The sequence below is a fragment of the Pseudomonas sp. PVC-5-1 genome, assembly GCF_057444345.1.
On the sequence record NZ_CM172024.1, the window covers coordinates 2,704,244 to 2,761,914 of the forward strand.

Below are 57,671 nucleotides of genomic sequence, written 5' to 3' on the forward strand. Positions count from 1 at the left end.
GTCATTGATGTTGGCGGTGACGGCGGCGGTCTTGATGACTTGCTCGGTCTTGCCGTGATGGGCCGGGAGACGGGAAGCCGCAGGTGGTTCCACTGGGCTCACGCCTGGGCGCACCCTTCGGTTCTGGAGCGCCGCAAGTCAGAAGCGCCACGGTTGAGGGACCTAGAAAAAGCAGGCGACATCACCATTGTGGAGCGCATCGGTGATGACGTTGAGCAGTTTGCGGCCATCGTTGCCCGCGTCAATGACACCGGCCTACTCGACAAAGTTGGCCTCGACCCGGCCGGCATCGGGGCAGTACTCGACGCACTAGCGGATGCTGGCGTTGAGGAAGACAAGATCGTGGGCATCTCGCAAGGTTGGAAGCTCACCGGTGCAATCAAAACGACGGAACGCAAGCTGGCCGAGGGCACGCTGCTCCATTGTGGTCAGCCGCTCATGGCCTGGTCCTGCGGAAATGCCAAGGGCGTGCCTTCAGCCAACGCCTTCTTGATCACCAAGCAAGCATCGGGCACCGCAAAAATTGACCCGCTTATGGCTACATTCAACGCCGTTTCGCTACTGAGCCTTAATCCAGAAGGTAGGGGCGGAATGGACAATTTCATGGCAGGCATTCGGGATCCACTGATCGCATGAACGCATTTCATATTTTCATCGCCTGTGCAGTGGTCGCTTTCTGCCTGGCATGCGGCGGGGTCTGGATGCTGGCTGGTACCGGCTGGGCTTTGCTGGCGGGATCACTGAGCTTCTTCTGCATCGCTGGCTTCATCCGTAGAGGGCTTGTCAGTGATTAAAACCCTATCGCAGGCGTTGGGGGCTGCTGCTGCCAAGCCTTCAGCCAGTATGAGTGAATGGCTGGGCAAGACTATCAAGCTGTCGGATGGAGGTTTCTGGAGTGCCTTCAACGGCGCTCAGTCCAGCAGTGGGAAGTCAGTCAGTGTCGATAAGGCCATGCGCCTGTCCACCGTGTGGGCGTGCGTTCGGATTATCTCGACCTCGGTAGCCGGCTTGCCGTTGAGCATCTACCGGCGCATGCCAGATGGCAGTCGCGAGAGCGCTCGGGACTTTCCGCTTTACGACGTGGTGCACACCAGCCCCAACGAAGACATGGCCGCCTTCCACTTCTGGCAGGCCGTCGTCGCTTCGATGCTGCTGTGGGGGAATGCCTATTGCGAGATCCACCGCTCCGCGGGTCGCGTCATCGCCCTGGATTTTCTGATGCCATCGAGAGTCGACCTTGAGTACGACGACGATGGACGACTCAGGTATTTCTTCAGGCCCCGAAAGGGAGCCCGCCGAGAGATCCAGCGGCAGGACATGCTGCACATCCCAGCCTTTACCCTGGATGGCCGAGTCGGGCTTTCTGCTATTCGCTACGGCGCGGATGTATTCGGTTCGGCGATGTCTGCAGACGATGCCGCCAACAGCACCTTCCGCAACGGCATGATGCCCACGGTGGCGTTTTCGGTGGACAAGACGCTCAACCCAGCCCAGCGCGTTGAGTTTCGTGAGTACGTGAAGACGATTTCCGGGGCGTTAAATGCCGGCAAGAGCCCTGTGCTTGAGCAGGGTGTGAAGCCGGAGATGATTGGTATCAACCCCGCCGACGCACAGTTGCTGGAATCGAGAGGGCACAGCATCGAGGAGATCTGTCGATGGTTCGGTGTCCCTCCTTGGATGGTGATGAAGACCGACAAGGGAAGCAACTGGGGCACAGGACTGGAGCAGCAGCAGATCGCGTTTCTCACCTACTGCATCATGTCCTTCACGGCGCCAATTGAGCAGTGTGTGAACAAGTGGTGCATGACGGCTGTTGACCGGATCAAGTTCTATGCCGAGTACTCGCTTGAAGCATTCCTGCGTGCGGATAGCGCAGGCCGTGCGGCCTATCTCAGCACGATGGGGCAGAACGGCTACCTGACTCGAAACGAGGGGCGGCGGAAAGAGAACCTTCCAAGCATGCCTGGTGGCGATGTACTGACCGTGCAATCGAACCTGGTGCCACTGGACCAGCTTGGTAAGCAAAACGATGGTCAGGCCGCCCGGGCCGCACTGATGAACTGGCTGCAAGAGCCGGAAAGCAAATCACGGGAGTAATCCATGAAACACAAGATCCAGTCTCGCGGCCTGCGCAGCGAGATGAGCCCGCGCGCGCTCGACAAATGGAATCCCGCGATCCAGGCGGCCGTTGAAAACACTTCGGACACCATCACGGTGTACGGCGTGATTGGCGAAGACTGGTACGGCGAGGGCGTCACACTGAAGCGGATCGATGCCGCACTGCGTGCCATTGGTGAGCGCGATGTGACCGTCTATATCAACTCGCCAGGCGGCGACATGTTCGAAGGAATCGCCATATACAACCGCCTCCAAGAGCACAGTCATGAGGTCACCACCAAGGTGCTCGGCATGGCGGCCAGCGCTGCCTCGGTCGTTTTCCTGGCTGGCAAGAAGCGAGAGGTGGCCAGCAGTGCCTTCCTCATGATCCACAACTGCTGGACCTGGCTTGCCGGAAATCGCAACTACTTGCGCGACATCGCCAACGACATGGAGGAGTTCGACGCCGCGATGGCCGACCTCTATGCCGAGACCAGCGGGCAGTCGGCGGAGGACATGGCCGAACTGATGGACGACGAAACCTATATCCGTGGAAAGCGTGCCGTGGAGCTTGGCTTGGCCACCGGGCTGTTGTCGTCCACCGAGGTAACCGAGCGCGAAACCGAAGATGCCGCCCAGGCCAATGCACTCAAGGCCATGGATGTAGCCCTGGCCAAAGGTGGCATGACTCGCTCAGAGCGTCGCGAACTGTTCGCCAATTTCAAGTCCGGCATGCCTCGCGCTGCCGGCGGGGGTACGCATAACGCTGCCCCGCCCGATAAGCCTCGCGCTGTCGCGCCAGACCTCTCCGCCTCTCTGAGCGCGGCAACCAACATCCTCAATTCTCTGAAAGGAAAGTGACCATGGACTTTGAAGCCCAAGTCAAGGAACTCAACGCCAGCCTCAAGGGTATCGGCGATCAGATCAAAAGCCAGGCCGAGGCCACCGAGAAGCAAATCAAGGCCTCCGGTGAAATGAATACCGAAACCCGCGCCAAGGTCGATGAACTTCTGACCAAGCAGGGCGAGCTTCAGGCGCGCCTGGGCGAGGCCGAGCAGAAGCTCGTGAACGCCAGTCGCGATCGCAACCATCAGGACGAGCCCCAGAAGTCGGTTGGCGCGCTCGTGATCGAAAGCGAAGAAATGAAGGACATGAATTCGTCCTTCCGCGGCTCTCGTCGTGTCTCAGTGCCGCGCGCGGCCATCACCACCGCTACCGGCGGTGACTTGGTGCAGACTCAGCGCTTGCCAGGGATAATTGCCCCGCCTCAACGCCGACTGACCGTCCGTGACCTGGTTGCACCGGGCACCACCGAATCGAACTCCATCGAGTACGTCCGCGAAACCGGCTTCACCAACAACGCCCGTACTGTGGCGGAGACCACGGCCAAGCCTTACTCCGACCTGACGTTCGGCCTGGCCACTGCGAACGTGCGGACCATCGCCCATTTGTTCAAAGCCAGCCGCCAGATGCTGGACGATGCCAAGGCCCTCCAGAGCTATATCGACGGTCGTGCACGCTATGGACTTAACATGGCAGAAGAAGCTCAGCTGCTTTATGGCAACGGCACCGGCGTGAACCTGCAAGGCCTCATGACCGTTGCTCAACTCTACGCCGCCCCGGCTGGCGTAGCCGTAGTGGGCGAGCAGCGCATTGACCGTCTGCGCCTGGCGCTGCTGCAGGCCGAACTGGCCGAGTTCCCATCCGACGGCATCGTGCTCAACCCGATCGACTGGGCGGCCATTGAGCTGACCAAGGACGGGGAAGGCCGCTACATCATCGGCCAGCCTCAGGAAGGCACCAACCCGAAACTCTGGAATCGTCCTGTGGTTTCTACCCAGGCCATGACCCAAGACGACTTCCTCGTCGGCGCATTCAAGCTCGGCGCGCAGATCTTCGACCGGATGGAAATCGAAGTATTGATCTCGACCGAGAACAGCGACGACTTCGAGAAGAACATGGCGACAATCCGTGCTGAAGAGCGTCTGGCCTTCGCCATTTACCGCGAAGAGGCCTTCGTGACCGGCCAGCTGACCGGCACGCCTTAACTCTTCCGTAATGTGGCGTCAGCAATGGCGCCCTTTAGGAGTACTCCGATGGCACGTAAACAGGAAACACCCGCTACCCCGGTTGAGGCGAAAGACCCGACCGATGCCACTGAATCCAGCGCCGGCCAGACTGAAGGCTCTGGCTCTTCTCCATCACCTATCGCTGCACTCGCGCCAGAACAAGGCGAGGCGGGGGTTCCCGCAGCTGCTTTAGGTCCAGCGGAAGGCTCAGGCGAAGTGACACGAGAAGGACAAGCAACTGCGGGCTCTGGAGTGGATGTAATTGAGCCCGGCCAGGGTGCCGGTGCTGATGTCTCCGCTAATGGCGCCGCCGCCTCCGAAGGCGCGAGCCCAGTAGCTTCAGATTTAACTGATAGCGACCTCGATGCTGATCCGTTGGCCGAAGGCGATCAGGTTGCGGCAAACCTTAATCCAGCGACTCTTCAGATCTATCCGTTGCGGTCGTACATGGATGAAGGCGAGCTTCGTCGTCGCGGCGGTCCAGCGTACACGGTACCCCGCCGCCATGCTGAAGAGCTGGTGCAGCGGAAGCTGGCGTCACTCGAGCCGCTGAAGGAGTAGATGATGTCGGTTATCAGCATGTCCATCGCTCGGCATCATCTCCGGGACCCCGACGATGCTGACGAATACCTGGAGCTCCTGATCGAGGCGGCGGAAGGGCAGGCGATGGACTATCTGAACCGCCGCTTTTATGCCGATCAGCAGGCGCTGGATGAGGCAATCGCTTCCGGCGAGGCTGGCGACTCTCCCATGGTCAGCAACAAGCAGATCAACGCTGCCTGTTTGCTGATCCTCGGCCACCTTTACGCGAACCGTGAGGACGTTGTGATCGGGACCATTGCCACTGAGTTGCCGAAAGGCTCGGTGGCGCTCCTGACCCCTCACCGTATTGGGTGGGGCGTATGAGAGCCGGTCCGCTACGTCACCGTTTTCAGGTGACGTTCCCGCACGAGGAGCGCAACAAGTCCGGGGGCGCCACGCTGACGTGGCTACCCGCTGCTCGCCCCGAAATGTGGGGAGAAATACGGACGCCCAGTGGTCGGGTAGCCCCGATTGCTGAAAAGCTTGAGGCCGTCGTATCTGCCGAGATCATCGCCAGGCCGCGCGCCGACATTGCTGCAGGCTGGCGTGTCACCCGGCGCGGGATCACTTACAGGGTCGAGGCTGTATTGCCTGACAATGAGAACACACTGATGCGGCTACTGTGCTCATCGGTACCCAACCCATGAGGTCAATCATGAAAATCCAAGCATTGGGCCCGCTGACCGGTGCGTCTGGCGAGCGCGAGAAGGGCGAAATCTTTGACGTGAAGAAGGAATATGGCGAAGGCCTGATCGCCCGTGGCTACGCGGTGGAAATCAAAGATCAGCCGGCCGCAACCGAAAAGCCCGCGAAGGCCGCCCAGGCCAAGGAGTAGCTTATGGCTCGCCGCTCGAAGATGCGCGGTGATATCCGCCTTCGGCGAACACTGCGCAACATCCACAAGACCATGGACAACGAGCTGACGCCGGCCATGCGCAACGCGGCTGAGCGCGTCCTGGCCACGCAGCAGCAGTTGATGCCGAAGGACACAGGAGCAGCCGCCGCCGCGCTGAAAATCTATGTCGCTCCTAGCGGCTTGGATGCCCAGATCGGCATTCGCGGTAAGCGCGATAACCGACGCTTCTTTTACTTGCGCTTCATCGAGTACGGGACCAAGGGCTATTCGGGCAAGATCTACCAGAGGGCCGACCGCAATGCTGTAGGCGGTGTGCATACCAAGAACCGCGACACGATGCAGCTCAGGGGGCGCCGCAACGCCATACGGCAGCGCGCGGTCAAGAACAAGTCCGATGGTCAGCACTTCTTCGGTAAGTACCCGGATATTCCGGCTAGGCCAGCGCACCCGTGGCTGCGCCCCTCGATGGACGTGAACCGCGAGTACGTGATGGCCGATATCGAAGTGGCAGTGCGCCGTACGCTCCGCAAGGCAAGCCAAGGGGTGGGCAATGGCTGATCCATCGCTAGCCCTGCAGGAGGCCATCTTCGCCAGGCTTCAAGCTGAGGTGAATTGCCCCATCTACGACGGTGCGCCGTTGAATGCGGATATGCCGTATGTGTCCATCGACCGGGAGGTATCGGTCAACAGCAGCCCAATCTCTGGCCGTAAGCGCGAAACACGTCTGCTGTACCTCTCGGTCTGGTCCGATGCCGTTGGCCAGGCCGAGGTGAAGCGTATCAACGGCGAGGTTATCGCCGCCTTGGATGAGCGCCGCCTGCCTCTGGAAGTCGGTCGTGCCGTCTCCGTTCGAGTTGAGCAGGCCGACGCCCAGCGCGATGCAGACGGCATCACCTACCAGGGCTCGATTACCGTCCGTGTAATCACCACCCACTGAATCACCCACTGGCCGCGCTGCGGCTTCTATCCAACGTGGCTTTGGAGGATCACCCATGCCCGCAGAAGACAACCTCAATACAGCCGCCGGCTGCCGCCTCTTCATTGGCAGCAAGACCGGGGCGACCACCAAAACCGAGTTCGAGGCCGACACCTATGTGCGTGTTGGTGAAATCGAAGACCTCGGCGAGTTCGGCGACACCTTCAGCAGCGTGACCTTCACGTCGCTCGAGGACGGCCGTGTGCGCAAGTACAAGGGCACGGCCGACGCCGGTGACATGACCATGACCGTGGGCCTGGATAACGGTGATGCTGGCCAGAACGCCGTCAAGACCGCCCACAAGGATCGCAGCAAGGGCGATTACAACATCAAGGTAACCCTCAACGATGGCGACCCTGATGCATCCCCGGCAATCAGCCCGACCACGTTCTACTACCGTGCGAAGGTGATGAACAACACCGTTGCGGCCGGCGCCGCTGACAACGTGGTTCGCCGCAACATCACCTTTGGCATCAACTCGGAAATCCTCGAGCTGCTGCCGGCCCCTGTCACCCCATAAGCGCCCAGGGCTTTGGCCCCGGCCTCACAGGACTTGATCCATGAACAACACGCTGTACGGCACCGTTACCGTCAAGCTGGGTGATGAAGAGTTCACCCTTACCCCAACCCTGAAGGCTGTGCGGGCAATCGAGAGCCGCTATGGCGGCCTACGCGGGGCTTCCCAGGCGATCAACTCGCTCAGCGTCGACGGTTGCGCCGCCATTCTGGTGGCAGGTGCCGGCCTGGACGACAAAGCTGCCAAGGCAGTGCCAGAGCAAGTCTGGCAGCACGGCGTTCTCGATGTGTCGACGCAGCTGAACGCCTACCTGGTCGCGTTGTACAACCCGCGCGGCAAAGAGCTGGGAAACGATCAGGCCGGGACGGCGTAAGCGTCATCGAAGACGGAAGTTACGTTGACCGGCTGTACTCGATCGCAACGGGCTGGCTTGGCTGGCAGCCCGACGTGGCCTGGCGAACGCCGCTACCCGAGCTCTTCATGGCGTTGGATGCCAGGCTTGAGTGGTCGCAGATGACCAATCCCTTCGGCAAAGGAAGGGCCCAGGGGGCCAAGCCGAAACCCAGCGCCTCAGCTGTTGCTGACAAGCTTCGGCAGGCACTCACAGGGAGAAAAGCTGCTTGAGCCTTCTGCGGTGGGGGTATCCTATCCCTGATTCAGTTTGGGAATGGAACTATGCAGCTACTTATTCTTCTGGCGCTACTTGTGATCATTGTCCTGATTGCTCCTTGGATGATCGCGATTATTGCGGCAGTTGTAGTCGCCGGCGGCGCTGCGTTTGCCATTTTTGGCATTGCCGCGGCGCTGGTTCTCGGCGCCACAGCGCTGTGGCTACGCCATGCTTATGATCCTGTAAAGCAACAGGAACGCCTTGAAAAGCGAGCAAAAAAGCTTACAGATGCTGCTAACAGAGCCAACAAAAAGCCTGAATGAGAGCAGCGGTCACTGTTCATGAGCCCAGCGATGCTGGGCTTTTTTTTGCCTGGAGATCGGCATGGCAGATTCAGACATCCAGGGGATGCTGGTTCGAATTGAAGCGACCACTGCTCAGCTCCGGTCGGAAATGTCGAAAGCAGAATCCTCGGTAGCGCAGGGCGCTACGGCAATTGACCGAAGCCTTGCTCGAATTGACGAGGGGTTCGATCGGGCGGCGGAAAGCGCGCAAAGTGCAGGCGCCCTGATCAAGAATGCTCTAGCTGTGGCAGTGGGAACTGCATCCGTACGGTCCATCATTGATGTAGCCGACTCCTACTCACAGATGTCTGACCGAATGGGGCTGGCGACATCCAGCGTCAACGAATACAACCTTGTGCAGGACAGGTTGCTAGAAACGGCCAAACGTACGTATCGCCCATTGAGTGAGACTCAAGAGCTGTACATCCGGACGGCGGACAGCCTCAAGTCGATGGGATACAACACCAGTCAAGCACTGGATGTGATGGACAGCTTCAGCTTCCTGCTTGTGACCAACTCGGCTACCACTGACAAAGCCGCCTCTGCAATCGATGCATATTCCAAATCGCTGCAGACCGGTAAGGTAGAAGCTGATGGTTGGCAATCGATCCTGGCGGCTATGCCAACCATCGTAGATACCCTTGCAAAGGCGACTGGCAAGAGCTCCGAGGAAATCCGCTCTCTCGGGGCAGAGGGTAAGCTCAGCCTTGACATCCTCACCGAAGGGCTGCAGAAGTCGGCACAGGCCAACGGAGAACTGGCTGACAGCATGGGCGTAGCAGTACGTGATGCGTTGCAGAATCTCAGCAATGCTTTCACTGTTTACATCGGTCGCCTCAATGAAACCACTGATGGAACTGGGATCTTGGCCCAGGGTATCAGCGTCATCGGAGACAATTTCGAATCGCTCGCGAACATCGCTGGTGTCGTAGCTGTAGGTGCCCTCGCCGGTTACACCCGAAGTCTTGCGGGTGGTGCCGTAGCCTCACTTGCGGCGACCAAGAGTGCTATCTCCGACGCCATCGCACGGAAGGCTCAGGCGACTGCTGTGTTGCTTGCTGCCCAGGCTGAGCAACAGAAGGCTCAAACAGCAGTGTTTCTTGCCGAGAAAGAGGCAGTTGCAGCGCGCGGGACTGCTGTACAGACCCAGATGTCCCTTCAACTCGCTGAGGCGAGGATGCTTGAAACTCAAGCCACGAATGCAGTGGCTGCCGCCCAAGCAACTGTCAGTCGTGCCTCTCTAGGGGTCATGGGCGTGCTTGGGGGGCCTGTAGGTATAGCGGCCTTGGCAATCGGTGCCGCAACTGCTTTCCTCACCCTGCGTGACAACACGAGCGTCCTTGAGCAGAAGCTTGGCGACCTCAACGATCCTATTGACCAGCTGGTTGAGCGTTTCAATAAGCTGAACCGCGCCACTCAGTCCGTTACGCTCCGGGAGCTGAAAGCTTCGATTGAAGATGCCGAGAGCGAGCTGACAACTGCCGCCGGATCGATCGCATTCGAATTTCAGAGCAGCCTCACGAATGCAGGATTGGCTGGTGCGTCAGGGTTCATGGGCGGGATTGCACCGCTACCGGCCGAGTTCCAGGCGGCGATGGACATCGTCAAGAAAGCCTCAGCCGACCAGGCTGCGGGAATGGCTGTAGATTGGAAGGACGTTACAGATCGAATCAGGGAGGTTCCAGGCGTCACCGCTGAAATGGCCGATGCGCTGGAGGAAAGCGGCGGTGCGGCGACCGAGAAAGCAGAAGTAATCAATCGTCTCAAGCAGGCCATGGCCGAGCTTACCGGTGAGACAGACGCCAATACGAGGGCCGAGAGGGAGAACGCAGCGGCCCGCGCAACAACCGCCAAGGAAACCCAGAAGTATCTCGATCAGCAGCTGAAGCAGCTTGCTTCCGCTCAGGACAAGACATTCACCGCCGCTGCTAATCGCTACATCTCCGAGCAAACGAACCTGACCGAAGGCCAAAAGGCAGCGATCCTGTCGGTCGCTGCGGCGCGTGACGCGCAGAAGAAGGCCGATGACGACGCGGCGAAGGCGGGCAGGAAGAAGGCCTCCGAGGCTGAGCAGTCAGCGAAAAAGCAGCTCAAGGATTTCGAGTCAACGGAGGAAGGTTACAAACGCCAGATCAAGCTGATCAATACCACGGGCGACAAGCAGAAGGACGCCTCCGAGGTAGCCAAGCTGTCCTTCGAGTTGCAGGAGGGCAAGCTCGGCAACCTGTCGAAGGTCCAGCAGAAACGGCTGCTTGAGCTGGCTGCTGAACTGGATGCGCTGAACAAAATCAAGAAGGCCAACGAGGACGACTTGAAACTCAGCGCCTTCAGGGCGGCCCAGCAGGCCGGGACTCAGACGGTTGCGAACGGATATGCTCAGGAGCTGGCCGGCATCGGCATGGGCGACAAGGCCCGCGACCGTATGCGCGCTGACCTGGCGCTGCGCCAGAAGTACGTGGAAGACCTCCAGACCCTGAATGAGCAGCGAAACACCGGGCAGCTTGCCCCAGAGCTGTACGCCAGCGAAACACTGGTACTTCAGGAAGAACTCGGCAAACGGCTCCAGGCGCAGCAGGACTTCTACGCGGCGGTAGATGAGCAGCAATCCAACTGGATGAACGGGGTGCATGAGGCCTGGGCAAACTTCGCTGACGATGCGCAGAACTACTCTGCCCAGGCAGCAGATGCCACCACGAACATCTTGGGAAGTGCTCGAAGCGAACTGAGCACCTTCATGACTGATGTTGCTACAGAGACTGAAAGTGCTGGTGATGCTCTGGGCAACATGCTCAGCGGCTTTGCTGAATCGGTGCTCAATGCGCTGGCGGACATGGCCGCGCAGTGGCTCATTTACCAAGGGGTTCAGCTGCTCGTTGGCAAGACCACCCAGGCGAGCGCTGCGGGAATGATGGCGGCGAATGCCCAGGCGACAGCGCTGCAGGCCGGCCTGGCTGCATTTGCCTCTACTGCGGCAATTCCAATCGTTGGCCCGGCTCTGGCACCAGGTGCAATGGCCACAGCGCTCACTATCGCCAACCCGCTGGCTTCGGCCGTGGGCATGACCGCGATGTCGGGTGTGGGCTTCATGGATGGCGGCTACACGGGACACGGACGCAAGGATGAGGTCGCCGGCCCGGTGCACCGCGGCGAGTACGTGTTCGATGCTGAGGCTACCGCGCGCATTGGAGTAGGCACGCTGGAAGCCATCAGCGACGGTCGTGCCGCCTTCGTTGGTGGGCCGGGCAGTTCTTCGGCGGCCACTGCTGATTCAGTGCCCTCGACCAGCCCGGCGCCGGTTCAGCCTGCGCCTCAGGTCAACCTGTATGAGGATGCCAGTCGCGCAGGGCAAGTTCAGATGTCAACGGGTCCGGATGGTCGTCAGATCCTTGATATCTGCGTGGCAAACATCCGGCAAGGCGGCGTGCTGGCCAAGGCCTATGAGCAAACCTATGGGGCAAAAAGGGTAGGGCGATGACCGCGATTGCAACGCTGTATGCCTCTGGCGGCAAGGCGTGGATCATTCCGACCCTTGAGCTTCGCTGTCCAGCCTGGCCGGCGCCTATCTACCTCTGTGCTGGCTTCGACGATGTGTTGGCCACCCTCGAGACAGGGGCCAAGGTGAAGTTCATCGCCGCAGCGTTCGATGCAGCGCTGCCCAAGCGCGACGACAGTGGTAGCCAGACGCTGACCTTTGCCATCGACAACGTCACCGGCGTAGCGCAGCAGCTGCTCGATCAGGCGCTGGAGGCCCGGCAGAAGATCACTCTGGTGTTCCGGATCTTCCTGTCATCCGACCTGTCCGCACCTGCAGAGAAGCCGTACCGGATGACGGTGCTCAGCGGGTTCATGGAAGGGGCCAGCGTGCAACTGCAGGCTGGCTACTCCGACTACATCAATTTGGCCTGGCCAAGGCGCAAGTACACCTTGAGTTTCGCCCCCTGCCTTAGGTACGTGTGATGTTTGAAAGCTACTTGGCCGCCACCTACGAGGATGGCGGGCGCGGTCCTGCGCGCTTCGATTGCTGGGGAATGGCCAGAGCGGTGCGTCATGAGATTTACGGCCTGCGGCTGCTACCGAGCTGGGGCTATGTCCGAAACACCATGCCGATGGAGTTCACCCGAGCGGTCAACCATGAAGCCGTTGGCATGGAGCGCTGCGAGCCGGAGGTCGGCGCTATCGCCTGCGTCTGGCGGGGCGATATCTGCATCCACGTTGCGCTGATCGTTGAGGCCGAAGGCCGGCTGCATGGCCTGGAGATGAAGCCCACCGGGGCGACCATCAAACCGCTTCGGCGATTTCAAGAGCAGTACCTGAAAGTGAGCTATCACCGTGATCGAATTCTACCCGAGCAAGCTTGAGGGCTCCCCCCTGGAGCGCCACAGAACTGACAAGGTGATGACGATCGAGGGCTGGCTGCAGCGCAATGTGCCAGGGTATGTGCCGCGTGCGTCGCCGCCCATCAGCATTGAGGTGAACGGGGTTTTCATTTCGCCTGAGCATTGGGGCAAGGTCGAGTTTTCCCCGGTGGATACAGTCCGCATCTACCCAGAGCCCAAGGGCACAGGCCTTGAGGTGGCTGTGTGGGCGGTGGTGGCGGCCGTGGTGGCGGTCGGCGTCATCATGCTCACCCAGAAGCCGCTGGCCACCCCGACGAACAAGTCGCAAAAGGGGCAAAGCCTCAACCTGGCGAAGACCACCGGCAACCAAGTGAAAGTGGGCGACATAATCCGGGAGGTCGCCGGTCGCACGCGAATTTTCCCCGACTACCTGGTACCGCCTCGGCACTACTTCGCCAACGAGACGGAGCAGTGGGTGGAAATGCTGCTGTGCGTTGGCGTGGGTGAGTTTGAGATAAACCCCACCGACGTGAAGATCGGCGATACCCCGATCGCATCGCTCGGTAGCACCGCGCGGTACCGGATCTACGGTCCAGGCGAGTCGCTGGCTGATGAGCCGGCCCGGCTCTGGTGGCACAACTCCACCGAGGTTGGTTCAACCAGCACCGGCGGGGCGGGGCTCACGCTCACGACCACCACCACCGTTGCCCAGCAGTTCACGGGCGAATCGGTGTTGGTTGCCGACCATGTGCTGACCGTTCCGGAGGGAGCTGGCGGGTTCCCGCTCGGCTGGGACAGCGGAATGATCGCTCGCATCGAGGTGCCGTACCCGTACACGTTCACCGCGCCGGTTGATGGCAGCGCGAGTGTAGTCAGCGGCCCGCATCTGCCCATGCTTCTGCCGTTTGTAGGCATGCGCATCGAGATTTCGGGTGCCAACGCGGGTGAATACGTGGTGGCCAGCTATACGCCGGAAGTGCCGGGCACTCCGGCAGTGCCCGGTAGCGCCTCCATGGCCACGGGTAGCGCTGCGCCGACGCGCTTCGACTTCAATGTGACGCCGCTGAGCTTTACGGTTTCTCGGGGAGCCAGTGATTTCCCCGTTGCTCTGACCACGGCGACCACCGATTTGACTGGGCTGGTCACGGCGGTGAACGCTGCCTTGGCAGGCACGCCGCTGTCGGCCAGCGCCTCCGGCGGGCGCCTGAGGATTGCTGAGCAGGCCGCGCCGTACACCGGCACCGGCCTGACCATCACCGGTGCAGTCGTGGACATCATGGGGACGAGCCCAGTGTTTGCGACGGGCGTGAAGTCTGAGGCCGCAACGGATGGGCTGGATGCCTCGATGACCATGGCGTATGACGGCGGCGCTCCCGCTGTCGGCCTGCAGACCGGTGAACTGCTTTCATCGATCGGCTATCGCGACATGCGTTACCGGATCACGGAAGTTTCGGATGATTCCGTGGACGATGACAGCGAGACCCCGGAAGACGAGAGCCATGGGCCTTCAGCGATCACAGTCGTCCGCCTGACCGACACCGGTTCGGTTGACGATGAGTGGGATGGGTTCGACGCGATCCAGAGCAATGGCGTAAGCGCCGTGCTGGACGGGTCAACCACTGAAGGCGACTGGGCGGGGTCGTTCGTGGTCTGCCCAGAGGGCGAGGCTGTACGCCGGGTGGAGCTGGACTTCTTCTTCCCGAGCGGCCTGATCCGCTACACCGAGAAGAACGGCAACCAGCGTCAGGTCAGCGTGAAGGTCGAGGCGCAATACCGCGATGCCAGCACGGCAGGTGACTGGACCTCCGTTTTCTGGACCTTCACTGCAACCCGCCGAGATCAGATCGCTTTCACCCGAGCGGTAACCTTCCCGACCTACATGCGCGGGGAAATGCGGGTCCGCCGAATCGGTGAAGAGTCTACTGCCAACACCAAGCAGGACCGTGTGCAGTGGTATGGCATGCGCGCCAGAATCGACAAGGCGCCGTTGCGCTACCCCGGCGTGACGGTGATCGCTGTGTATGCCCGGGGCGGTACCAAGCTGTCAGCGCAGTCCGAGAGTCAGGTATCAGTGATTGGCACGCGGAAGCTGCCGGTGCTGGTCGATGGCACCTGGTCCGCGCCGACAGCTACCAGGGACATCGCACCCTGGGTTCACTACGTCGCGGAGGATGCGGGCGCCACTGACGACGATCTGGATATCGAAGAGTTCGTGCGCCACGGGGCTACTTGGCAAAGTCGGGGGGACTACTTCGACTTCGCAGTAGAGGAAGCAGGCACGGTCAAGGACGCCCTGAACGATGCGTTGAAGGCCGGGTTTGCGAAGTTCACGCTTGAGCGCGGACGGATCACGCCCGTGCGCGATGAGCTGCGCACCCAGATCGGCAAGATGTACACGCCGCAGAACATGACCAGTTCCTTGAAGCGTGCGTTCACACTGCCGGCACCGGATGACTACGACGGGGTGCTTATCAAGTACCGGGACGGGAACACCTGGGCGGAAGAAACGGTGAAGTGCAAGCTGGACGGTGATGCATTCATCAGAGTCGAGGAAATCACGCTCGATGGCGTCACTGACCGCGATCGTGCCTGGCGGTATGGCATGCGGCAGCGCCGGGCGCAGGTCTACCAGACCAAAAGCTACAGCTGGAGCACCGAGCTCTCGGCGCTCAATAGCGGTTACCTCAGCTATGACGCTGTGGCAGATGACATTCCGGGGTACGCCCAGTCCGCGGTAATGGTTGATTGTTCCCATGGAGAGGGGCCGGTGATCGTAGAAAGCAGCGAGCCGTTCACTTGGGAGGCCGGGAAGACCCATGTGCTCGCAGTTCGCAGGCCTGATGGTTCTGTTAGCGGGCCATGGGCTGCAGCGCGCCTGGACGACTACAGAGTAATCATCCCGACGATTGATTTCGAACCGGATCTTTCCCTGGAGTTTGAGCCGCCGCACTTGCTGTTCGGCGTCTCGAACAGGTGGTGCTACCCGGTCCTCATCACATCCATCGAGCCGGGTGATTACTCGGCGGATATGGAGGCGGTCAACTACGACGCGCGTGTCTACGCGGATGACGACAACTTTGCACCTGAGGATGCTTGAGGATGCTGACCTTTCCGGATGATCTCCCGCTGCCAGTGGGGGATGGGTACGGCTTCAAGCCCGTCAGCCCGATAGTCAGGACGACGATGTCGAGTGGTCGGGCCATGCAACGGCGGCGGTTCGGCAGCGTCCCTACGCTGCTACCCGTCAGCTGGTTGCTCTCGACCGCAGAGGCCAAGCTGTTTGAGGGGTGGTGCAAGTGGGGGATCGGGTGGTCCGACTGGTTTCTCTGCCCGCTTCGGACGCCGCTGGGGCTGAAGCCGCATCGCGCCAGGTTCACCGACATCTACACCGGTCCCGAGTTTGTGAGCGATGACTTGTGGCGCTACACGGCCACGCTTGAGCTCTTCGAACTGCCAATCATTGACGAAGCCGAGTTCACCTCGCTGCTTGCCGGCATGCCAATCGCGGTAATGACGGCCCAGCTGCGAGACCTGCTGGAACGCTGGTACACCCGATCATGGCCCGGCGCACTGGCCACCTAATTCCCTGCCCACTTCGGTGGGCTTTTTTCGCTTGGAGTAAACATGAGCGGAGCAGAAGATCTCGCACGCTTGACGCAAACGATCGACACGACCGACGAGCTGCTACTGTCGCCGGAAATCAAGATGGTCGAGGTTTCCCCCGGGGTATTTCGCCCGACAAATGCCATGGTGATGGCCAACCTGTCGACCTTGCTTGGCGGGGCGATGCCGTACACGTCTGTCGCGCTTGGTCTGGAAGGAACCACTGACGGCACTAACTTCAGCGTGCTGTCCACCGTTCAGGATGAGTACGTCAACGTCTACCGAAATGTTGATGGATCGGCAGTATTTGTCGACAGCTATCCGAGCTCAGACGCGCTTAAGAGCATGACCCAGTTGGTTCAGTCTCAGTCTGTCGTTGCCCCGGAGACGCGGATTCTGGACGTGGTCGATGACGAGGGCGGGGGTAGCCACCTCTCGCTGACCAGCAAACGGCTCTCGACCACGGCTTTCGAGATCAACAACGAAGGCGCTCCGACCAGCATCGTGACGGATGATGGAAGCGTGATCCTGTACGTCGACGACAACCGGGTCATTGTTGGCGGGGAATTTGAAGGCGAGCGCACCGACATGCCGGGTACGTTCTCCACTGATGCCGAGGGCGGTGTTCTTCCGCAACCAGGTGCACAAGAACAGGTTGCGCGTATCCCGCCTTTCAGCCTGGGTCTGATGTTTTCGCCGCTGATCGTGACCTCGGACCTCTACGACCAGAAGCTCTACGCCCAGAACATGCTGCCGCGCCGGCAGGACGCTCCTGCGGTAGAGGCGAGCGTGGCCAGCACCACCACGGCGGCGAGTGAAAAGGGGGAAGTGCTGACGATCAACGGCCAGCAGTATGGTTCTGGCGCAGTACTGAATTTGCGCGACCTCGAGTCCCCCAGCACCCGGCGCTTCATGCCCCTTACGCTGAAGAACGTCCCAGTGCAGACGGTACCTCTGAGCCTGAAGATACTGATCATCGGCGACTCGATCTGCAACCGGCAGGGCGGCTACTACCTCAAGCAGTTCCTGCAGGCCCTCGGCCTGACGCCGCAGTTCATCGGCACCATGAAGGGGTCGGCGGTGGCCAGCAACGCCGGGGACATCTCTGGCGAACTTGGCGAGGCCCGTGAGGGCTGGGAGACCGGCGACTACACGAACGCCATTACCGATCGCGCGATCATCCTGCCGCCTGGGCAAGAGGATGCATACAAGGAAATGTCCAAAACAGACCAGCGCGACCGCAACCCGTTTGCGCGTGCTGCAACTGGCAGTGACCCATCATCTATCGTCCGGAATGGCTATGTGTTCGACCCGGCGTTCTATCAGTCGAGATTCGGCCTGGCAACGCCTGACATCGTGCTACAGGGCTTGGGCACCAACGATGTTCGGGACCGTACCGCCGCAACGATCTACAGCCATGTCCTCAGCAACGACACGATCATGCATGACCAGATCCGGGCGGCCTGGCCAAACGCGAAGATCATCCGGTTTGTACCTGGCACCGCCGTCAGTGCGGACAGGAACGCGCTTTGGACCAGCCATTACCTGCCGCTGATCCGAGCCATGCAGAAGTCGATCGCTGATCGGGCTGATGCGAAAACCCTGCTGGCGCCGCTCTGGGCGCTGACAAACCCCGATGTGGGTTACTCGTTCTCGACTGCCGGGGCCGCCGCCGAGGATGGCTTCTATACCGTCGACTGGTCGGACCCTGTCCACCCGTGGCAGGCCTCCCGTATCGCGACTTTCCAAGCGCTGGCGCCCTACATCGCTGCCGCTGCACTCAATCTGATCTGAATCGAGGAACATTTATGGGTATCAAGTTGATCGCCAAGGACACCGTTGCACCGTGGAATTCGAAGGTGATCCCACCGGTCACCCGCGGCCTGGAGGGATGGTTCACCTTCGACACCGATGCCAGCCGCTTCTCCAGGAACCGTGCCATCAATAAGCCCGACGCCGAGGTCGTCGGTGCGCCGGTGGCATTCGCCACTCATGGCCGCTTCAAGGGGCTGGTTAACTTCCTGAAGACGCAGATCCCAGATAGCGTCGAAATGACCATCCTGGTGATTGGCAAGGCGGTGAGCCCGCCACCTACGGCCCCGGGCGGCGGGCCGGATTCACCTTTCTATGCTGGCGGATTCACAGGCAACTCGGTTGATCCGACTGTGCCGGGGGCTGGCTATGGCGTATCGCTTTTCCACGGGGCTGGCGACTCCGTTACTGGCAACGCCGGTCGTCTCGGTGGCACTGGAGCTCCTACCTCCGGTGCTGCAAACCTTGGCAGTGATGTGCCTACCAGCTGGGGCCTACGTGCAGTCCGCGCGAGCGCAAGCCTCACCCAAGCCTTCAACCTGACGCGCAACGCAAGCGCGGCGAGCACGGCCACCACCAGGCGCATTCTGAGCGACTCGGTGATCCGTATCGGCGGCGCCTCTTCGACCTTCGGGGGCGAAGTGGATATTTCCGCAGTCGCTATTTACTCGGTGGCGCTGACCGACGCCGAGATGGCGCTGGTTGCTGAAGCAATGCGCAAGCGAACGACCCGCCTGGGCATCTCTGTGTAACCAGAGCCGCAGGACTACCGACCGCCTTGAGCGGTTTTTTTGTGCCTGAAATTCATGCAGCCCGCCATGTGCGGGCTTTCTTTCCTCTGGAGAAACCATGTCCACACCGCGCGGCGTTCGCAATAACAACCCGGGCAATATTGATTTCAACCCCCGTAACGCGTGGCAGGGCCAGCTTGGCTTGGAGGTGGGCGTGGCCAGCCCGCGCTTCGCCCGCTTTGATCAAGCCGAGAACGGCATCCGGGCCTTGGCCAAGCTACTGCTCAACTACCGCGGTAAGGACGGCATACTCGGCGTGGGCCGCCCTGGTATCGATACCCCCCTGGAGTTCATCAGCCGATGGGCGCCGGCCAGTGAGAACAACACCTTGGCCTATGCCCAGGCCATCGCGAAGCGCCTCGGCGTGGGCGTTCGCGATTCGATCGACATCTCCAAGCCGCAGGTGCTGCGTGAAGCTGTGGTGGGCGTCATCGTCCACGAGAACGGCGGCAACCCCTACAAGGCCGAGGTGATCGATGAGGGCATTCGGCGGGCGCTCGCATGAGCACCTGGTTGCTTCGGGTCTCTGGTGCCGGCCTGCTGGTCTTGCTCGGCATCGCCGTGGGGGGGGGGGCCACCACCAGCCACTTCCGGCCGGCTCTCGACGCAGAGCAGGGCCGGGTGGCGGCGTGCACCGCGGCGCGCGACAACCTCGCAGGCCTGGCTCAGGAACAGGGCAAGGCCCTAGGCGACCTTACCCTGGCGGCGAAGGCTCGCCAAGCCGGCGCTGAGCAGGCGGTGGGTCAGGCCAAGGCCAGCGCGGATATTGACTATGCCGCGGCGAACCGCCTGCAGCAGGAGCGAACCGGTGGCGACCAGTGCGCGGCTGCCACTTCGATCATCGATAAGGAGCTTGGTCTATGAGGCTGGTGCTGAACCCGCACACCTGTGGGAGCGGAATGGGCATTTATCAGTCTGCAAGCCACATAATACGTGGTCTCGCCTGTGGGAACGGGCTAGTGCTGGCCATGGGCCTAGCCGGGTGCGCCGGCAAGGTCGAGCCACAGATCCAGTACGTGCGTGTGGAGGTGCCAGTGCAAGTGCCGTGTCGGGCACCGGAGGTCGCGGTACCGCAGTGGACTGCTGCCGGCCTGCGCAAGACCGACAGCCTGGAGGTGAAGGTTCGGGCGCTGCTGGCCGAGCGTAGGCAGCGAATCGGATATGAGAAGCAACTCGTTGCTGCTGCAGAGGCCTGTCGGTGACTTAGTACTCTACTTCAAGGGTCATTTTGCCATTGCTGCCAACCTTGGCGGATACGTTCACGCCCTCAATGGGAACGCTAAGATTCGCGCCGGCTTCTTGACTAAGGGTCACTTTAACTCGCTTCGCGCCGTTCTCTTTGCCCGCCTTTATGATGTCCACTGCTGCTTGAGCCTGTGTCTCTATAGAGTTGGTTTTAGTCATGCCTTTTGCGATTCGCATGCTCGCATTAGCAATGGCAAAAAGTGGATTGGACAAAAGAATGGCCGTACCAAGATTTTTCGCAACAGACCTTGCTTGCTCTATGCCTTCGTTGGTTGTCAGGTCAAATGACTCTTTCATGGGCAGGCCTCCTGGCTATGTGCCATCAGAATTCTTGAGAATTTACACGATTCCCTAGGCAAGGCAATCTTTCCCGGCAGCGGCCTTCGAGGCGCTTTATGATGATCACATCCAAGGAAAAGGGCATGGCAATGGACAAGCGCACTTTCATGGGAATGGTTGAGGCCGGCGAGCCGCTGATCCAGCAGGCCATCGACGCCATGCGGGAATATCACCAGGCCGAGGACCGTAACGCTCCGCCCGAAGAGACCGAGCGCCTACGCCTATTGGCGGATTCGCTATACCAAGCGGTTATCGATTACCAGTTAATCCAAGCAGGGCGGACACCAGCTACCATTCAGTGATGGCCTCCTCAGGATGGAACCCCGATGAAGTGTAAGCCGCAGATTCTTTACCCTAGCCATCCCATGTACACCGACGCCGTGGACGCCATGAAGCGTTATCACGAGGCCCAGTCTTCGGGTGAGCCGGCGGAAGAGGTGGAGCGTCTGCGGCTGATTGCCGAATCGCAGTTCCAGGCGGTAACCGACTACCAGCTCAGAGCTCTAGGTCGCCCTGGCGGTTCTGTTCACTGACAGGTTCAATCAGTTCGGTGCGCTGGTTCCTAACATTCCCCACCGCCTTGCCAACTGGAAACCATCGGAAGTCCTGTGCCGGTCGGCATCCAACCTCGACAATGGCTTCCAAGCGCTCGCCTGATGTGGCTGGATCCAGCCATTCCCTTGCGGTTTCAGGCGAGAGCACCAAGGGCTTTCTGTCGTGGATGTCGACCAGGCCTTGATCAGCAGCGGCTGTGATGACGACAAATCCATCCCGCTCATCTGGCTCCAGATCCTGGTGTACTTCTGCGAGCGCGGCAAAAAATAGCGGTCCGCCATCGGCGCTCGTGATGTAGTAGGGCTGCTTTCGCTTCGGGTCTGCAGGATCCGGAACCCATTCAAACCAGCCATTTGCCGGCGCCAAAGCTCTCCCGTTCGGCCACAGAGCCTTGAAGAACTTTCCCATCACCACCGTCTCGGCCCGAGCATTGATCGGGTCCGGGCGTTTCCCCTTCGCCCAGAAAGGCGACCATCCCCACTTGACCCTATCCACACTCAGTCCCTCGTCTACTCTGCGGATCACCTCGACCCGGGTCGAAGGCGCCACATTGAAACGACTGATGGGTTCATGGTCGTACCCATTGATTACCACCAGATCCAGCGATAGCTGGCGCAGGTAGTGATCCATCGACTCATGGATCGAGTATCGTCCGCACATATTTCCCCTCTCGCCCGTCAGAATTTTCATCGCCCAGGATTGACCGAGCAGCCGATGCCGGATTTACTGTATATGCATACAGTTTGCTTCGGACCTTCCACCATGACCATCACTTTCTTGGGTACGCCAACCGGCGGTACCGAACCGCTTCCGCTGTATTCGTTTCGCGTGCCGGCCGGATTCCCGTCACCTGCTGCGGACCACCTGGAAGGCCATATTTCCCTTGATGAGTTATTCGACCTCCGCGCGCCCCATGTGTATCTAGTGAAAGTCGAAGGCGACAGCATGCAAGGGGCAGGCATCTATTCCGGGGATATCGTCATCGTCGATCGCGGCCGCGAGGCTGAACACGGCGATGTAGTGATCGCCGCGGTTAACAGCGAGCCAGTTTGCAAGCGTCTGCATCGTCGCGACGGCGTCGTTATCCTGAAATCAGAGAATCCAGCGTACCCGCCGCGGTACATCATGGAAGGCGATGAGCTCGTCGTTTGGGGTGTTGTCCGTTACAGCGTTCGCGACCATGCGCAGTGACCAGGTATTCGCGCTGATCGACTGCAACTCGTTCTATGCGAGCTGCGAGCGCGTGTTTCGGCCCGACCTGGCCAAGACCCCGATCGTCGTGTTGAGCAACAACGACGGGTGCGTGATCGCCAGGTCGTACGACGCCAAGCCTTTCGTGAAAATGGGCGAGCCGTTCTTCCAGGCGAAGGACAAGCTGCGCCGACACGGCATCATGGCCTTCAGCAGTAACTATGCGCTCTACGGCGATATGAGCGAGCGTGTCATGACGCTGATCGAATCGATGGTGCCGGCAACAGAGGTCTACAGCATCGACGAGTGTTTCGCTGACCTTTCCGGCATTCAGGAAAATCTGACCCAGTTCGGGCGAAAGCTGCGGTCTAGGATTCTCCAGTGCACCGGAATCCCCGTGGGTGTCGGCATTGCCGGCACCAAGACACTTGCGAAGCTAGCCAATCACACCGCCAAACGGCTGCAGGCACAAACCGGCGGTGTGGTGGACATCACCGATCCGTTCAAGCGCGACTGGGTGCTACGGAATACCGAAGTGAAAGAGGTGTGGGGCGTAGGCCGGCGAATGACTGCCCACCTTGAAGCGATGGGCATTCATACGGCGATGGATCTGGCCAAGGCTGATGCCAGGACGTTGCGGCAGAAATTAAGTGTGGTGGTGGAGAAAACTGCCCGCGAACTGGCTGGCACGCCATGCCTGGAGCTGGACGAGGCTGAACCCCCGAAGCAGGAAATCTGCTGCAGTCGGATGTTCGGCAAGCGGCTGACCGAGTTGGCGCCGATCAAGCAGGCGGTGGCCACTTATGTAGGCCGCGCAGCGGAAAAACTCCGGGCCCAAGGATCGGTTTGCAAACGCATGCGCGTGAGTATCCGCACCGGGATGTTTAACCCGGATGAGGCGCACCACGCTCAAGGGGCATTGGTAGAGCTGCCGTACCCCACCAGCGACACGCTGCTGATGACCAGGCTGGCGACCGACGCGGTTGGCCGGATCTTCAGGCCAGGGTTTCGGTACAGCAAGGCAGAGGTGCTTTTGATGGATCTGCGGCAACCAGGTGAATTCTCAGAGGATTTGTTCGCGCTCAAACAGTCGGTGGCATGTGACCGGCTGATGCAGGTGATGGATGGCATCAACGAGCGCTGGGGGAGGGGGACAGTGCGGGCCGCCAGCGTGCCGGCGACACCGGACTGGAGTATGAGGAGGGATATGATGAGTCAATCCTATACGACACGGATCGACCAGCTATGGACGGTCAAATGTTAAGCCTGCCGTCCGCCTGGCTGGCCGAGCTGAATGACCAGCCTGCCTTGTTGACCGATCCTGATGGCAGGGCCGCGGTGCTTGCCGAGCTCGCGATTTCTGCGCACCGACGCAGGGACGTTGACGCAGACCAGTTGGCTGAAATGTTGGAGTTCACCGAGGCGGCCAGGCTGTGGGCGCTGATCGAGCATGAGGAGGTCGCTTGAGCCGCCTTGTGTGAACTATGGATTTCCGAGTGGTGCAAGCGTCTTAATTGAACTCATCGTCTACGAAATCTCCGGCAGCTCGTATAGTCTTGGCCTAAACCTCATCCAGATCGCAACGCTACCGGTGCAAAGCCGAGTCGAAAGCGGATCTCAAATTCACTGGCCCAGGAAAAATGTTGAGTGTTCAAAGACCAGGTCATCGCACGGTTTCATCAAGAGTTCGGAAACCCAGACCGAATCACCTTGAAAGTCACCGCCTTCAATGTATCGGGGCTTGGAGTCGTTATTCAGACCGACCAACCTAATCGCGAAGATGCCGCGTTTGTTTGGCTACCTTACCCTCCAGACGGTCAACAAGTACCGGAAATTGCCTTGGAGTACGCGAGCGACTCAGGACGGCATAGTGGTACCCATGCTTCCGCGGGCCTGGAAAAGGGGCAGCCTGCGCTCAAGTTGATCCTAAGATCTGACGCTGAGCTGACTGATGTTGTGGCTTATATCAAGGCTTTTGCGGCCAAGGCCGCATTGCCTTCAGTGATCGCTGCACCTCGGCTCGCCATCTCAAGCGAGAAGAGCGCCGAATGCGCGCTTATCCCCGTTGACACAAAAATGATGCCGGCACCTAAGCCTCTTGTTCCGCGCAGGGAGGCGATTCCCAGAGTCGTGCAACGTGAAGTCTGGCAGCGAGACGGTGGAGCTTGCGTACAGTGTGGGTCTCGAAAATTGTTGTGTTTTGACCATATCGTCCCTTTCTCCCTGGGTGGCAGTAACACCGTCAGAAATCTGCAATTACTCTGTGAACCCTGCAACCTGTCTAAGGGCAACCGGATCTAGATAATCTATAGGAGATGATTGGATGGACGTGGCACATCATCGAGCTTTGGAGGGGGAGGTGTTTGAAAGGGTTCGCTCTCGCTCACCCCTGGCCGGAAAACAGATCATCAATGTTGGCTCGTTTAGCGTCCTGTTCGAAGGCGAAACATCAGCTTCGGTGTATCGATTATCTTCCGACAATGCTACGCATAACTTCGCAGCGAAGGCGGAAAAGCTCGGTCTAGCAGGCGTAGTTCGGCTATTGGCGGACTACGGCGCGATCGCTCTTTATAAAAACGACGACCACTTCCCTGACTATCTATGGTTGGCTCATCTCGAGCATCTGGATAGCCTAAAAAATTACCCCGATCAGCAAGCAGCCGTCGCCCGTCTCCTGCTACATCTGACCGATAGTGACGACGGAGACCTGTTGACCACGCCTGAAGACAAACATGCACTTTTAGCAAAGCTGGACGATGCCCCTATCGAGTTATGCACGCGACAAGCCGTCGAAGCCATGCAACGTCTGCTCCCTGAGTATATTCTGGAAACAGACGTCGACGTGGATCTTGGAGCCAGCAATTTCATGGTCCGTTCAGCGACAGGTGACATAGTATTAAGCGATCCAGCTAGCGGGCTATCCAATATATCCGAAGAGCGGCGTAGGCGCTTGTTGGCGGACGGGATTGTGATTGAAGTCCAGTAATGAGTGAATCGCCCCGGCTTTGTAGATGCTCGATGTCCGCTTCTGGCCGAATTCGGCCCCTGGCAAGCGGCCGCTCTGGGTCGAAATCGGTAACTTGCGACTGGCAGCTTTCGACCCATTGCGGACATTCAACAGAGGCTACAATACAGCACCAAATCACCAACAACTGCCTGCCCTACTGTTCGTCTTCCTCAATAAAGCTCGAAATCGCATCAAGGTGTTGTATTGGGAGCGTCGACAGCCAGTCTCTGCCTAGCGTTCGTGCGCCAGTCGCCATGAAGGCGAGAGCTGTAAATTCTCCACGCCGCGGCACGGCGTGATAGAAGGCACGTGTCAGGCGCCCGAAGACCCTCGATAAGTGCTGCCCCTGCCTGAGGGCCTAAAGCATTGGTTAGGGGCCGTCAGCATCCTGCCCCGGGGCGACGGAATGCTGCATCCTTAAAATGAATCGCTGGGTTTCGGGCAATAGTTTCTGGAACACCTCGTCCAGTTCCGGGGCAATCTGGATATCCCCGCCTCGTAAACCCTGGGCAACCTGATCCTGGTAACGCTCAACAAAACGCTGCCGGATGTGCAGTGCCTCGGGGGTATCGTTGGCGACAAGTTCTTCAAGAACCCCTTGCACTGCCTGCATGAACACCAAGCTGCGCTTGTACTGCTGGTCTCGAAGCCTGGATTGCTCGAGCGCTGCTGCATAATGCTCATCCATGACCTCAACCCTTGCCTGCAACAGGTCATTGGTGCTCTGCAAGGCCTCAAACGCTTTTGACATTCCAGTCGTCTGTCCGCCCTCGGCGCGCCCGCCCGCTTTCGCGACTTGGGAGAGTTGTTGGTACATCAGGTCAATCATTGTCTCCTGGCGCTCTACAACGGCCCTGAGCTGCACTGCCTCCTCGAAATACTGCCGTAGATGCCCCCTCAGCGGCTCCAATTTTTCATTGGCGCACGCCGCTCCCGCATCCCAGCCTTGCGAGTAGCCGTGGGAATGCCCTTCATCGAAGCCCTCCTTGCGCCCTTCTCGCTGCCCCTGGCTGCGCCCGACATGCAAGTTGGAGATCGCATGGTCCAGCGACCCGGTATAACCGCCATCCAGGCCGCCACCGCGCCTGCCCGCACCCCAGTTGTGATCCATCTGCCACCTCCTTTGATCCACCTGTCGTTAGCATGCCCACCGGCGAAGTCTGGCACAGGGTGGCGGATGAATGTCAGCGTCGTACAGCGCTCGGAATCGGGCAACATTGGTGTGGGTAGCCTTGGGCTGGCCATGTCCTTGTTGCTGCCAGTACCATCAAAGTGCACCGTGACGTGCAATGAATCATTCATGCCATTTCCCTATGAACATACGTCGGATCAGTCCGCATTCAACTTTAGAATGTGATCACGTATTGCAAACCCGGCCTGGTCGATGAGTGGTTCCCAGAACTCACGCCCCCTGGTCATGAGTGGCGATCCTCGCAAAGCGTCCGCCGAGGCATGCAGTGCAAGCACTCCGAACTCTTCAGCCATGCTGGTGACGCTGCGCTTACGCCTGTCCAGGTTGTCATACGGTTTCTGATACCACGTCGCGATCTGGAACTCGACACCCTGCTCTTCGAACTTGGCGTACAGATGAGAGACCAGTGAAATCATGGTTTCGTGAATCAGGCCAGGGTCAACGCCCTGTGTTTCCAGGAAAGCCTGGGTAGCAATCTGGGCAACCGCAGACAGATCTTCGTGGGTATAGCCAGACATCGGCGGAAAAACGCCATCCGGCAATTCCATCTCGGCACGTAAGTCGTGGCAGGTATTTTCATCATCTTGCATGAAGGGCTCCAGAGCAGTTCAGCTCATGAAAATGAGTGCCGACAAAGTGCAGTTGAACACATGCAGCCCTTGCTGGGCGAGTGTGGCCAGGCTTACCCAGCGCTCGTAACGTCGGTCGAGGGCTCCATCCTGGCTCGCGAGTTTGCCCACGAACGTGCCGCACAGCAGGCTGACGTCAGCCAAGACTGGCTGAACGCTGCCGATATACCTACCACAGGGATCATCGAGTCAGCCGCAGACGACATCTGGAACATGAACCCCTAGCCAAAAATGCAGGCACAAAACCGACACAAGCAGGTGAATTCACGCGCTATCGCGAAGCAGTCTTGAACTGCCGGGTGCTGTCCTTGCACCCCATGGATGCAACCGTGAACAACACCTCATACCGCGTGTATGCACTGGCATAAATGCTCGATGGCCTAGGCCCCTTGTCCACGGTCTTGCTGTATGCAAGCACCGCATCGCACGCGATAGCATCCACGACCTGGTTGCTGACACTAGCCGCACGCTGGCGCATCCCCAGCTCGAACTGCGCATCATCCAGAACAACCGGCGTACGCGCTGGCGTGGTCGCCAATGCAGCGTAAGTCCCTTGGGTTTCCCCCAGCAAACGTACGGCAATCGTGATACCGCCACCGTTCTCGATCCGCGGATACCCGGCAAACCGCGCAGTGAACTTATCCGTAGCCGCCAACTGGCTTACCGTACGACCCACCACTTTGGCCCAGTATTCATTTGGCGGATTGGACGGCTCATAAGCTGGCGCCCCTCGATCATAGGGCTTGCCCGCCATCCTGAGCTGCTCCTGGCGCAAGAAGTAGCTGGAGCGGCATTTATTACTAATCTGCTCCTCCAGCGGCCGACCAGACTTTGCGCTGTAAAGCAAAGCGGATGCGCATTGCAGCTCGAACTGCCCATTGAGGTACAGTGGCTCACCGGTCCCCAGCGGGCTTATAGTGGGGATAAGGTTGACCGCCCCCCCACCTGCACCACCCGCAAGCCCGGTGACAAGGGCATTAGGCATCATCGAGGTCAGCGAATTGACAGCCTCGTCCGAAAAGCGAATCTTGGTGGTCCCGTCCGGCATCTGCTCGGTGGTTACACAGCCCGCCATTCCCGCAGTCGCCAGCAGGAGCAGGATGAGTTTGTACTTGGTCATGCTTGTGTCCTTACTTTAAAAATCGAACCAATTTATCAACCCCACCTGCCTTCAAGGTGAGGTCTTAGTTTACCGTGGCATTACTGGCTTACAGTTCCACGGCAACAACGCTTCGAAGTCCTGATAGGGGTCGATGATGTACAGGACATGACAGGTGATCATGAAATCGTTCCTTGATTTGGGATCGCTATTTTAGGGGGGGCCAACGACGGGTCAAGAGCAATGACAATCGCTCACGTGCGGATGTGATTCTTGAGTCGCTCTTGGTTTGGTACCTCGAATGGCTGCAAAGGGTCGATAGTGGACTGTGGGAGGAGGGGGGAAGTGACTATGGCGGCCGGATCGTGGTTGGCAGAGCACCTGGGTGGGGGGGCTGAAGCTGTCGAAAAAAACTGCTCGAAAGCTTCTCGACTTTACTGGGCCAAAATCGATGAAACTGGGCGAACTGTATTAGACCGGGGCGATGCACAGGCCGCTTGTGGCGCGGCCTGAGGCTCGAATCTCACGCTACTGCTGCAGTACCAGAGTCCTCAACCAATAAGGGGGATTTGCTCGCTCAGGAAGCGCCAAGCTGCGAATGTGAAGCACGCCATTCCCAGAACAAAACACAGAAGGCCCAGCAGCCCGGTTCCCCAAATGCCACAGTCCCATTTTTTTGAAAGCTCCGGCTCGTTCGGATCGGGTCTACCCTGTTTCCATTCTTCCAACTGCCGCGACACGACTTCTCCGAACAGATAGTCCCGTCCAAGAAGCAGGGTAAGAGACATGCCGAAAAAAAATGATGGCTCCTGTAAGGAACACCCATGCGAGCTGGACTGGCAATATAGTGGAGGGCGGCAGATCAACCTTCGCGGAGAAGAAGCTCGCACAGACCGCAAGCGCACCACCGCTCAGCAGCAGTGTTTTCAGCAAGTCTTGGCCTCTGGCAACAACGGCGGCCTGCGACACGTTATGCTGCTGAATGTGATTGTTGAGTTCCGTTGTGTCTTCCTGGCTCATAGCGAGAAAATCCATGGTTTGTCGATGGCATTCTAGCAGGGCGGATGAGCCCAAAATCGGTTCCAAAACTGAAACGGCGACGCTTGCGGTATGCGGCCTGTAGCCGTGCCGTTTCGTGTTTGTTTTGGAATCGATTTCCCAGGCTATGCCGCACGGATTGGACACTTGTACCACGGTCTTGAAAACCGCTGAGCAGAACCTACACCTGGACCGCACCTGTGAGGCGGCTTGATCGGTCTCTACGAACGACTGCTTTCGACCCATAGCGGTCGTTCGGAAAGGGCAGCAATTGGCCTGAAGCAGACGGTCCGCGATAGGAGCGAGGTGCCGTTTCCGAAGTATTACCTCTCCAGGCCGAGTCACTAGGCCATCAAGCCCTAGCCGCAGGTTTGAGTCGGAAGCTGACGCCCATACGGTTGAACGCATTCATTGCGGCAATGGCCGCTGTCAGGTCAACAAGATCCTTTTCTGCAAAGATCGCCGATGCGGCTGCATAAGCTTCGTCGGATACCTGTGTCTCGCTTACGCTGGTAACTTCTTCCGCCCAAGCCAGTGCTGAGCGCTCCTGATCCGAGAACAAATATTGCGCTTCATGCCATACCGGCACTAACAGCACCTTGTCCACTGACATACCTGCTTTGATCAGATCGCGTGAGTGAAGATCAATGCAATGAGCGCAGCCGTTGATTTGAGACACCCTGAGAAACACGAGGTGGATCAACGAGGCTGGCAAATTTGTCGCGGTGGTCACGAAATGATGCAGACCGCCGAGGGCCTTAGCTGCACCAGGCGAAGCTTCAAACCAATTGAGACGATTCATGATTTTTTTCCTTTGTATGAGCGATGAAGAGCGTGGCCGCTTGTTCGCATACGGCCCAGTTGAGATACAAACCTAAGCGCTTGGAGTAGATGTCGGCCTTGAAGCGGACTTTAGACTTGACCTACTCGACAGCTATGCCTACCAAAGAACGCCTGCACATCACCGTACCCTATTGCCCTTCCAGTACTCAGTGACTCCCCCCCCTTGGCGGTACCCTCAACGGTGAAATAATGCACCTGAGTGAGACCAATGGTGGCGAGGACGGCGGACAGGTGGGGGCGCAGAAAGTCCGGTTGACGGGCCTGCGGGCCGCTGATGTAGCCCCCGCTAGCGATTGCGACATAAACCGGACGATCCGTCAGCTTTCCGACTTTGCCTTTGGCGGTGCCAACAAAGGTTTTGCCCACGCGTACCACGTGGTCGATCCACATCTTGAGTGGGGCGGGCACGCTGTAGTTGTGCATCGGCGTGGCAATCAGCAATACGTCGCATGCTTGCAGTTGGTCGATCAATTCGTTGGAACGGCTCAACGTACTGTCCCGCCCGCTTACCATGACTATGCGCTGATTGGCTAATGCCTGGGCGTAAGGCGCATCGACGGGTGCCAAGGCGTTGAGATCTAGATCGGTCAACTGGATACCCCTTCTGCCGGCCTCGGTGGCCAAGCCAAACAGGATCTGCTGGGACAGCTTCAGACTTTCCGAATGGTTTGCGTTGGGGCTGGCGACCAGGCGAAGAACGCGTAAAGGAGCAAGTAGCGGTCGGGACGATGTCATGATGTTTGCCTCCTTGGATGTGTGCGGGTTATGGCGTATCGAACTGTTTTTGAAAGCGCATTGCCCCAGTCAGCAGGCCTTCACGGAAGTAGAAACGTTGCGCTCGGGCGTTGGCCAAACCTGTGTCGAGCACCAGGCGCGCACAGCCGCTGGCGCGGGCTAGTCGCTCCAAGGCTTGCAACAAGCGCGTCCCCCACTGGCCACCCCGATGAGCCTCGGCGGTGACAAGGTCATCGACATACAGGAATGCGCCGTAGACCAGGTTTTCCTGTAGGCGGTAACCAGCCAATGCCACAAGGACGCCTGAGTCATACGCGCCAATGAGGTGATAGCCTTCAACACGCATACGCTCGATGCGGCTGGTGAAGTCGGCTTCACTGGTCAGATGAGGGCGCAATTGCTGCATTACCGGGAATGCGCCGCACAGGTCATGGATGTTGTCTAGGGGACGCAGGGCCGTGTCGGCCAGGTCGAGCACGCTGGGTATGAAGTTGGTCAACGTAGATGTCATGGGATTGGCCTCATTCGTAAGTGATGGCGCTATATTGGACTACCATTGACCCACTTGATTGAGCCAAGAAATGGGATACGAACTAGTCCATGATGACTTCGCCAACACCGCCTTTCGCCCACTTGGAAGAGCAGTCCGCGCTGCCTCTGTATCGCCAACTCTACGACCGCGTGCTGGCCGCCATTGCCGCCGGCACGTTGTCCGCCGGTGACCGCTTGCCGTCGGCGCGCGCCATGGCCAAGGAGCTGGGTGTGGCCCGTGGGACCGTCGAACTGGCCTATTCACTGCTAGTCAGCGAGGGCTACCTCCTTGCGCTCGGGCAGAAAGGCACCGTGATCAATCCTGAACTGCAGAAGCCCGGGTTGGCGGCCAGCACAGCACCCGTCAGCAGCCGGGTGATCGAAGACTCCCCTGATTCGCTCTGGCGTCCACCGCAGCTGTTGCCATTCCAGATGGGGGTGCCGGCGCTGGATGCTTTTCCGCGCAAGATATGGGCGCGTCTGGGTGCCCGGTATCTACGCGGTATGCGTCTGGGAGATCTGGACTATCCGGCCCCCCACGGCCTGCCAGCGTTGCGCAGCGCCATCGCCTCGTATCTTCAGGTATCCCGAGGCATCGATTGCGGTGCCCACCAGGTGTTTATCACCAGCGGTTGGCGCAATAGCCTGTCCTTAGTCGCACATACCCTGTTGCAGCCAGGCGAGTGTGCCTGGGTGGAAGACCCGGGCTATCCCACTACGCGCCAGGTGCTTCGCCAGTTCGGCCTGGAGCTGGAAGCGGTGCCGGTTGATGCCGATGGTATGAATGTAGAACACGCCATCGCGGGTTCTCGGGCTGCTCAGGTCGCCATGGTGACACCTGGGCATCAGAGCCCGCTGTCGATGGCACTGTCGCTGCCACGCCGGCAACTGCTACTCGATTGGGCTGCCCGCACCGGTGGCTGGATTGTCGAGGACGATTACGACGGCGAGTACCGCTACGTCAGCCGTCCACTTCCAGCGCTGGCCAGCTTGGATCGCCATGGGCGCGTGCTGTATGCCGGCACCTTCAGCAAGGTGCTGTTTCCCGGTATTCGCCTGGCTTATCTGGTGGTGCCGCAGGCGCAGGTGGCAGCGTTCGAGCGCGTCGGCCGGGCCTTGTTTGCTGCCGGGTCACCGTCAATTACCCAGGCTTTGGTGGCGGAGTTCGTTGCCGAGGGACACTTCGCTCGGCATATCCAACGCATGCGCCGCCTATACAACGAGCGACGGGCATTGACCATCGAAGCACTGGCGCGGAGCTTACCGAAGGGTATGCAGGTGGAACGCTCGCCAGGCGGCATGCACCTGGTACTCCGTTTGCCGGAGGACGTAAGTGACACCGCCCTGGCCGAGCAGGTGCTGGCAAGGGGCATGTCGGTACAAGCGTTGTCGCGCTGGGCTGCCTCATCGCAGCGTCAGTCAGGTCTGCTCCTGAGTTTTACCAACTGCGCCACGACTGCTCCAGGCGAGCAGCTTGGCGCGTTGATCAGCAAGTTACTCAGTTGAGGTTGGCCTTGTTCAGGCCGAACAGTTCATCGGACGAGCCCGGGATCGCCTGGAAAGCCACATTGAGGCGGTTCCAGCCATTGATCGCGACGATCAGGAATGACAAATCCGACAGCTCCTGCTCGGAAAACTGCTCACGCGCACTCGCATACAGGCTGTTGGAGATACCATGAGGCGGCAGTTGGGTCAGGGCTTCAGTCCACTCCAGCGCCGCCCGCTCTACTGGCGAAAACAGCTGTGACTCACGCCAGACGGCCACGTGGTGAAGACGCAGCTCGCGCTCGCCATGGATCTTGGCCTCTTTCACATGCATATCCACGCAGAACGCACAGCCGTTGAGCTGCGAAGCGCGCAACATGATCAGGTGGGCAAGATCGGCCAGTAGCGGCTTCTTGCTCAGTTGCAGGGTCAACTCCACCAGTTTGTTGGACGCTTGGGGAGACAGCTTGAAGTAATCAAGGCGGTTGTTCATGGGCAGGTACTCACAGTGGGTTAGTGTCCGTTGGAGCCCACTCTAGCCACGCTTGGACTAGCCACACAGAGCCAAGATGGTGATTTCGAACTAGACCATGCCTGTAGCGAAGTGCGCCATGATGATCCCGTCGAGCAGTAGAGTCGGAGAGGCGCTACAGGCCTCTTGCTGGTCTTTCGCGGACGGCAGCTTTGGGTCGAAAGCGGACAGTCAGCTACAGTTACTAGGTGATACCAATTTTGATACCACTGATGGGGGAAGGAGGGGAGACGGAGGGCGTTTCGCCCAATAAAATCAACCTTTTAGCACCGCCAAACACCACTTTAATACTGCATGGTGATGTTGGCGGTGGAGATCAAGAGACTTACCTATCAATAACTTACGTGACTTCTTCGCAGCGTCGGACCCATTCTGGACCAATCGGGAGCTTTTCCAGCTCCTGCCAGTCGTTGGACGAGTTAATCCAGCGCGCATGAGTCGATAAGAGCATCTGCACGCTATGCCCGAGCTGATGGGCGATGAATGCGGGGTTGAGACCAGACATTGAGCACATTGTCGCATAGGTGCGACGGCAGTTATACGGGGGCGGTATCTGATCCCCGGACCCTTGACGATCGGGCGCTACTGATGGTGCTGGTTTTACGTGCTCACCGTTCTTACCGGGCGGGATGACCAATGGCGATTCGGCGAAATGCGCTTTGCCTTGAGCACGCCGTTTGGCGCGCGGTCCACTCAATCGTCATGGATGCTCCAGGCGTTGGCCTCATCGGGGAGGCGTCATTGGTTGAAAGGGGGTGATATGCTTCCTCCGCTTACCAAACAGGGAGATTGGTAATGGGTTTGTTGCGAAGGTTCAGGACGTTTGGCTTACGAATAAAGCCGACTAGATCTCCGACGGCAGCGTTCGTTTACCTGGCGATGTGGATAGCGATCCTGCGATACGGGGACCCATCCGCGTCATTTATCATGTATTCGGTGCCTTTCGGCATTGCTCTGATCGCGCTGGGGCCGCTGGAGCTGCTTCCAGAACAATGGTACAGGCTCAATTTTCTGGCGAATGCCCTGGCCAGCGGTTTCTTCTTTGTCAGCATCATGTTCGCTGGCGTGGCACTGTCTTATGAAATGCCGTTGGAGAATGGCGGAAGAACAACCTTCTGCCTTGGCTTCTGGGCTTTACAGCTGTTTATTCTGCACAAGGCTCAGCCCTGGATAAAGCAGTCACCTTTTCGTCGACTTGGCGAGTATCGCATGGCGTACTCCCCTCCGGAGGCCAGCCAAAGAGCCGAGCGGGATTGACGTTGGTGCTGGGGGAAAGAGCAGTCGCCCGAAAGTGGTGATTGGCCCGTGGTATCTGTCCAAGCTGTTCAAACGGGTTCCGTACAGGTCGATTTCTGATACCAAAGCGCGCGGGAAGGATTTGCCTCCATTCACTGAAGCGGGTTTATCAGCTCGGCACCTTGGTTACGCACATTCCCCACGGCGATACCCACCCGGTACCAGTCGAAGGCTTCGGCCGGCTCACCCAGGTTGAGCACCAGTTGTTCTGCGCGCTCGCTCGGCATTGCTGCCGCGATCCACTCGTACGCCAGTTCTGGCGACAACACGACAGGCCGGCGGTCGTGAACGTCGACCATTCCGCCCTGAGCGTCGGCGGTGATGATGACGAACCCGTCGCGCTCTGTGCCGGTGAACTGGCCGATCGAGGCACAAAGGGCAGGGCGCCCATCCTGGCGGCGGATGTAGTACGGCTGCTTCTTCGGCCCACCTTCATCAACCCATTCGTACCAGCCGTCGATAGGGGTGATGGCCCGGTGCGGCCAGATCGCCCGGAAGAATGGGCCATGCGCCACCTTCTCGACGCGGGCGTTGATCGGCGCAGCGCGATCATTCGCCCAGTGCGGCCGCCATCCCCACTTCACCAGGTCCGCTCGTGGGCCTGCATCATCCATCCGCAGTACTGCCACCGGCGTGGTCGGCGCGATGTTGTACCGGCCAAGCGGCTGGTCGCCGACGTTGTTCCGCCAGGCCTCTGGCAGGCTCAGGGTTTCAACGAAGTCATGTATGCCACGGTACTGGCTGAGCCTTCCGCACATACGCCCTCCTACCGAAACCTGAAGGATAGCCGTTGGCTGGTAGTAGTGCCGGCAGTCATACGGGGACGGCCAGGCACCCCGCTTGCCACGATGCATGACGAACGGATTTCAGCACCTGCCCGCAACGGGGTCAGCCTGCCGTTGCGGGCGATGGCTGCAGGCTGCCTGCCTGCTCGGGAACCCTGACGAACACGCTGTATCTGCCACCTTCCATTTCTTCGAAGGCAATCAGTTTTTTCACCAGCGGACCGCTCAGTACCTTGCCGGCATTCAATAGCAGCATGCCATTGTCGGCATTTAGGTTGCGGGCCAGTATCATTCCCTCTGCCAGTTCGTGCGTGCTCAACACCTTGATCGCCGGGTCGGTCAAGGTAATGTCGCGCATGTACGCGGCACAGACATTGACGAAGTCTTCCACCAGATCTGGGTCATACAGCTTTCCAGCATGCTTGCGTATGTAGAGCAGTGCCTCATCGCTATTGAGCTGGCGATCCAGAACCAGTCCGCGCTGCAATTCGATGAAATCCACAGCCATTTTCAACCAGCGGGCGCCCAGTGGAATTGCCACTCCCTTCAGGTGATCCGGAAAACCGCTGCCATCCCAGCGCTCCTGGTGGTGAAGTATGAGTTGTGCGGCTTCTTTTATTGGCTCCAGGGTCATGACCAGCGCTTCGCTCTGTTTCGGGTACGACCGGTACAGTTCGCGCTCTTGTGGAGGTATGAGATCGGCGGGGCAGGTGAGCATGTTGTCGGTCCAGCTCATCTTGCCGATGTTGTAGAGGGCTGCAGCAATGGTCAGGTTGCGACAGGTACCTTCGTCCAGTCCATGGCTGGTGCAATACACCCGTATCAATTCTATGACTTGCCGGTTGGTCTGCTTGGCCTTGGGCAGACGCATGTTGCCCAACTGCGAAAAGAACTCGGTGGTGGTCACGTAACTGCGCTTGAGTTCTTCATAGGCAAGGTCAAGCATGTCGGCAGTTTGCTGCAGTTCGGCGGTGCGCGCCGCTACACGCTGTTCAAGGCTTTCGTTAAGCGCCTTGAGTTGCGTGATCTGAACCTGAGTCAGCTGTTCCAGGCGCTTTCGCTCGCTTTCCGAATGTTGGTGGGCCAATGCCTGGCGCAAGGTGACCAACAGCTCTTCATCATTCCAGGGTTTGCTGATGTAACGATAGATGTGCCCATCATTGATGGCTTTTGCGATGGTGTCTGTGTCAGCGTACCCCGTAAGCAGAATGCGCAACGTGTCGGGAAAACGCTCATGTACGTGGGCCAACAGTGTTGCCCCGTCCATGTTTGGCATGCGCGCATCACTCATCACCAGATTGATCGGGCGTTGTTGGAGCAGTTGCAGGGCGTCGGCACCGCTTTCGGCAAGGAGGAGTTCGTAGGGTTGGTTGCGAAGTAGACGACGAAGGCTGCTGAGAATCGAGGGCTCGTCGTCAACCAGAAGTATCACCGGCTTGTCTGCTGCGCCATCGGTAACGGGTAGCTCCATGGGTCCCTCCCTGCCGGTCTCGGCCAGACTACTCCCTGGCCACAGCCTAGATGATATTTGCCCCGGCTGTTAGCTTTTGTCGGTTGGCCTCACTATGCTCGGAGACAGGTGCTTCTCGCCAGGGAGGGTTGCGCTGTGCCGATCTGTCTGCAGGTTCGCATCGTTTCCGCGATGCTTGTGGTTTTGCCAGCATTGGCGTTTGCCCAGAGCATCGGTGGGCCGTTGACGCCATTGCCGGCGGTGCCTGAGCTTGACCCTGCCCGGGTGGAGCTGGGACGCAAACTGTTCAATGACCCGCGTTTGTCCCCCGATAACAGCCAGTCCTGTGCTGATTGCCATCGCCTGGACCGTGGTGGCGCGGACGGGCAGGTGCGCTCGCCTGGTGCAGATAGCAAGCCCTTGGCCGTTCACACCCCCAGCGTTTTTAACGCCAGCCTGAACTTCCTGCAGTTCTGGGATGGGCGTGCGCAATCGTTTGACGGCCTGGTGCACCTGGCAACCGGTAGTGCGGACGACAAAGGAGATGGCTGGTCTGCCGTGGTTCAACGAATTGCTGGCGATCCGGCCTACCAGGCTGGTTTTGCCCAAGCCTATGGCAAGCCAGTGACTACCCTCGATGCCAGGGATGCCCTCGTCACGTACCAGCGTACCTTGCTGACACCCGATTCACGCTTCGATCGCTATCTGAAGGGCGATACCAGCAGCCTCAGCCTGGAAGAGAAGCATGGCTATCAGCGCTTCCAGGAATACGGTTGCATAGCCTGCCATCAGGGCGTGAACATCGGCGGCAATATGCTGCAGAAGTTCGGTGTTTTCGATGACTACTTCGCCAACCGTGGCAATGTTGCCGAGGCGGATCGGGGGCACTACAACGTGACCGGTGATCCGGATGACCTCTATCTGTTCAAAGTTCCAAGCCTGCGAAACGTAGCGGTCACTGCCCCTTACTTTCATGATGGTTCGGCGTCTACCCTGGAAGCCGCTGTCGATGCCATGTTTCATTATCAGTTGGGACGTAATCCGAGCGACGATGATAAAGCGCTGATCATCAAGTTTCTGCAGACGCTCACTGGCCAGTGGGAGGGTAAGCCGCTATGAGATTGAACGCGCGGCGCAGTCTTCTGCTGTTGGCTACATGTGCCATGTCGCTGGCGTCGGTGCTGGTCTATTTGTACTGGATGTCCAAATCCGATGAGAATGGTACCTACGCCCAGGCGCGTGATCTGATTCGCCAGATCAAGCAGTACGATGCCCAGTGGGAAGGCGCAGTGCTCAAGTCGCGCACCACTACCAATTACAACTATGACCCGCTGGTGCTGCCGCTGCTGGAAATGAAACGTCTTTGGCGGGAATTCGGCACGCTGGAGGGGCGTCACCCGCAAACAGATATGCTTGCCTGGCAAACGGCCTTTCGCGATTACCAACAAGCCTTCGACGACAAGGTGCTGCTGGTCTCGCGCTTCAAGTCGCACAATGCGATCCTGCGAAACTCCCTGGCTTTTCTCCCGGCTGCAGCGGATGTAATACAGGTGCACCTTCGTCAATTGGTCGATGCCGATACACTGCGCCTGCGCAGAATCACCAGCGATACCTATGACTTGATGCTAAGCAGCCTTGAGTTTGCCCAGACCACAACCGATGAAAAAGCTGCCGACATCCTGGTTGGACTCAACAATCTTTCGGTCAACAAGGAGCGCTTGCCTGTCGACTTTCAGGTGCCCATCGATACCATCAGCAAACACATAGAGTTGATTCTTCGTGAGCAACCCAAGGTCGATCAGCTGCTTGAAGCGATCGAGGCGGTTCCGATCGCCGAGCGCCTGGACGCCATTGCCCTGATGCTGGACCGCGACGAGCAAGCAGCAGCGCTAACGGCTCAGCGATACCATTTCTACCTGCTGGTGTTTTCCACCCTGCTGGTGTTGCTGTTGCTGTACATGGGGATATGGCTAATGCGCAGCTATGCCGAAATTAACCGTGTAAACCGAGCGCTGGTGAGCGCCAACGACGAATTGGAACAGCGGGTTGAACGGCGCACCCAGGCACTCACCCAAGCCAGCGCTGCACTGCAGCGCGAGGTGGATGAACGCCGGCAACTCGAAAACCAGTTGGTCCAGTCGGAAAAGCTCGCCTCGCTCGGTCAGCTGGCAGCCGGCGTCGCCCATGAGGTCAATAACCCGATTGGTTTTGTCTCGTCCAACCTCGGCGCACTGGATGATTATTTCAACCGTTTGCAGGACATGCTCAAGGCATATGCTGACGCGGAAAATACCCTGATTCCGAACGGGCTCAGCGCGGAGCTGGCGAAATTGCGCACGGAAATCGAGCTGGACTACTTGCTGGAGGACATTCCGGCGCTGATCCGCGAATCCAAGGACGGTATCAGCCGCGTTGCGCGGATCGTCAAGGACCTCAAGGACTTTTCACGAGTAGACAGCAGCCATGACTGGCAACTGGCAGACCTGCATCAAGGCATAGAGTCAACATTGAACATTGTTGCCAGCGAACTCAGGCACAAGGCAGACCTTGTCAAGAATTACGGCGCATTGCCGCAGGTCGAGTGCCTGCCTTCGCAGATCAATCAGGTAATCATGAATCTGCTGGTCAATGCCACCCAAGCGATGGGCGCCGAGCGTGGCAGAATTACCCTGCGAACCGGCGCCAGTGACAATTGGGTGTGGATCGAAGTTGCAGACAATGGGTGTGGCATTCCTGCCGAAAGCCTGCAAAAGATCTTCGATCCGTTCTACACGACGAAGCCCATCGGCCAGGGCACCGGGCTGGGATTGTCACTTTCGTACGGAATCATCAAGCGTCATGGTGGCGAGATCCGCGTAGACAGCGAGGTGGGTGTCGGTACGACATTCAAGGTCGAACTGCCCATCCGGCAGGCCAGGTCGGCCTGAACCCGCCCCCGAGGGCACCAGGGAGGGAATGCAAAATGCCGTGCCCCCTGGGACATAAGCGCAAACAAACCCTTTAAGTGTAGTGGTGAGGATAAAGCTTCATGTCGTGTTCCAGCTTTTCGGCATCCGTCACCCGTTTGCGAACCTCGGCATAAAATTGCTGGCTGTGATTCTGGAATCTTTTATAGTTCTGCGCACTTGCTTTCAGGGCTGCCTTCAGCTCGTCTCCGTTCAGGCCTTCAGCTTTTTTTTGGGAAACTACATATTTTTGCCAGCTGTTTTCTACTTGCGAGAGCCCTTGTGCTAGGGCTTGAGTCTCGATTGTCGCCATGGGTGCATCCTCTTCAAGGCCGGTTCTGGCCAGATGGTATGGATCACTAGAGCGACGATGCAGATGCAGGGTACTGAGGCCATCGAAAAAGCGCCCGAACGTGGAGCTTAGCTTGTATGTAGAGCTTTGCGGGACAGTCCAGTGTCAGGATGTTGGAACGGGAATTGCTGCGCCCCTGAGGCATCGATCATGCGGGGTACGCAAAAATGACTCAGAATGACCGCTACTACATGATCTTCGTTGTGGTTGCTGTGCTGGTCCTGGATCTGGCAGCGACGTTTGTGTTTCTGAAGGCCATCGCCTGATCCCCGTTTGTGGGCCCAGTTGCACCCGAAATCGGGGTCTTCGGCAGGGTGACAACCCGGCTCGGGCAAGCCTTGCCCGCTCTCTGTCGGGTTCATGGCCACACGGCACTGCAGGCCCCGAGTCGAGCGCCAGCTGAAATCTCGCGCAAGAAGACCATGCGCTTGCGGCCATGCCTGTGCGAGCCCACTGGAAAACAAGGGAAGCTCGCCCAGGCTGGCCGATCTGGAACATGCCGAGTAACCCACGAACCAGGTTATCTTCGCGGGGAGAGCCCGCCCCTTGAACCGATATAGCAAACAAGCCTAATGCCCGGGTGACATTGAGCAGTAACATGGGCAAACCAAAACAAAAAAAGGGCATGCGGCTTGGCAACACTTTACCAGGTTACTCGATGGGGTAGCAGGAGTGTGTCGCGTGAAGAGCTCAAGGTCGGTAGCAGGCGCAATACTGATGTCTACTTTCGCCACACTGTTCATGGCAGGCTGCGCACATGACCCCGATGTGCGTGAGGGCCATGGGTATGCGTCCGGAGCCACGGAAAGAAGTACGCCGGCGTACCTGGGGTGCGTCAAAAGCGAACTTCCAGGGCGTGTGAAAACCTACCAGGTCGATGGTGACAACTCGGTCAAACTGTTCGTCGATAGCACCGACCCCAACAAGGCGGGTGGCTTGGTCGAGGTGCGGGGCACGGGAGCCCGGCAACAGTTCAGGGCTTATCAACGCGATGCCTGGTACGACCACGGCAGGCTGCTGGACGCCGCGCTGATGTGTTCAAAACCAGTGGCTGGTCTCTGAGCAAAGTGGCCAAACTCAAGTTTGGCCAGGAGACTGCCAATTTTTTGCCTGCGTCCAGTTGAGTGGGTCTGACCGGGAAGTGCCATCCGTTTGCATCCATCAACATGGCCGAAGGTACTTTTACGTACGCTTTCCCAAATAAGGTCAACTTTATTTTATTGATCAAGAAACTATTTTTGACTATTTAATTCGGAATAGCAGGGCACTCGGGTCGCCGTGTTGGCGTAGTCGTCAGCGTTGTAAGTCTTTCCGAGTTATTTATAGAAAACCGACTGGCGTTTTAGGGAGGGCATGCTATTTCTGGATATACGAGTGCGACTGCTCGGTCGTGCTGTTGACAAAGGGACTGTCAGGTATGTCGATTCAGGCCAAGGTATCTCCCCTCGCTCAAAGTGTTTCTTCTGCCGCCCCCATCGCAATCCCCAACAACGGAATACTGACACTCACCCAGAGCAGTAACGTTGTTCTGGATATTGCTCCTGAAAGCGTGACGGGCTACACAAAAAGCGGTCCCGATCTGATCGTACAACTGAAGTCCGGCGAAAGCCTGCGCATTGCCAACTTCTATGTCGAGGGGCAGCCTGCAAGCCAGTTGTACCTGGTTGACCGGGACAAACTACTGGCCGTCGACTTGCCGCCGGTTGCTGCCGATGGGCCGCTGGTGGCGGGTTATGTGCCCCAGGAAAGCCTTGCCGGGTTCGACTCGCTCACTGCTGCCGACAGCACCGTTGCCGGGCTGAGCCCTGGCGGTGCACTGCTGGCCGGCGCAGCGATCATCGGTGGCGGCGTTGCGATCGCCAATAGCAACGATGGTGGTGGTGGCGGTGGCAGTGGTGAAGGCAGCGTGCCGCCTGACACCACGGCCCCGGCCCCGGCTAGCGGCCTGCAGATTGCCACGGATGGCAGCAGCATCAGCGGCAAGGCCGAGCCGGGCGCCACCGTGGGCGTCGACAGCAACGGCGACGGGCAAACGGATGTAAGCGTGGTGGTCGGCCCTGATGGCAACTTCCAGATTCCGCTGAACCCGCCACTGACCAACGGCGAAACGGTTTCTGTAGTGGTGACCGATCCGGCCGGCAACAGCAGCCCGCCCGTGACCGTGCAGGCCCCTGACTTTCCTGATGCGCCGCAGATCAACCCGAGCAATGGTTCCAGCCTAAGCGGTACCGCCGAGCCGGGCAGCACCGTGGTGCTCACCGACGGCAACGGTAACCCTATCGGCCAGACTACCGCCGACGGCAACGGTAACTGGTCATACACCCCGGACACCCGGCTTCCAGACGGCACGGTGGTCAAGGCGGTGGTCGAGGATGCCGCTGGTAACAGCAGCCCGCCCGCCAGTACCATCATCGATGGCGTGGCGCCGTCGGCACCGGTGATCAACCCGAGTAACGGTACCGAACTCAGCGGTACCGCCGAGCCGGGCAGCAGCGTTACCCTCACCGATGGCAGCGGCAATCCGATCGGCCAGACGACCGCCGATGGCAACGGCAGCTGGAGTTTCACCCCCGCGACACCGCTGCCTGACGGTACCGTGGTCAACGCCACTGCGACCGACCTGGCCGGCAATACCAGCGGACAGGGCAGCACCACCGTGGACGGCGTGGCCCCGGGCGCGCCCACCATCAACCTGAGCGATGGCAGCAGCCTCAGCGGCACCGCCGAGCCAGGCAGCACTGTGGTCCTCACCGATGGCAACGGCAATCCCATCGGCCACACTACAGCCGACAGCAATGGCAACTGGTCGTATCCCACGGATAGCCAACTGCCTGATGGCACGGTGGTCAACGCGGTGGTCGAGGATGCCGCCGGCAACAGCAGCCCGCCCGCCAGCACCATTATCGATGGCGTGGCGCCGTCGGCCCCCTCGGTCAATCCGAGCAACGGCACCGTGATCAGCGGCACCGCCGAGCCGAACAGTACCGTGACCCTCACCGATGCCAGCGGCAATCCGATCGGCCAGGTGATGGCCGATGGCAGTGGCAACTGGATCTACACCCCGACCACGCCGATTGCTGATGGCACAGTGGTCAACGTGGTGGCTCGGGACGCAGCCGGCAACACCAGCATGCCCTCGAGCACCACAGTGGATTCGCAGGCCCCGGCGGCACCGGCAGTCAACCCCAGCAATGGCAGCGAAATCAGCGGCACCGCAGAACCGGGTAGCACGGTCACCCTGACCGATGGCAGCGGCAACCTGATCGGCCAGACTATTGCCGACGGCAACGGTGACTGGACCTTTACCCCGGCCACGCCGCTGGCCAACGGCACGGTGGTCAACGCCGTGGCCCAGGACCCGGCCGGCAATACCGGCCCGCAGGGCAGCACCACGGTGGATGCGCTCGCACCCGCTGCGCCGGTGGTCAACCCGAGCAATGGCGCCGTACTCAACGGTACCGCCGAGCCAAACAGCACGGTGACCCTCACCGATGGCAGCGGTAATCCGATCGGCCAGGTGACGGCCGATGGCAGTGGCAACTGGACCTACACCCCGGCCACGCCGATTGCTGATGGCACAGTAATCAATGTGGTGGCCCAGGACGCAGCCGGCAACAGCAGTATTCCGTCGAGCACCACAGTGGATTCGCAGGCCCCGGCCGCACCAGTGGTCAACGCCAGCAATGGCACCACGATCAGTGGCATCGCAGAACCGGGCGCGACCGTGACCCTGACCGATGGCAGCGGCAACCCGATCGGCCAAATCACCGCCGACGGCAGCGGCAACTGGAGCTTCACCCCCGGCACGCCGCTGGCCAACGGTACCGTGGTCAACGCCACCGCAACCGACCCGACCGGCAACACCAGCGCGCCGTCGAGTACCACGGTGGACTCGGTGGCTCCGGCTGCGCCGGTGGTCGAGCCGAGCAACGGCAGCATGATTAGCGGCACCGCCGAGCCAGGGAGCACCGTCACCCTGACCGATGGCAGCGGCAACCCGATCGGCCAGACGACCGCTGACGGCAACGGCGACTGGAGCTTCACTCCTGGTACGCCGCTGGCCAATGGCACGGTGGTCAACGCCACGGCGACCGACCCAGCTGGCAACACTAGCGGGCAGGGCAGCACCACGGTGGACGGTGTGGCGCCAGGCGCGCCCACCGTCAACCTGAGTGATGGCAGCAGCCTCAGCGGTACCGCCGAGCCAAACAGCACGGTGACCCTCACCGATGGCAGCGGTAATCCGATTGGCCAGGTGACGGCCGATGGCAGTGGCAACTGGAGCTTCACTCCAGCGACGCCGCTGGCCAATGGCACCGTGGTCAATGCCACCGCGAGCGACCCGGCGGGCAATACCGGCCCGGCAGCGACGGTCACCGTCGACTCCAGCGCGCCGGCTGCGCCGGTCATCAATCCAAGTAACGGTGTAACCATCAGCGGTACGGCTGAAGCGGGCGCCACCGTGACCCTGACCGATGGCAGCGGCAACCCGATCGGCCAAATCACCGCCGACGGCAGCGGCAACTGGAGCTTCACCCCCGGCACGCCGCTGGCCAACGGTACCGTGGTCAACGCCACCGCAACCGACCCGACCGGCAACACCAGCGCGCCGTCGAGCACCACGGTGGACTCGGTGGCCCCGGCTGCGCCGGTGGTCGAGCCGAGCAACGGCAGCATGATTAGCGGCACCGCCGAGCCAGGGAGCACCGTCACCCTGACCGATGGCAGCGGCAACCCCATCGGCCAGACGACCGCCGACAACAACGGTGACTGGAGCTTTACCCCGGCCACACCGCTGGCCAATGGCACGGTGGTCAACGCGGTGGCTCAGGACCCGGCCGGCAATACCAGCGGGCAGGGCAGCACCACGGTGGATGCGCTCGCACCCGCTGCGCCGGTAGTCAACCCGAGCAATGGCGCCTTACTCAACGGCACCGCCGAGCCAAACAGCACGGTGACCCTCACCGATGGCAGCGGTAATCCGATTGGCCAGGTGACGGCCGATGGCAGTGGCAACTGGACGTTCACCCCGGGCACGCCGCTGCCCAATGGTACCGTGGTCAACGCCACGGCGACCGATGCCGCCGGCAATACCGGCAACCCCGGTAGCACTACCGTGGACTCGTCGCTGCCGTCGATTCCGCAGGTCGAGCCGAGCAACGGCTCGGTGATCAGCGGCACCGCCGATGCGGGCAACACCATTATCCTCACCGATGGCAACGGCAACCCGATCGGCCAGGTCACCGCCGATGGCAGCGGCAACTGGAGCTTTACCCCCGGCGTACCGCTGCCGGATGGCACCGTGGTCAACGCGGTGGCGCGTAACCCCGGTGGGACCGAAAGTGCACCGGCGGTCATTACCGTGGACGGCGTGGCGCCGGCGGCGCCAGTGGTCGAGCCGAGCAATGGCACGGAAATCAGCGGTACCGCCGAAGCCGGCGCGACGGTCATTCTCACCGACGGCGGCGGCAACCCGATCGGCCAGACCACCGCCGATGGCAGCGGCAACTGGACCTTCACGCCTGCGACCCCGCTGGCCAATGGCACGGTGATCAATGCCGTGGCCCAGGACCCGGCCGGCAATACCAGCGGGCCGACCAGTGTCACCGTTGACGCCGTCGCCCCGGCCGCGCCGACTATCGAGCCGAGCAATGGTGCAGTCCTCACGGGCACCGCTGAGCCCGGCGCTACCGTCATCCTCACTGACGGTGGCGGCAACCCGATCGGCGAGACGACCGCCGACGGCAGCGGCAACTGGGCCTTCACGCCTGCGACTCCGCTGGCCAACGGCACGGTGATCAATGCCGTGGCCCAGGACGCGGCCGGCAATACCAGCGGGCCGACCAGCGTCACCGTTGACGCCATCGCTCCGGCCGCACCCATCATCGACCCGAGCAACGGGGTGGTGATCAGTGGTACGGCTGAAGCGGGCGCCACCGTGACCCTGACCGATGGCAGCGGCAACCCGATCGGCCAGATCACCGCCGACGGCAGCGGCAACTGGAGTTTCACCCCCGGCACGCCGCTGGCCAACGGTACCGTGGTCAACGCCACCGCAACCGACCCGACCGGCAACACCAGCGCGCCGTCGAGTACCACGGTGGACTCGGTGGCTCCGGCTGCGCCGGTGGTCGAGCCGAGCAACGGCAGCATGATTAGCGGCACCGCCGAGCCAGGGAGCACCGTCACCCTGACCGATGGCAGCGGCAACCCGATCGGCCAGACGACCGCTGACGGCAACGGCGACTGGAGCTTCACTCCTGGTACGCCGCTGGCCAATGGCACGGTGGTCAATGTCACGGCGACCGACTCAGCTGGCAACACTAGCGGGCAGGGCAGCACCACGGTGGACGGTGTGGCGCCAGGCGCGCCCACCGTCAACCTGAGTGATGGCAGCAGCCTCAGCGGTACCGCTGAGCCAAATAGCACGGTGACCCTCACCGATGGCAGCGGTAATCCGATCGGCCAGGTGACGGCCGATGGCAGTGGCAACTGGACGTTCACCCCGGGCACGCCGCTGCCCAATGGCACCGTGGTCAATGCCACGGCGAGCGACCCGGCGGGCAATACCGGCCCGGCAGCGACGGTCACCGTCGACTCCAGCGCGCCGGCTGCGCCGATTATCAATCCGAGCAACGGTGTAACCATCAGCGGTACGGCTGAAGTGGGCGCCACCGTGACCCTGACCGATGGCAGCGGCAACCCGATCGGCCAGATCACCGCCGACGGCAGCGGCAACTGGAGTTTCACCCCCGGCACGCCACTGGCCAACGGTACCGTGGTGAACGCTACGGCAACCGACCCGACTGGCAACACCAGCGCGCCGTCGAGCACCACGGTGGACTCGGTGGCTCCGGCGGCGCCGGTGGTCGAGCCGAGCAATGGCACGGAAATCAGCGGTACCGCCGAGCCAGGCAGCACCGTCACCCTGACCGATGGCAGTGGCAACCCCATCGGCCAGACGACCGCCGACAACAACGGTGACTGGAGCTTTACCCCGGCCACACCGCTGGCCAACGGCACGGTGATCAATGCCGTGGCCCAGGACCCCGCCGGCAATACCAGCGGGCCGACCAGTGTCACCGTTGACGCCGTCGCCCCGGCCGCGCCGACTATCGAGCCGAGCAATGGTGCAGTCCTCACGGGCACCGCTGAGCCCGGCGCTACCGTCATCCTCACTGACGGTGGCGGCAACCCGATCGGCGAGACGACCGCCGACGGCAGCGGCAACTGGGCCTTCACGCCTGCGACTCCGCTGGCCAACGGCACGGTGATCAATGCCGTGGCCCAGGACGCGGCCGGCAATACCAGCGGGCCGACCAGCGTCACCGTTGACGCCATCGCTCCGGCCGCACCCATCATCGACCCGAGCAACGGGGTGGTGATCAGTGGTACGGCTGAAGCGGGCGCCACCGTGACCCTGACCGATGGCAGCGGCAACCCGATCGGCCAGATCACCGCCGATGGCAGCGGCAACTGGAGCTTCACCCCCGGAACGCCACTGGCCAACGGTACCGTGGTCAACGCCACGGCAACCGACCCGACCGGCAACACCAGCGCGCCGTCGAGCACCACGGTGGACTCGGTGGCTCCGGCTGCGCCGGTGGTCGAGCCGAGCAACGGCAGCATGATTAGCGGCACCGCCGAGCCAGGGAGCACCGTCACCCTGACCGATGGCAGCGGCAACCCGATTGGCCAGACTACTGCCGACGGCAACGGCGACTGGAGCTTCACTCCTGGTACGCCGCTGGCCAATGGCACGGTGGTCAATGCCACGGCGACCGACTCAGCTGGCAACACTAGCGGGCAGGGCAGCACCACGGTGGACGGTGTGGCGCCAGGCGCGCCCACCGTCAACCTGAGTGATGGCAGCAGCCTCAGCGGTACCGCCGAGCCAAACAGCACGGTGACCCTCACCGATGGCAGCGGTAATCCAATTGGCCAGGTGACGGCCGATGGCAGTGGCAACTGGAGCTTTACTCCAGCGACGCCGCTGGCCAATGGCACGGTGGTCAATGCCGTGGCCCAGGACGCGGCCGGCAATACCAGCGGGCCGACCAGCGTCACCGTTGACGCCATCGCTCCGGCCGCACCCATCATCGACCCGAGCAACGGGGTGGTGATCAGTGGTACGGCTGAAGCGGGCGCCACCGTGACCCTGACCGATGGCAGCGGCAACCCGATCGGCCAGATCACCGCCGACGGCAGCGGCAACTGGAGCTTCACCCCCGGCACGCCGCTGGCCAACGGTACCGTGGTCAACGCCACCGCAACCGACCCGACCGGCAACACCAGCGCGCCGTCGAGTACCACGGTGGACTCGGTGGCCCCGGCTGCGCCGGTGGTCGAGCCGAGCAACGGCAGCGAAATCAGCGGCACCGCCGAGCCAGGCAGCACCGTCATCCTGACCGATGGCAGTGGCAACCCGATCGGCCAGACGACCGCTGACGGCAACGGCGACTGGAGCTTCACTCCTGGTACGCCGCTGGCCAATGGCACGGTGGTCAACGCCGTGGCCCAGGACCCGGCCGGCAATACCGGCCCGCAGGGCAGTACCACGGTGGATGCGCTCGCACCCGCTGCGCCGGTGGTCAACCCGAGCAATGGCGCCGTACTCAACGGCACCGCCGAGCCAAACAGTACGGTGACCCTCACCGATGGCAGCGGTAATCCGATTGGCCAGGTGACGGCCGATGGCAGTGGCAACTGGACGTTCACCCCGGGCACGCCGCTGCCCAATGGTACCGTGGTCAACGCCACGGCGACCGATGCCGCCGGCAATACTGGCAACCCCGGTAGCACTACCGTGGACTCGTCGCTGCCGTCGATTCCGCAGGTCGAGCCGAGCAACGGCTCGGTGATCAGCGGCACCGCCGATGCGGGCAACACCATTATCCTCACCGATGGCAACGGCAACCCGATCGGCCAGGTCACCGCCGATGGCAGCGGCAACTGGAGCTTTACCCCCGGCGTACCGCTGCCGGATGGCACCGTGGTCAACGCGGTGGCGCGTAACCCCGGTGGGACCGAAAGTGCACCGGCGGTCATTACCGTGGACGGCGTGGCGCCGGCGGCGCCAGTGGTCGAGCCGAGCAATGGCACGGAAATCAGCGGTACCGCCGAAGCCGGCGCGACGGTCATTCTCACCGACGGCGGCGGCAACCCGATCGGCCAGACCATCGCCGACGGCAGCGGCAACTGGGCCTTCACGCCTGCGACCCCGCTGGCCAATGGCACGGTGATCAACGCCGTGGCCCAGGACCCGGCCGGCAATACCAGCGGGCCGACCAGCGTCACCGTTGATGCCGTCGCGCCGCCTGCGCCAATCATCAACCCGAGCAACGGGGTGGTGATCAGTGGTACCGCTGAAGCCGGGGCCAAGGTGATCCTTACCGACGGCAGCGGTAATCCGATCGGCGAGACGACCGCCGACGGCAGCGGCAACTGGGCCTTCACGCCTGCGACCCCGCTGGCCAACGGCACGGTGATCAACGCCGTGGCCCAGGACGCGGCCAGCAATACCAGCGGGCCGACCAGCGTCACCGTTGACGCCATCGCCCCGGCCGCACCCATCATCGACCCGAGCAACGGGGTGGTGATCAGTGGTACGGCTGAAGCGGGCGCCACCGTGACCCTGACCGATGGCAGCGGCAACCCGATCGGCCAGATCACCGCCGATGGCAGCGGCAACTGGAGTTTCACCCCCGGCACGCCGCTGGCCAACGGTACGGTGATCAACGCCGTGGCCCAGGACGCGGCCGGCAATACCAGCGGGCCGACCAGCACCACGGTGGACTCGGTGGCCCCGGCCGCGCCGGTGGTCGACCCGAGCAACGGCACCGAGATCAGCGGTACCGCTGAAGCCGGCGTCAGGGTGATTCTCACCGACGGCAGCGGCAACCCGATCGGCCAGACCACCGCCGACGGCAGCGGCAACTGGACCTTCACGCCTGCGACCCCGCTGGCCAATGGCACGGTGATCAACGCCGTGGCCCAGGACCCGGCCGGCAATACCAGCGGCCCGACCAGTGTCACTGTTGACGCCGTCGCGCCGCCCGCACCAATCATCAACCCGAGCAACGGGGTGGTGATCAGTGGTACCGCTGAAGCCGGGGCCAAGGTGATCCTTACCGACGGCAGCGGTAATCCGATCGGCGAGACGACCGCCGACGGCAGCGGCAACTGGGCCTTCACGCCTGCGACCCCGCTGGCCAACGGCACGGTGATCAACGCCGTGGCCCAGGACGCGGCCAGCAATACCAGCGGGCCGACCAGCGTCACCGTTGACGCCGTCGCCCCGGCCGCACCCATCATCGACCCGAGCAACGGGGTGGTGATCAGTGGTACGGCTGAAGCGGGCGCCACCGTGACCCTGACCGATGGCAGCGGCAACCCGATCGGCCAGATCACCACCGACGGCAGCGGCAACTGGAGTTTCATCCCCGGCACGCCGCTGGCCAACGGTACGGTGATCAACGCCACGGCAACCGACCCGACCGGCAACACCAGCGCGCCGTCGAGCACCACGGTGGACTCGGTGGCTCCGGCTGCGCCGGTGGTCGAGCCGAGCAATGGCACGGAAATCAGCGGTACCGCCGAAGCCGGCGCGACGGTCATTCTCACCGACGGCAGCGGCAACCCGATCGGCCAGACCATCGCCGACGGCAGCGGCAACTGGGCCTTCACGCCTGCGACCCCGCTGGCCAATGGCACGGTGATCAACGCCGTGGCCCAGGACCCGGCCGGCAATACCAGCGGCCCGACCAGTGTCACTGTTGACGCCGTCGCGCCGCCCGCACCAATCATCAACCCGAGCAACGGGGTGGTGATCAGTGGTACCGCTGAAGCCGGGGCCAAGGTGATCCTTACCGACGGCAGCGGTAATCCGATCGGCGAGACGACCGCCGACGGCAGCGGCAACTGGGCCTTCACGCCTGCGACCCCGCTGGCCAACGGCACGGTGATCAACGCCGTGGCCCAGGACGCGGCCAGCAATACCAGCGGGCCGACCAGCGTCACCGTTGACGCCGTCGCCCCGGCCGCACCCATCATCGACCCGAGCAACGGGGTGGTGATCAGTGGTACGGCTGAAGCGGGCGCCACCGTGACCCTGACCGATGGCAGCGGCAACCCGATCGGCCAGATCACCACCGACGGCAGCGGCAACTGGAGTTTCATCCCCGGCACGCCGCTGGCCAACGGTACGGTGATCAACGCCACGGCAACCGACCCGACCGGCAACACCAGCGCGCCGTCGAGCACCACGGTGGACTCGGTGGCTCCGGCTGCGCCGGTGGTCGAGCCGAGCAATGGCACGGAAATCAGCGGTACCGCCGAAGCCGGCGCGACGGTCATTCTCACCGACGGCAGCGGCAACCCGATCGGCCAGACCATCGCCGACGGCAGCGGCAACTGGGCCTTCACGCCTGCGACCCCGCTGGCCAATGGCACGGTGATCAACGCCGTGGCCCAGGACCCGGCCGGCAATACCAGCGGGCCGACCAGCGCCACCGTTGACGCCGTCGCCCCGGCCGCGCCGACTATCGAGCCGAGCAATGGTGCAGTCCTCACGGGCACCGCTGAGCCCGGCGCTACCGTCATCCTCACTGACGGTGGCGGCAACCCGATCGGCGAGACGACCGCCGACGGCAGCGGCAACTGGGCCTTCACGCCTGCGACCCCGCTGGCTAACGGCACGGTGATCAACGCCGTGGCCCAGGACGCGGCCAGCAATACCAGCGGGCCGACCAGCGTCACCGTTGACGCCATCGCCCCGGCCGCACCCATCATCGACCCGAGCAACGGGGTGGTGATCAGTGGTACGGCTGAAGCGGGCGCCACCGTGACCCTGACCGATGGCAGCGGCAACCCGATCGGCCAGATCACCGCCGATGGCAGCGGCAACTGGAGTTTCATCCCCGGCACGCCACTGGCCAACGGTACCGTGGTGAACGCTACGGCAACCGACCCGACTGGCAACACCAGCGCGCCGTCGAGCACCACGGTGGACTCGGTGGCTCCGGCGGCGCCGGTGGTCGAGCCGAGCAATGGCACGGAAATCAGCGGTACCGCCGAGCCAGGCAGCACCGTCATCCTGACCGATGGCAGCGGCAACCCCATCGGCCAGACGACCGCCGACAACAACGGTGACTGGAGCTTTACCCCGGCCACACCGCTGGCCAATGGCACGGTGGTCAACGCGGTGGCTCAGGACCCGGCCGGCAATACCAGCGGGCAGGGCAGCACCACGGTGGATGCGCTCGCACCCGCTGCGCCGGTAGTCAACCCGAGCAATGGCGCCTTACTCAACGGCACCGCCGAGCCAAACAGCACGGTGACCCTCACCGATGGCAGCGGTAATCCGATTGGCCAGGTGACGGCCGATGGCAGTGGCAACTGGACGTTCACCCCGGGCACGCCGCTGCCCAATGGTACCGTGGTCAACGCCACGGCGACCGATGCCGCCGGCAATACCGGCAACCCCGGTAGCACTACCGTGGACTCGTCGCTGCCGTCGATTCCGCAGGTCGAGCCGAGCAACGGCTCGGTGATCAGCGGCACCGCCGATGCGGGCAACACCATTATCCTCACCGATGGCAACGGCAACCCGATCGGCCAGGTCACCGCCGATGGCAGCGGCAACTGGAGCTTTACCCCCGGCGTACCGCTGCCGGATGGCACCGTGGTCAACGCGGTGGCGCGTAACCCCGGTGGGACCGAAAGTGCACCGGCGGTCATTACCGTGGACGGCGTGGCGCCGGCGGCGCCAGTGGTCGAGCCGAGCAATGGCACGGAAATCAGCGGTACCGCCGAAGCCGGCGCGACGGTCATTCTCACCGACGGCGGCGGCAACCCGATCGGCCAGACCATCGCCGACGGCAGCGGCAACTGGGCCTTCACGCCTGCGACCCCGCTGGCCAATGGCACGGTGATCAACGCCGTGGCCCAGGACCCGGCCGGCAATACCAGCGGGCCGACCAGCGTCACCGTTGATGCCGTCGCGCCGCCTGCGCCAATCATCAACCCGAGCAACGGGGTGGTGATCAGTGGTACCGCTGAAGCCGGGGCCAAGGTGATCCTTACCGACGGCAGCGGTAATCCGATCGGCGAGACGACCGCCGACGGCAGCGGCAACTGGGCCTTCACGCCTGCGACCCCGCTGGCCAACGGCACGGTGATCAACGCCGTGGCCCAGGACGCGGCCAGCAATACCAGCGGGCCGACCAGCGTCACCGTTGACGCCATCGCCCCGGCCGCACCCATCATCGACCCGAGCAACGGGGTGGTGATCAGTGGTACGGCTGAAGCGGGCGCCACCGTGACCCTGACCGATGGCAGCGGCAATCCGATCGGCCAGATCACCGCCGACGGCAGCGGCAACTGGAGCTTCACCCCCGGCACGCCGCTGGCCAACGGTACGGTGATCAACGCCGTGGCCCAGGACGCGACCGGCAACACCAGCGCGCCGTCGAGCACCACGGTGGACTCGGTGGCTCCGGCCGCGCCGGTGGTCGACCCGAGCAACGGCAGCGAAATCAGCGGTACCGCTGAAGCCGGCGCCAGGGTGATCCTCACCGACGGCAGCGGCAACCCGATCGGCCAGACCATCGCCGACGGCAGCGGCAACTGGGCCTTCACGCCTGCGACCCCGCTGGCCAATGGCACGGTGATCAACGCCGTGGCCCAGGACCCGACCGGCAATACCAGCGGCCCGACCAGTGTCACTGTTGACGCCGTCGCGCCGCCCGCACCAATCATCAACCCGAGCAACGGGGTGGTGATCAGTGGTACCGCTGAAGCCGGGGCCAAGGTGATCCTTACCGACGGCAGCGGTAATCCGATCGGCGAGACGACCGCCGACGGCAGCGGCAACTGGGCCTTCACGCCTGCGACCCCGCTGGCCAACGGCACGGTGATCAACGCCGTGGCCCAGGACGCGGCCAGCAATACCAGCGGGCCGACCAGCGTCACCGTTGACGCCGTCGCCCCGGCCGCACCCATCATCGACCCGAGCAACGGGGTGGTGATCAGTGGTACGGCTGAAGCGGGCGCCACCGTGACCCTGACCGATGGCAGCGGCAACCCGATCGGCCAGATCACCGCCGATGGCAGCGGCAACTGGAGTTTCACCCCCGGCACGCCGCTGGCCAACGGTACGGTGATCAACGCCGTGGCCCAGGACGCGGCCGGCAATACCAGCGGGCCGACCAGCACCACGGTGGACTCGGTGGCCCCGGCCGCGCCGGTGGTCGACCCGAGCAACGGCACCGAGATCAGCGGTACCGCTGAAGCCGGCGTCAGGGTGATTCTCACCGACGGCAGCGGCAACCCGATCGGCCAGACCACCGCCGACGGCAGCGGCAACTGGACCTTCACGCCTGCGACCCCGCTGGCCAATGGCACGGTGATCAACGCCGTGGCCCAGGACCCGGCCGGCAATACCAGCGGCCCGACCAGTGTCACTGTTGACGCCGTCGCGCCGCCCGCACCAATCATCAACCCGAGCAACGGGGTGGTGATCAGTGGTACCGCTGAAGCCGGGGCCAAGGTGATCCTTACCGACGGCAGCGGTAATCCGATCGGCGAGACGACCGCCGACGGCAGCGGCAACTGGGCCTTCACGCCTGCGACCCCGCTGGCCAACGGCACGGTGATCAACGCCGTGGCCCAGGACGCGGCCAGCAATACCAGCGGGCCGACCAGCGTCACCGTTGACGCCGTCGCCCCGGCCGCACCCATCATCGACCCGAGCAACGGGGTGGTGATCAGTGGTACGGCTGAAGCGGGCGCCACCGTGACCCTGACCGATGGCAGCGGCAACCCGATCGGCCAGATCACCACCGACGGCAGCGGCAACTGGAGTTTCATCCCCGGCACGCCGCTGGCCAACGGTACGGTGATCAACGCCACGGCAACCGACCCGACCGGCAACACCAGCGCGCCGTCGAGCACCACGGTGGACTCGGTGGCTCCGGCTGCGCCGGTGGTCGAGCCGAGCAATGGCACGGAAATCAGCGGTACCGCCGAAGCCGGCGCGACGGTCATTCTCACCGACGGCAGCGGCAACCCGATCGGCCAGACCATCGCCGACGGCAGCGGCAACTGGGCCTTCACGCCTGCGACCCCGCTGGCCAATGGCACGGTGATCAACGCCGTGGCCCAGGACCCGGCCGGCAATACCAGCGGGCCGACCAGCGTCACCGTTGACGCCGTCGCCCCGGCCGCGCCGACTATCGAGCCGAGCAATGGTGCAGTCCTCACGGGTACCGCTGAGCCCGGCGCCACCGTCATCCTCACTGACGGTGGCGGCAACCCGATCGGCCAGACGACCGCCGACGGCAGTGGCGACTGGAGCTTCACCCCGGTTACTCCGCTGGCCAACGGCACGGTGGTCAACGCCGTGGCCGAGGACGCCGCCGGCAATACCAGTGGCCCGGCGAGTACCACGGTCGACTCGGTGGCACCATCGGCGCCGCTGCTGAGCATCAGTGCCGACGGTGCGCTGCTCACCGGTACCGCCGAGCCGAACAGCCAGGTGCGCATCGTGGTCGACGGCGATACCGCCAACCCGATCACGGTGAATGTCGACGGCAGCGGCAGCTTCAGCCTGCCGTTCGCGCCACCCCTGATCACCGGCGAGCTGATCGCCGGGGTCGCGGTGGATGCTGCCGGCAACCTCAGCGGCCCGGCGACGATCAACGCGCCAGACCTGGCGCCGCCGACCATCAGCGTACCGGAGGCCGCTGATACCTGGATCAACGCTGCCGAGATCAGCGACGGCATTCAGGTCGATGTGGCGATCCGTCCGACCCTGCAGGTCGGCCAGGTGATCACCGTCGCGTTCGCCGGGCAGAACGGTTATGAGACGCAGGTAACGCACACCATCACTGCCGGCGACATCCTGGCCGGCAGCGTCACCGTGACCATACCCCCTGGCGATGGCATGGGGCCGTTCCCGGAGGGCGCCTCGACCGTCACCGCCGATATCAATGGCGGTATCGCGTCGAACCCGGTGCCGTTCACCGTCGACACCATTCCGCCTGCAACACCGGTGCTGTCGCTGGTTGGCAGCATCCTGACCATCTCCACCGATCCGGGCACCGAGCTGACGGTCACCGTGGACGTCGGCGGGGTCACTGCCACCGCCACGGTAACTGCCGACAACAGCGGGCTGGCTTCGCTGAACCTGCTCACCGACCTGGACATCGACCTTACCCTGGACCAACTGCTCAATGCTCAAGTCTCCGTGATCGGTGAGGACCCGGCCGGCAACCCGAGCAATGTGGCGACCATCGGCGTCGGCAGCAGCATCGAGCAGCCAGTGACCATCGGCAACTTCGGCGTCGATGTCAGCCTCAACCCGCTGAACCCGAGGTTCGGTTTCAGCGGCACTACCGAACCGGACTCCAGCGTGGTGATCCGTGTCATCACCCCGGCGCTGAACGTTGAGTTACTGCCGATCCAGGCAGACAGTGCCGGTAACTTCTCGCTTAACCTGCTGAGCCCGACCGTCCTCACCCAGCTGGGGCTGAACATCACCGATATCCTCAACCTCGGTTCGCAGATCTCGTTCAACATCGTCGCCACCGACACCAACGGCAACGACAGCTCGGCATACGGCATCACCCTGACCCCTAACGGGCTGTCGCTGAATATCGGCCAGATCGATGTCAACGGTACTGCCGGGGACGATGTCATGTCCGGGGCGAGCGGTAGTTCGGAGCACATCAACGGAGGTGATGGCAACGACCTGATCTTCAACGTGGGGACCGGCGATCACGTAGTGGCCGGCAACGGCAACGATGCGATCCAGATCACTGCGACCGACTTCATCAGCATCGACGGCGGCGGGGGCTTCGACACCCTGATCCTGGCTGACGGCATCGACCTCGACTACAACGCCGTCGGCGTTGGCACGCTCTCCAACATCGAGCGTATCGACCTCGGCAAGGGCGACTCGGGGAGCGTGCTGACCCTGACTGCGGCAGAGGTGGACGCCATCACCGATGGCAACAACATCCTGCAGATCACCGGCGAGAACAACGACACCCTCAATGTGGTGGGTGCCGTGAACACCGGGACCACCCAGCAGGTCAACGGCATTACTTACGATGTCTACAACTTTGGCAGCAGTACCCTGCTGATCGAGGACAACACGGTACAGGTCGTGGTCTGATGCGCGGCCTGTCCGTGCTCAAGGGAAGGCGCCGCAGCGCGGGAGCCCTGTGGCTCCTGTGCCTCGGGCTGCCGTTGTCCGCCCCGGCCATCCCTCTCGACCAGGCGGTGCGGGCGGGGTTGGCGATTCACCCCCAGGTGCGTTCGGCGATGGCTGAGGCGGATCGTGCGGGCACCGAGGTGGAGATCGCCAAGGGTGGCTATTACCCCTCCGTCACTATGTCCGGGGGGCCGCAGGAGTTCGACGTTGGCGAGGTTGTCTACGACGTCACCGTATCGCAGATGCTGTATGACTGGGGACGGGTGACGAGCAAGGTCGACAGCGCCAGCGCAACCCGGCGCAAGCTGTCCGAGGCGGTGCTGGTGGCGCGCGACGATGCTGCACTGGATATCGTCGAGACCTACCTCGACGTGCTTGCCTCGGAGCGCCGGGTGGAAACGGTGCGCCAGCACATCCAGCGTCTGGACGGCATCCGCGAGATGACCCAGGCGCGCGGCAGCGATGGTTACGCCGACCGCAGCGAACTGGACCGCGCCAACCTCGAACTGTCGCGTGCCCAGGAACAGCTGTCGCTGGAGAAGGGCAACCTGCAGGACGCGCGCAACCAGTACGCGATCCTGGTTGGCCAGGACCCCTCCGAACTGGTCGAGCC

General features: G+C 61.5%; 52 protein-coding genes (2 of these 52 running past the window's edge). 39 read left to right on the forward strand and 13 right to left on the reverse strand.

Going from position 1 to position 57,671, the window contains the following annotated elements; genetic code table 11:
• From AC2T3R_RS12300 to AC2T3R_RS12415, 24 genes are all read left to right on the forward strand, one after another.
• On the forward strand, positions 1-636 hold the 3' portion of the coding sequence (locus tag AC2T3R_RS12300) for a terminase large subunit (protein WP_414814174.1). The gene continues 1,044 nt to the left of window position 1, outside the view; the window shows 636 of its 1,680 coding nt (coding positions 1,045-1,680); the start codon falls outside the window, past its left edge; its stop codon occupies positions 634-636.
• A complete protein-coding gene (locus tag AC2T3R_RS12305) occupies positions 633-794 on the forward strand; it encodes a hypothetical protein (protein ID WP_096426472.1) in 162 nt (53 codons plus the stop codon). Before AC2T3R_RS12300 ends, AC2T3R_RS12305 begins: the two co-directional genes overlap by 4 nt.
• Entirely contained in the window at positions 787-2,097 is a 1,311-nt protein-coding gene (locus tag AC2T3R_RS12310; RefSeq protein ID WP_486745197.1) for a phage portal protein, read from the forward strand. The genes AC2T3R_RS12305 and AC2T3R_RS12310 overlap by 8 nt, the downstream gene beginning before the upstream one ends.
• Before the next feature lie 3 nt (positions 2,098-2,100).
• Positions 2,101-2,958 carry a head maturation protease, ClpP-related gene (locus AC2T3R_RS12315; RefSeq protein WP_486745198.1) on the forward strand — a complete coding sequence of 286 codons (858 nt, stop codon included), beginning with the start codon at positions 2,101-2,103 and terminating at the stop codon, positions 2,956-2,958.
• Positions 2,959-2,960: 2 nt separating this feature from the next.
• Complete coding sequence (locus AC2T3R_RS12320) at positions 2,961-4,145, forward strand: phage major capsid protein (RefSeq protein WP_486745199.1); 1,185 nt, start codon at positions 2,961-2,963, stop codon at positions 4,143-4,145.
• Between the two features lie 48 nt (positions 4,146-4,193).
• Positions 4,194-4,727 (forward strand): hypothetical protein, encoded by a 534-nt coding sequence (locus AC2T3R_RS12325; RefSeq protein ID WP_486745200.1) that lies wholly within the window; start codon positions 4,194-4,196, stop codon positions 4,725-4,727.
• Between the two features lie 3 nt (positions 4,728-4,730).
• On the forward strand, positions 4,731-5,072 hold the full coding sequence (locus tag AC2T3R_RS12330) for a head-tail connector protein (RefSeq protein WP_088512191.1): 342 nt from the start codon (positions 4,731-4,733) through the stop codon (positions 5,070-5,072).
• Positions 5,069-5,395 carry a head-tail adaptor protein gene (locus AC2T3R_RS12335; protein ID WP_392545606.1) on the forward strand — a complete coding sequence of 109 codons (327 nt, stop codon included), beginning with the start codon at positions 5,069-5,071 and terminating at the stop codon, positions 5,393-5,395. The genes AC2T3R_RS12330 and AC2T3R_RS12335 overlap by 4 nt, the downstream gene beginning before the upstream one ends.
• A gap of 8 nt (positions 5,396-5,403) precedes the next feature.
• On the forward strand, positions 5,404-5,583 hold the full coding sequence (locus AC2T3R_RS12340) for a hypothetical protein (protein ID WP_014591177.1): 180 nt from the start codon (positions 5,404-5,406) through the stop codon (positions 5,581-5,583).
• Positions 5,584-5,586: 3 nt separating this feature from the next.
• Entirely contained in the window at positions 5,587-6,162 is a 576-nt protein-coding gene (locus tag AC2T3R_RS12345) for a hypothetical protein (RefSeq protein WP_076402807.1), read from the forward strand.
• Positions 6,155-6,541 carry a DUF3168 domain-containing protein gene (locus tag AC2T3R_RS12350; protein WP_108078273.1) on the forward strand — a complete coding sequence of 129 codons (387 nt, stop codon included), beginning with the start codon at positions 6,155-6,157 and terminating at the stop codon, positions 6,539-6,541. Before AC2T3R_RS12345 ends, AC2T3R_RS12350 begins: the two co-directional genes overlap by 8 nt.
• 55 nt (positions 6,542-6,596) lie before the next feature.
• A complete protein-coding gene (locus tag AC2T3R_RS12355; protein WP_172285192.1) occupies positions 6,597-7,100 on the forward strand; it encodes a hypothetical protein in 504 nt (167 codons plus the stop codon).
• A gap of 40 nt (positions 7,101-7,140) precedes the next feature.
• Entirely contained in the window at positions 7,141-7,470 is a 330-nt protein-coding gene (locus AC2T3R_RS12360) for a hypothetical protein (protein ID WP_486745201.1), read from the forward strand.
• 302 nt (positions 7,471-7,772) lie between these two features.
• Positions 7,773-8,030, forward strand: coding sequence for a hypothetical protein (locus tag AC2T3R_RS12365; RefSeq protein WP_392545610.1), 258 nt, complete (start codon positions 7,773-7,775; stop codon positions 8,028-8,030).
• A gap of 61 nt (positions 8,031-8,091) precedes the next feature.
• Positions 8,092-11,526 (forward strand): phage tail tape measure protein, encoded by a 3,435-nt coding sequence (locus AC2T3R_RS12370; protein ID WP_486745202.1) that lies wholly within the window; start codon positions 8,092-8,094, stop codon positions 11,524-11,526.
• Positions 11,523-12,008, forward strand: coding sequence for a DUF1833 family protein (locus tag AC2T3R_RS12375; protein WP_486745203.1), 486 nt, complete (start codon positions 11,523-11,525; stop codon positions 12,006-12,008). Before AC2T3R_RS12370 ends, AC2T3R_RS12375 begins: the two co-directional genes overlap by 4 nt.
• Positions 12,008-12,409, forward strand: coding sequence for a hypothetical protein (locus AC2T3R_RS12380; protein WP_486745204.1), 402 nt, complete (start codon positions 12,008-12,010; stop codon positions 12,407-12,409). The genes AC2T3R_RS12375 and AC2T3R_RS12380 overlap by 1 nt, the downstream gene beginning before the upstream one ends.
• Complete coding sequence (locus AC2T3R_RS12385; RefSeq protein WP_486745205.1) at positions 12,381-15,485, forward strand: host specificity factor TipJ family phage tail protein; 3,105 nt, start codon at positions 12,381-12,383, stop codon at positions 15,483-15,485. Before AC2T3R_RS12380 ends, AC2T3R_RS12385 begins: the two co-directional genes overlap by 29 nt.
• A gap of 2 nt (positions 15,486-15,487) precedes the next feature.
• On the forward strand, positions 15,488-15,970 hold the full coding sequence (locus AC2T3R_RS12390; RefSeq protein ID WP_486745206.1) for a hypothetical protein: 483 nt from the start codon (positions 15,488-15,490) through the stop codon (positions 15,968-15,970).
• A 42-nt stretch (positions 15,971-16,012) separates the two neighbouring features.
• Positions 16,013-17,785 (forward strand): SGNH/GDSL hydrolase family protein, encoded by a 1,773-nt coding sequence (locus AC2T3R_RS12395; protein WP_486745207.1) that lies wholly within the window; start codon positions 16,013-16,015, stop codon positions 17,783-17,785.
• A gap of 14 nt (positions 17,786-17,799) precedes the next feature.
• Positions 17,800-18,555 (forward strand): hypothetical protein, encoded by a 756-nt coding sequence (locus tag AC2T3R_RS12400; RefSeq protein ID WP_486745208.1) that lies wholly within the window; start codon positions 17,800-17,802, stop codon positions 18,553-18,555.
• Between the two features lie 97 nt (positions 18,556-18,652).
• Complete coding sequence (locus tag AC2T3R_RS12405) at positions 18,653-19,099, forward strand: structural protein P5 (RefSeq protein ID WP_486745209.1); 447 nt, start codon at positions 18,653-18,655, stop codon at positions 19,097-19,099.
• Positions 19,096-19,458, forward strand: coding sequence for a hypothetical protein (locus tag AC2T3R_RS12410; protein ID WP_486745210.1), 363 nt, complete (start codon positions 19,096-19,098; stop codon positions 19,456-19,458). The genes AC2T3R_RS12405 and AC2T3R_RS12410 overlap by 4 nt, the downstream gene beginning before the upstream one ends.
• A gap of 104 nt (positions 19,459-19,562) precedes the next feature.
• Positions 19,563-19,796: a hypothetical protein gene (locus AC2T3R_RS12415; protein ID WP_486745211.1), complete on the forward strand. Its 234-nt coding sequence runs from the start codon at positions 19,563-19,565 to the stop codon at positions 19,794-19,796.
• A gap of 1 nt (position 19,797) precedes the next feature.
• On the opposite strand, the gene AC2T3R_RS12420 is transcribed toward AC2T3R_RS12415, so the two are convergent.
• Positions 19,798-20,136, reverse strand: coding sequence for a hypothetical protein (locus AC2T3R_RS12420; protein ID WP_486745212.1), 339 nt, complete (start codon positions 20,134-20,136; stop codon positions 19,798-19,800).
• Positions 20,137-20,267: 131 nt separating this feature from the next.
• Between AC2T3R_RS12420 and AC2T3R_RS12425 the strand changes: the two genes are divergently transcribed.
• Both AC2T3R_RS12425 and AC2T3R_RS12430 read left to right on the forward strand, forming a co-directional pair.
• Entirely contained in the window at positions 20,268-20,480 is a 213-nt protein-coding gene (locus tag AC2T3R_RS12425) for a hypothetical protein (protein WP_486745283.1), read from the forward strand.
• Positions 20,481-20,504: 24 nt separating this feature from the next.
• Positions 20,505-20,711, forward strand: coding sequence for a hypothetical protein (locus AC2T3R_RS12430; protein WP_486745213.1), 207 nt, complete (start codon positions 20,505-20,507; stop codon positions 20,709-20,711).
• On the opposite strand, the gene AC2T3R_RS12435 is transcribed toward AC2T3R_RS12430, so the two are convergent.
• On the reverse strand, positions 20,674-21,393 hold the full coding sequence (locus tag AC2T3R_RS12435) for an SOS response-associated peptidase family protein (RefSeq protein ID WP_486745284.1): 720 nt from the start codon (positions 21,391-21,393) through the stop codon (positions 20,674-20,676). The genes AC2T3R_RS12430 and AC2T3R_RS12435 overlap by 38 nt on opposite strands.
• 102 nt (positions 21,394-21,495) lie before the next feature.
• Between AC2T3R_RS12435 and AC2T3R_RS12440 the strand changes: the two genes are divergently transcribed.
• The 5 genes from AC2T3R_RS12440 to AC2T3R_RS12460 all read left to right on the forward strand — a co-directional run bounded on the left by AC2T3R_RS12440 (position 21,496) and on the right by AC2T3R_RS12460 (position 24,910).
• Complete coding sequence (locus AC2T3R_RS12440; RefSeq protein ID WP_486745214.1) at positions 21,496-21,924, forward strand: LexA family protein; 429 nt, start codon at positions 21,496-21,498, stop codon at positions 21,922-21,924.
• Complete coding sequence (locus AC2T3R_RS12445) at positions 21,914-23,188, forward strand: Y-family DNA polymerase (protein ID WP_486745285.1); 1,275 nt, start codon at positions 21,914-21,916, stop codon at positions 23,186-23,188. The genes AC2T3R_RS12440 and AC2T3R_RS12445 overlap by 11 nt, the downstream gene beginning before the upstream one ends.
• Complete coding sequence (locus AC2T3R_RS12450; RefSeq protein WP_486745215.1) at positions 23,182-23,391, forward strand: hypothetical protein; 210 nt, start codon at positions 23,182-23,184, stop codon at positions 23,389-23,391. The genes AC2T3R_RS12445 and AC2T3R_RS12450 overlap by 7 nt, the downstream gene beginning before the upstream one ends.
• Positions 23,392-23,571: 180 nt before the next feature.
• Positions 23,572-24,225 carry an HNH endonuclease gene (locus AC2T3R_RS12455; RefSeq protein WP_486745216.1) on the forward strand — a complete coding sequence of 218 codons (654 nt, stop codon included), beginning with the start codon at positions 23,572-23,574 and terminating at the stop codon, positions 24,223-24,225.
• Between the two features lie 22 nt (positions 24,226-24,247).
• The gene (locus AC2T3R_RS12460; RefSeq protein ID WP_486745217.1) at positions 24,248-24,910 is read left to right on the forward strand and encodes a hypothetical protein; all 663 of its coding nucleotides are present in this window, start codon (positions 24,248-24,250) and stop codon (positions 24,908-24,910) included.
• A gap of 391 nt (positions 24,911-25,301) precedes the next feature.
• Here the strand turns inward: AC2T3R_RS12460 and AC2T3R_RS12465 are convergent, their stop codons facing one another.
• On the reverse strand, positions 25,302-26,042 hold the full coding sequence (locus tag AC2T3R_RS12465) for a FliH/SctL family protein (RefSeq protein ID WP_339549059.1): 741 nt from the start codon (positions 26,040-26,042) through the stop codon (positions 25,302-25,304).
• 218 nt (positions 26,043-26,260) lie between these two features.
• Positions 26,261-26,713, reverse strand: a complete 453-nt coding sequence (locus AC2T3R_RS12470; RefSeq protein WP_486745218.1) for a hypothetical protein — start codon at positions 26,711-26,713, stop codon at positions 26,261-26,263.
• 60 nt (positions 26,714-26,773) lie between these two features.
• On the opposite strand from AC2T3R_RS12470, the gene AC2T3R_RS12475 reads away from it, so the two are divergent.
• Entirely contained in the window at positions 26,774-26,977 is a 204-nt protein-coding gene (locus AC2T3R_RS12475) for a hypothetical protein (RefSeq protein ID WP_225935663.1), read from the forward strand.
• A 46-nt stretch (positions 26,978-27,023) separates the two neighbouring features.
• Here AC2T3R_RS12475 and AC2T3R_RS12480 read toward each other — a convergent pair whose 3' ends face one another.
• The 5 genes from AC2T3R_RS12480 to AC2T3R_RS12500 form a co-directional block, all read right to left on the reverse strand.
• Positions 27,024-27,872 (reverse strand): hypothetical protein, encoded by an 849-nt coding sequence (locus AC2T3R_RS12480; protein ID WP_486745219.1) that lies wholly within the window; start codon positions 27,870-27,872, stop codon positions 27,024-27,026.
• 684 nt (positions 27,873-28,556) lie between these two features.
• Positions 28,557-28,871 (reverse strand): hypothetical protein, encoded by a 315-nt coding sequence (locus AC2T3R_RS12485; protein WP_486745220.1) that lies wholly within the window; start codon positions 28,869-28,871, stop codon positions 28,557-28,559.
• A gap of 370 nt (positions 28,872-29,241) precedes the next feature.
• Positions 29,242-29,691, reverse strand: a complete 450-nt coding sequence (locus AC2T3R_RS12490) for a carboxymuconolactone decarboxylase family protein (RefSeq protein ID WP_252824343.1) — start codon at positions 29,689-29,691, stop codon at positions 29,242-29,244.
• A gap of 110 nt (positions 29,692-29,801) precedes the next feature.
• Entirely contained in the window at positions 29,802-30,467 is a 666-nt protein-coding gene (locus AC2T3R_RS12495; RefSeq protein WP_486745221.1) for an FMN-dependent NADH-azoreductase, read from the reverse strand.
• A gap of 28 nt (positions 30,468-30,495) precedes the next feature.
• Complete coding sequence (locus AC2T3R_RS12500; protein WP_108190605.1) at positions 30,496-30,978, reverse strand: GNAT family N-acetyltransferase; 483 nt, start codon at positions 30,976-30,978, stop codon at positions 30,496-30,498.
• An 89-nt stretch (positions 30,979-31,067) separates the two neighbouring features.
• On the opposite strand from AC2T3R_RS12500, the gene pdxR reads away from it, so the two are divergent.
• On the forward strand, positions 31,068-32,504 hold the full coding sequence (pdxR, locus tag AC2T3R_RS12505) for a MocR-like pyridoxine biosynthesis transcription factor PdxR (protein ID WP_486745222.1): 1,437 nt from the start codon (positions 31,068-31,070) through the stop codon (positions 32,502-32,504).
• Here the strand turns inward: pdxR and AC2T3R_RS12510 are convergent.
• Complete coding sequence (locus AC2T3R_RS12510) at positions 32,497-32,976, reverse strand: carboxymuconolactone decarboxylase family protein (RefSeq protein ID WP_252824338.1); 480 nt, start codon at positions 32,974-32,976, stop codon at positions 32,497-32,499. The two genes, pdxR and AC2T3R_RS12510, sit on opposite strands and share 8 nt — an antisense overlap.
• A gap of 966 nt (positions 32,977-33,942) precedes the next feature.
• Between AC2T3R_RS12510 and AC2T3R_RS12515 the strand changes: the two genes are divergently transcribed.
• Positions 33,943-34,272 carry a hypothetical protein gene (locus AC2T3R_RS12515; protein ID WP_410953112.1) on the forward strand — a complete coding sequence of 110 codons (330 nt, stop codon included), beginning with the start codon at positions 33,943-33,945 and terminating at the stop codon, positions 34,270-34,272.
• A 131-nt stretch (positions 34,273-34,403) separates the two neighbouring features.
• Here AC2T3R_RS12515 and AC2T3R_RS12520 read toward each other — a convergent pair whose 3' ends face one another.
• Both AC2T3R_RS12520 and nosR read right to left on the reverse strand, forming a co-directional pair.
• Positions 34,404-35,069, reverse strand: coding sequence for an SOS response-associated peptidase (locus AC2T3R_RS12520; protein ID WP_100413722.1), 666 nt, complete (start codon positions 35,067-35,069; stop codon positions 34,404-34,406).
• A gap of 130 nt (positions 35,070-35,199) precedes the next feature.
• A complete protein-coding gene (gene nosR, locus AC2T3R_RS12525) occupies positions 35,200-36,567 on the reverse strand; it encodes a response regulator c-di-GMP phosphodiesterase, NosR family (RefSeq protein WP_486745223.1) in 1,368 nt (455 codons plus the stop codon).
• A gap of 171 nt (positions 36,568-36,738) precedes the next feature.
• On the opposite strand from nosR, the gene AC2T3R_RS12530 reads away from it, so the two are divergent.
• The gene (locus AC2T3R_RS12530; RefSeq protein ID WP_486745286.1) at positions 36,739-37,665 is read left to right on the forward strand and encodes a cytochrome-c peroxidase; all 927 of its coding nucleotides are present in this window, start codon (positions 36,739-36,741) and stop codon (positions 37,663-37,665) included.
• Entirely contained in the window at positions 37,662-39,473 is a 1,812-nt protein-coding gene (locus AC2T3R_RS12535) for a DAHL domain-containing protein (RefSeq protein WP_410953110.1), read from the forward strand. The genes AC2T3R_RS12530 and AC2T3R_RS12535 overlap by 4 nt, the downstream gene beginning before the upstream one ends.
• A gap of 73 nt (positions 39,474-39,546) precedes the next feature.
• Here AC2T3R_RS12535 and AC2T3R_RS12540 read toward each other — a convergent pair whose 3' ends face one another.
• The gene (locus AC2T3R_RS12540; protein ID WP_207834883.1) at positions 39,547-39,804 is read right to left on the reverse strand and encodes a hypothetical protein; all 258 of its coding nucleotides are present in this window, start codon (positions 39,802-39,804) and stop codon (positions 39,547-39,549) included.
• A 756-nt stretch (positions 39,805-40,560) separates the two neighbouring features.
• Between AC2T3R_RS12540 and AC2T3R_RS12545 the strand changes: the two genes are divergently transcribed.
• From AC2T3R_RS12545 to AC2T3R_RS12555, 3 genes are all read left to right on the forward strand, one after another.
• Positions 40,561-40,905 (forward strand): hypothetical protein, encoded by a 345-nt coding sequence (locus AC2T3R_RS12545; protein WP_207834881.1) that lies wholly within the window; start codon positions 40,561-40,563, stop codon positions 40,903-40,905.
• Positions 40,906-41,260: 355 nt separating this feature from the next.
• The gene (locus tag AC2T3R_RS12550; RefSeq protein WP_486745224.1) at positions 41,261-57,019 is read left to right on the forward strand and encodes an Ig-like domain-containing protein; all 15,759 of its coding nucleotides are present in this window, start codon (positions 41,261-41,263) and stop codon (positions 57,017-57,019) included.
• Positions 57,019-57,671 carry the 5' portion of a TolC family protein gene (locus AC2T3R_RS12555; protein WP_410952519.1) on the forward strand. 619 nt of this gene lie beyond the right edge of the window, so the window shows 653 of its 1,272 coding nt (coding positions 1-653); the start codon lies at positions 57,019-57,021; its stop codon lies beyond the right edge, outside the window. The genes AC2T3R_RS12550 and AC2T3R_RS12555 overlap by 1 nt, the downstream gene beginning before the upstream one ends.

What these genes read in the sequence shown, in the direction of transcription:
- AC2T3R_RS12305 (WP_096426472.1), top strand. Translation starts at nt 633, where the DNA reads ATGAACGCATTTCATATTTTCATCGCCTGTGCAGTGGTCGCTTTCTGC.
- AC2T3R_RS12315 (WP_486745198.1), top strand. Translation starts at nt 2,101, where the DNA reads ATGAAACACAAGATCCAGTCTCGCGGCCTGCGCAGCGAGATGAGCCCG.
- AC2T3R_RS12320 (WP_486745199.1), top strand. Translation starts at nt 2,961, where the DNA reads ATGGACTTTGAAGCCCAAGTCAAGGAACTCAACGCCAGCCTCAAGGGT.
- AC2T3R_RS12325 (WP_486745200.1), top strand. Translation starts at nt 4,194, where the DNA reads ATGGCACGTAAACAGGAAACACCCGCTACCCCGGTTGAGGCGAAAGAC.
- AC2T3R_RS12330 (WP_088512191.1), top strand. Translation starts at nt 4,731, where the DNA reads ATGTCGGTTATCAGCATGTCCATCGCTCGGCATCATCTCCGGGACCCC.
- AC2T3R_RS12335 (WP_392545606.1), top strand. Translation starts at nt 5,069, where the DNA reads ATGAGAGCCGGTCCGCTACGTCACCGTTTTCAGGTGACGTTCCCGCAC.
- AC2T3R_RS12340 (WP_014591177.1), top strand. Translation starts at nt 5,404, where the DNA reads ATGAAAATCCAAGCATTGGGCCCGCTGACCGGTGCGTCTGGCGAGCGC.
- AC2T3R_RS12345 (WP_076402807.1), top strand. Translation starts at nt 5,587, where the DNA reads ATGGCTCGCCGCTCGAAGATGCGCGGTGATATCCGCCTTCGGCGAACA.
- AC2T3R_RS12350 (WP_108078273.1), top strand. Translation starts at nt 6,155, where the DNA reads ATGGCTGATCCATCGCTAGCCCTGCAGGAGGCCATCTTCGCCAGGCTT.
- AC2T3R_RS12355 (WP_172285192.1), top strand. Translation starts at nt 6,597, where the DNA reads ATGCCCGCAGAAGACAACCTCAATACAGCCGCCGGCTGCCGCCTCTTC.
- AC2T3R_RS12360 (WP_486745201.1), top strand. Translation starts at nt 7,141, where the DNA reads ATGAACAACACGCTGTACGGCACCGTTACCGTCAAGCTGGGTGATGAA.
- AC2T3R_RS12365 (WP_392545610.1), top strand. Translation starts at nt 7,773, where the DNA reads ATGCAGCTACTTATTCTTCTGGCGCTACTTGTGATCATTGTCCTGATT.
- AC2T3R_RS12370 (WP_486745202.1), top strand. Translation starts at nt 8,092, where the DNA reads ATGGCAGATTCAGACATCCAGGGGATGCTGGTTCGAATTGAAGCGACC.
- AC2T3R_RS12375 (WP_486745203.1), top strand. Translation starts at nt 11,523, where the DNA reads ATGACCGCGATTGCAACGCTGTATGCCTCTGGCGGCAAGGCGTGGATC.
- AC2T3R_RS12380 (WP_486745204.1), top strand. Translation starts at nt 12,008, where the DNA reads ATGTTTGAAAGCTACTTGGCCGCCACCTACGAGGATGGCGGGCGCGGT.
- AC2T3R_RS12390 (WP_486745206.1), top strand. Translation starts at nt 15,488, where the DNA reads ATGCTGACCTTTCCGGATGATCTCCCGCTGCCAGTGGGGGATGGGTAC.
- AC2T3R_RS12395 (WP_486745207.1), top strand. Translation starts at nt 16,013, where the DNA reads ATGAGCGGAGCAGAAGATCTCGCACGCTTGACGCAAACGATCGACACG.
- AC2T3R_RS12400 (WP_486745208.1), top strand. Translation starts at nt 17,800, where the DNA reads ATGGGTATCAAGTTGATCGCCAAGGACACCGTTGCACCGTGGAATTCG.
- AC2T3R_RS12405 (WP_486745209.1), top strand. Translation starts at nt 18,653, where the DNA reads ATGTCCACACCGCGCGGCGTTCGCAATAACAACCCGGGCAATATTGAT.
- AC2T3R_RS12410 (WP_486745210.1), top strand. Translation starts at nt 19,096, where the DNA reads ATGAGCACCTGGTTGCTTCGGGTCTCTGGTGCCGGCCTGCTGGTCTTG.
- AC2T3R_RS12415 (WP_486745211.1), top strand. Translation starts at nt 19,563, where the DNA reads ATGGGCCTAGCCGGGTGCGCCGGCAAGGTCGAGCCACAGATCCAGTAC.
- AC2T3R_RS12420 (WP_486745212.1), bottom strand. Translation starts at nt 20,136, where the DNA reads ATGAAAGAGTCATTTGACCTGACAACCAACGAAGGCATAGAGCAAGCA.
- AC2T3R_RS12425 (WP_486745283.1), top strand. Translation starts at nt 20,268, where the DNA reads ATGGACAAGCGCACTTTCATGGGAATGGTTGAGGCCGGCGAGCCGCTG.
- AC2T3R_RS12430 (WP_486745213.1), top strand. Translation starts at nt 20,505, where the DNA reads ATGAAGTGTAAGCCGCAGATTCTTTACCCTAGCCATCCCATGTACACC.
- AC2T3R_RS12435 (WP_486745284.1), bottom strand. Translation starts at nt 21,393, where the DNA reads ATGTGCGGACGATACTCGATCCATGAGTCGATGGATCACTACCTGCGC.
- AC2T3R_RS12440 (WP_486745214.1), top strand. Translation starts at nt 21,496, where the DNA reads ATGACCATCACTTTCTTGGGTACGCCAACCGGCGGTACCGAACCGCTT.
- AC2T3R_RS12445 (WP_486745285.1), top strand. Translation starts at nt 21,914, where the DNA reads ATGCGCAGTGACCAGGTATTCGCGCTGATCGACTGCAACTCGTTCTAT.
- AC2T3R_RS12450 (WP_486745215.1), top strand. Translation starts at nt 23,182, where the DNA reads ATGTTAAGCCTGCCGTCCGCCTGGCTGGCCGAGCTGAATGACCAGCCT.
- AC2T3R_RS12460 (WP_486745217.1), top strand. Translation starts at nt 24,248, where the DNA reads ATGGACGTGGCACATCATCGAGCTTTGGAGGGGGAGGTGTTTGAAAGG.
- AC2T3R_RS12465 (WP_339549059.1), bottom strand. Translation starts at nt 26,042, where the DNA reads ATGGATCACAACTGGGGTGCGGGCAGGCGCGGTGGCGGCCTGGATGGC.
- AC2T3R_RS12470 (WP_486745218.1), bottom strand. Translation starts at nt 26,713, where the DNA reads ATGCAAGATGATGAAAATACCTGCCACGACTTACGTGCCGAGATGGAA.
- AC2T3R_RS12475 (WP_225935663.1), top strand. Translation starts at nt 26,774, where the DNA reads ATGCAGCCCTTGCTGGGCGAGTGTGGCCAGGCTTACCCAGCGCTCGTA.
- AC2T3R_RS12480 (WP_486745219.1), bottom strand. Translation starts at nt 27,872, where the DNA reads ATGACCAAGTACAAACTCATCCTGCTCCTGCTGGCGACTGCGGGAATG.
- AC2T3R_RS12485 (WP_486745220.1), bottom strand. Translation starts at nt 28,871, where the DNA reads ATGAGCCAGGAAGACACAACGGAACTCAACAATCACATTCAGCAGCAT.
- AC2T3R_RS12490 (WP_252824343.1), bottom strand. Translation starts at nt 29,691, where the DNA reads ATGAATCGTCTCAATTGGTTTGAAGCTTCGCCTGGTGCAGCTAAGGCC.
- AC2T3R_RS12495 (WP_486745221.1), bottom strand. Translation starts at nt 30,467, where the DNA reads ATGACATCGTCCCGACCGCTACTTGCTCCTTTACGCGTTCTTCGCCTG.
- AC2T3R_RS12500 (WP_108190605.1), bottom strand. Translation starts at nt 30,978, where the DNA reads ATGACATCTACGTTGACCAACTTCATACCCAGCGTGCTCGACCTGGCC.
- pdxR (WP_486745222.1), top strand. Translation starts at nt 31,068, where the DNA reads ATGATGACTTCGCCAACACCGCCTTTCGCCCACTTGGAAGAGCAGTCC.
- AC2T3R_RS12510 (WP_252824338.1), bottom strand. Translation starts at nt 32,976, where the DNA reads ATGAACAACCGCCTTGATTACTTCAAGCTGTCTCCCCAAGCGTCCAAC.
- AC2T3R_RS12515 (WP_410953112.1), top strand. Translation starts at nt 33,943, where the DNA reads ATGTATTCGGTGCCTTTCGGCATTGCTCTGATCGCGCTGGGGCCGCTG.
- AC2T3R_RS12520 (WP_100413722.1), bottom strand. Translation starts at nt 35,069, where the DNA reads ATGTGCGGAAGGCTCAGCCAGTACCGTGGCATACATGACTTCGTTGAA.
- nosR (WP_486745223.1), bottom strand. Translation starts at nt 36,567, where the DNA reads ATGGAGCTACCCGTTACCGATGGCGCAGCAGACAAGCCGGTGATACTT.
- AC2T3R_RS12530 (WP_486745286.1), top strand. Translation starts at nt 36,739, where the DNA reads ATGCTTGTGGTTTTGCCAGCATTGGCGTTTGCCCAGAGCATCGGTGGG.
- AC2T3R_RS12535 (WP_410953110.1), top strand. Translation starts at nt 37,662, where the DNA reads ATGAGATTGAACGCGCGGCGCAGTCTTCTGCTGTTGGCTACATGTGCC.
- AC2T3R_RS12540 (WP_207834883.1), bottom strand. Translation starts at nt 39,804, where the DNA reads ATGGCGACAATCGAGACTCAAGCCCTAGCACAAGGGCTCTCGCAAGTA.
- AC2T3R_RS12545 (WP_207834881.1), top strand. Translation starts at nt 40,561, where the DNA reads ATGTCTACTTTCGCCACACTGTTCATGGCAGGCTGCGCACATGACCCC.
- AC2T3R_RS12550 (WP_486745224.1), top strand. Translation starts at nt 41,261, where the DNA reads ATGTCGATTCAGGCCAAGGTATCTCCCCTCGCTCAAAGTGTTTCTTCT.